Source organism: Aquidulcibacter sp. (assembly GCF_020253525.1).
Taxonomy (GTDB): Bacteria; Pseudomonadota; Alphaproteobacteria; order Caulobacterales; family Aquidulcibacteraceae; genus Aquidulcibacter.
Map to the genome: position 1 here is coordinate 1 of NZ_JADCBK010000019.1, position 45,354 is coordinate 45,354.

General features: G+C 55.2%; 39 protein-coding genes. 13 read left to right on the forward strand and 26 right to left on the reverse strand.

The window, feature by feature from the left end; all coding sequences use genetic code 11:
* Positions 1–877, reverse strand: an 877-nt coding sequence (locus IOB61_RS02515) for a malic enzyme-like NAD(P)-binding protein (protein WP_290811692.1), incomplete at its 3' end; no start/stop codon positions are given.
* 133 nt (positions 878–1,010) lie between these two features.
* On the opposite strand from IOB61_RS02515, the gene mutS reads away from it, so the two are divergent.
* From mutS to IOB61_RS02530, 3 genes are all read left to right on the forward strand, one after another.
* On the forward strand, positions 1,011–3,659 hold the full coding sequence (mutS, locus tag IOB61_RS02520) for a DNA mismatch repair protein MutS (RefSeq protein ID WP_290811694.1): 2,649 nt from the start codon (positions 1,011–1,013) through the stop codon (positions 3,657–3,659).
* A gap of 127 nt (positions 3,660–3,786) precedes the next feature.
* Entirely contained in the window at positions 3,787–4,842 is a 1,056-nt protein-coding gene (locus IOB61_RS02525; RefSeq protein ID WP_290811696.1) for a substrate-binding domain-containing protein, read from the forward strand.
* Positions 4,843–4,925: 83 nt separating this feature from the next.
* Entirely contained in the window at positions 4,926–5,984 is a 1,059-nt protein-coding gene (locus IOB61_RS02530) for a DUF2891 domain-containing protein (RefSeq protein WP_290811698.1), read from the forward strand.
* A gap of 8 nt (positions 5,985–5,992) precedes the next feature.
* Here the strand turns inward: IOB61_RS02530 and IOB61_RS02535 are convergent, their stop codons facing one another.
* On the reverse strand, positions 5,993–6,874 hold the full coding sequence (locus tag IOB61_RS02535; RefSeq protein ID WP_290811700.1) for a phosphodiester glycosidase family protein: 882 nt from the start codon (positions 6,872–6,874) through the stop codon (positions 5,993–5,995).
* Complete coding sequence (locus IOB61_RS02540; RefSeq protein ID WP_290811703.1) at positions 6,871–7,341, reverse strand: Lrp/AsnC family transcriptional regulator; 471 nt, start codon at positions 7,339–7,341, stop codon at positions 6,871–6,873. Before IOB61_RS02540 ends, IOB61_RS02535 begins: the two co-directional genes overlap by 4 nt.
* A gap of 113 nt (positions 7,342–7,454) precedes the next feature.
* Here IOB61_RS02540 and ald point away from each other — a divergent pair, with 113 nt between their 5' ends.
* Positions 7,455–8,540: an alanine dehydrogenase gene (gene ald, locus IOB61_RS02545; protein WP_290811706.1), complete on the forward strand. Its 1,086-nt coding sequence runs from the start codon at positions 7,455–7,457 to the stop codon at positions 8,538–8,540.
* A gap of 50 nt (positions 8,541–8,590) precedes the next feature.
* Here the strand turns inward: ald and IOB61_RS02550 are convergent, their stop codons facing one another.
* Together IOB61_RS02550 and msrA are read right to left on the reverse strand one after the other, a co-directional pair.
* Positions 8,591–9,691: an NAD(P)/FAD-dependent oxidoreductase gene (locus IOB61_RS02550; RefSeq protein ID WP_290811710.1), complete on the reverse strand. Its 1,101-nt coding sequence runs from the start codon at positions 9,689–9,691 to the stop codon at positions 8,591–8,593.
* A 15-nt stretch (positions 9,692–9,706) separates the two neighbouring features.
* Positions 9,707–10,363: a peptide-methionine (S)-S-oxide reductase MsrA gene (gene msrA / locus IOB61_RS02555; protein ID WP_290811714.1), complete on the reverse strand. Its 657-nt coding sequence runs from the start codon at positions 10,361–10,363 to the stop codon at positions 9,707–9,709.
* A gap of 119 nt (positions 10,364–10,482) precedes the next feature.
* Between msrA and IOB61_RS02560 the strand changes: the two genes are divergently transcribed.
* On the forward strand, positions 10,483–11,535 hold the full coding sequence (locus IOB61_RS02560; protein ID WP_290811717.1) for a phosphatidylglycerol lysyltransferase domain-containing protein: 1,053 nt from the start codon (positions 10,483–10,485) through the stop codon (positions 11,533–11,535).
* 63 nt (positions 11,536–11,598) lie between these two features.
* Positions 11,599–12,636, forward strand: a complete 1,038-nt coding sequence (locus IOB61_RS02565) for a hypothetical protein (RefSeq protein ID WP_290811720.1) — start codon at positions 11,599–11,601, stop codon at positions 12,634–12,636.
* Here the strand turns inward: IOB61_RS02565 and IOB61_RS02570 are convergent.
* On the reverse strand, positions 12,633–13,208 hold the full coding sequence (locus IOB61_RS02570; protein WP_290811723.1) for an NAD(P)-dependent oxidoreductase: 576 nt from the start codon (positions 13,206–13,208) through the stop codon (positions 12,633–12,635). The two genes, IOB61_RS02565 and IOB61_RS02570, sit on opposite strands and share 4 nt — an antisense overlap.
* A gap of 172 nt (positions 13,209–13,380) precedes the next feature.
* On the opposite strand from IOB61_RS02570, the gene IOB61_RS02575 reads away from it, so the two are divergent.
* On the forward strand, positions 13,381–14,082 hold the full coding sequence (locus IOB61_RS02575; RefSeq protein ID WP_290811726.1) for a VIT family protein: 702 nt from the start codon (positions 13,381–13,383) through the stop codon (positions 14,080–14,082).
* 265 nt (positions 14,083–14,347) lie between these two features.
* Complete coding sequence (locus IOB61_RS02580) at positions 14,348–17,329, forward strand: TonB-dependent receptor (protein WP_290811728.1); 2,982 nt, start codon at positions 14,348–14,350, stop codon at positions 17,327–17,329.
* Between the two features lie 97 nt (positions 17,330–17,426).
* Here IOB61_RS02580 and IOB61_RS02585 read toward each other — a convergent pair whose 3' ends face one another.
* Together IOB61_RS02585 and IOB61_RS02590 are read right to left on the reverse strand one after the other, a co-directional pair.
* Entirely contained in the window at positions 17,427–17,597 is a 171-nt protein-coding gene (locus tag IOB61_RS02585; protein ID WP_085338196.1) for a Flp family type IVb pilin, read from the reverse strand.
* A 216-nt stretch (positions 17,598–17,813) separates the two neighbouring features.
* Positions 17,814–19,835 carry a hypothetical protein gene (locus IOB61_RS02590; protein WP_290811735.1) on the reverse strand — a complete coding sequence of 674 codons (2,022 nt, stop codon included), beginning with the start codon at positions 19,833–19,835 and terminating at the stop codon, positions 17,814–17,816.
* A gap of 260 nt (positions 19,836–20,095) precedes the next feature.
* On the opposite strand from IOB61_RS02590, the gene IOB61_RS02595 reads away from it, so the two are divergent.
* Positions 20,096–21,160 carry a serine protease gene (locus tag IOB61_RS02595; RefSeq protein ID WP_290811738.1) on the forward strand — a complete coding sequence of 355 codons (1,065 nt, stop codon included), beginning with the start codon at positions 20,096–20,098 and terminating at the stop codon, positions 21,158–21,160.
* A gap of 97 nt (positions 21,161–21,257) precedes the next feature.
* Here the strand turns inward: IOB61_RS02595 and IOB61_RS02600 are convergent, their stop codons facing one another.
* Positions 21,258–21,554 carry a hypothetical protein gene (locus IOB61_RS02600; RefSeq protein ID WP_290811741.1) on the reverse strand — a complete coding sequence of 99 codons (297 nt, stop codon included), beginning with the start codon at positions 21,552–21,554 and terminating at the stop codon, positions 21,258–21,260.
* A 222-nt stretch (positions 21,555–21,776) separates the two neighbouring features.
* Here IOB61_RS02600 and IOB61_RS02605 point away from each other — a divergent pair, with 222 nt between their 5' ends.
* Positions 21,777–22,859, forward strand: coding sequence for a serine protease (locus IOB61_RS02605; RefSeq protein WP_290811744.1), 1,083 nt, complete (start codon positions 21,777–21,779; stop codon positions 22,857–22,859).
* A gap of 4 nt (positions 22,860–22,863) precedes the next feature.
* On the opposite strand, the gene IOB61_RS02610 is transcribed toward IOB61_RS02605, so the two are convergent.
* The 12 genes from IOB61_RS02610 to IOB61_RS02665 all read right to left on the reverse strand — a co-directional run bounded on the left by IOB61_RS02610 (position 22,864) and on the right by IOB61_RS02665 (position 36,679).
* The gene (locus IOB61_RS02610; RefSeq protein ID WP_290811747.1) at positions 22,864–24,864 is read right to left on the reverse strand and encodes a TIR domain-containing protein; all 2,001 of its coding nucleotides are present in this window, start codon (positions 24,862–24,864) and stop codon (positions 22,864–22,866) included.
* Between the two features lie 122 nt (positions 24,865–24,986).
* Positions 24,987–26,912, reverse strand: a complete 1,926-nt coding sequence (gene dxs / locus IOB61_RS02615) for a 1-deoxy-D-xylulose-5-phosphate synthase (protein WP_290811750.1) — start codon at positions 26,910–26,912, stop codon at positions 24,987–24,989.
* A 157-nt stretch (positions 26,913–27,069) separates the two neighbouring features.
* A complete protein-coding gene (pufM, locus tag IOB61_RS02620) occupies positions 27,070–28,002 on the reverse strand; it encodes a photosynthetic reaction center subunit M (protein ID WP_085338189.1) in 933 nt (310 codons plus the stop codon).
* A gap of 18 nt (positions 28,003–28,020) precedes the next feature.
* Complete coding sequence (gene pufL, locus IOB61_RS02625; RefSeq protein WP_290811754.1) at positions 28,021–28,845, reverse strand: photosynthetic reaction center subunit L; 825 nt, start codon at positions 28,843–28,845, stop codon at positions 28,021–28,023.
* A gap of 154 nt (positions 28,846–28,999) precedes the next feature.
* Positions 29,000–29,185, reverse strand: coding sequence for a light-harvesting antenna LH1, alpha subunit (pufA, locus tag IOB61_RS02630; protein WP_085338187.1), 186 nt, complete (start codon positions 29,183–29,185; stop codon positions 29,000–29,002).
* A gap of 12 nt (positions 29,186–29,197) precedes the next feature.
* The gene (gene pufB, locus IOB61_RS02635; protein ID WP_085338186.1) at positions 29,198–29,425 is read right to left on the reverse strand and encodes a light-harvesting antenna LH1, beta subunit; all 228 of its coding nucleotides are present in this window, start codon (positions 29,423–29,425) and stop codon (positions 29,198–29,200) included.
* A gap of 189 nt (positions 29,426–29,614) precedes the next feature.
* On the reverse strand, positions 29,615–31,054 hold the full coding sequence (gene bchZ, locus IOB61_RS02640; protein WP_290811761.1) for a chlorophyllide a reductase subunit Z: 1,440 nt from the start codon (positions 31,052–31,054) through the stop codon (positions 29,615–29,617).
* Positions 31,051–32,586 (reverse strand): chlorophyllide a reductase subunit Y, encoded by a 1,536-nt coding sequence (gene bchY, locus IOB61_RS02645; protein WP_290811764.1) that lies wholly within the window; start codon positions 32,584–32,586, stop codon positions 31,051–31,053. The genes bchZ and bchY overlap by 4 nt, the downstream gene beginning before the upstream one ends.
* Positions 32,587–32,592: 6 nt before the next feature.
* Complete coding sequence (locus tag IOB61_RS02650; RefSeq protein WP_085338183.1) at positions 32,593–33,582, reverse strand: chlorophyllide a reductase iron protein subunit X; 990 nt, start codon at positions 33,580–33,582, stop codon at positions 32,593–32,595.
* Positions 33,579–34,517, reverse strand: a complete 939-nt coding sequence (bchC, locus tag IOB61_RS02655; RefSeq protein WP_290811768.1) for a chlorophyll synthesis pathway protein BchC — start codon at positions 34,515–34,517, stop codon at positions 33,579–33,581. Before bchC ends, IOB61_RS02650 begins: the two co-directional genes overlap by 4 nt.
* A gap of 167 nt (positions 34,518–34,684) precedes the next feature.
* The gene (locus tag IOB61_RS02660; RefSeq protein ID WP_290811771.1) at positions 34,685–35,803 is read right to left on the reverse strand and encodes a methyltransferase; all 1,119 of its coding nucleotides are present in this window, start codon (positions 35,801–35,803) and stop codon (positions 34,685–34,687) included.
* A gap of 6 nt (positions 35,804–35,809) precedes the next feature.
* The gene (locus IOB61_RS02665; RefSeq protein ID WP_290811773.1) at positions 35,810–36,679 is read right to left on the reverse strand and encodes a polyprenyl synthetase family protein; all 870 of its coding nucleotides are present in this window, start codon (positions 36,677–36,679) and stop codon (positions 35,810–35,812) included.
* Between the two features lie 98 nt (positions 36,680–36,777).
* Between IOB61_RS02665 and IOB61_RS02670 the strand changes: the two genes are divergently transcribed.
* Complete coding sequence (locus tag IOB61_RS02670; RefSeq protein ID WP_290811777.1) at positions 36,778–37,740, forward strand: hydratase; 963 nt, start codon at positions 36,778–36,780, stop codon at positions 37,738–37,740.
* Here the strand turns inward: IOB61_RS02670 and IOB61_RS02675 are convergent.
* From IOB61_RS02675 to IOB61_RS02690, 4 genes are all read right to left on the reverse strand, one after another.
* Complete coding sequence (locus tag IOB61_RS02675; protein WP_290811780.1) at positions 37,708–37,890, reverse strand: hypothetical protein; 183 nt, start codon at positions 37,888–37,890, stop codon at positions 37,708–37,710. The two genes, IOB61_RS02670 and IOB61_RS02675, sit on opposite strands and share 33 nt — an antisense overlap.
* Positions 37,887–38,981 (reverse strand): phytoene/squalene synthase family protein, encoded by a 1,095-nt coding sequence (locus IOB61_RS02680; RefSeq protein WP_290811783.1) that lies wholly within the window; start codon positions 38,979–38,981, stop codon positions 37,887–37,889. Before IOB61_RS02680 ends, IOB61_RS02675 begins: the two co-directional genes overlap by 4 nt.
* A 79-nt stretch (positions 38,982–39,060) precedes the next feature.
* Positions 39,061–40,215, reverse strand: a complete 1,155-nt coding sequence (locus tag IOB61_RS02685) for an ATP-grasp domain-containing protein (RefSeq protein WP_290811786.1) — start codon at positions 40,213–40,215, stop codon at positions 39,061–39,063.
* Complete coding sequence (locus IOB61_RS02690) at positions 40,212–41,606, reverse strand: cytochrome P450 (RefSeq protein WP_290811789.1); 1,395 nt, start codon at positions 41,604–41,606, stop codon at positions 40,212–40,214. Before IOB61_RS02690 ends, IOB61_RS02685 begins: the two co-directional genes overlap by 4 nt.
* Positions 41,607–41,729: 123 nt before the next feature.
* On the opposite strand from IOB61_RS02690, the gene IOB61_RS02695 reads away from it, so the two are divergent.
* Both IOB61_RS02695 and crtD read left to right on the forward strand, forming a co-directional pair.
* On the forward strand, positions 41,730–42,464 hold the full coding sequence (locus tag IOB61_RS02695) for a hypothetical protein (RefSeq protein ID WP_290811792.1): 735 nt from the start codon (positions 41,730–41,732) through the stop codon (positions 42,462–42,464).
* Entirely contained in the window at positions 42,461–43,948 is a 1,488-nt protein-coding gene (crtD, locus tag IOB61_RS02700) for a 1-hydroxycarotenoid 3,4-desaturase CrtD (protein ID WP_290811795.1), read from the forward strand. Before IOB61_RS02695 ends, crtD begins: the two co-directional genes overlap by 4 nt.
* Here the strand turns inward: crtD and crtI are convergent.
* Positions 43,945–45,354: phytoene desaturase family protein (gene crtI / locus IOB61_RS02705; protein ID WP_290811798.1), on the reverse strand; the 1,410-nt coding region annotated here is incomplete at its 5' end. The two genes, crtD and crtI, sit on opposite strands and share 4 nt — an antisense overlap.

The following is a 45,354-nucleotide window of genomic DNA, read 5'->3' on the forward strand; positions in this document are numbered from 1 at the left end:
CGGGATTGGCCATGGCGAAAATAATCGGATTTGGAGCCATGCTTGCAACCATGGCTTGGCTGACCGCGCCCTTGGCAGAGAGGCCCAAGAAGCAGTCCGCACCCTTCATCGCCTCTTCCAATGTCCGAAGCGGCGTGTCGACGGCATGGGCGGACTTGAACTGGTCCATACCTTTTTCACGGCCTCGATAAACAACGCCATCACGGTCGCAGACAATAACGTTTTGATGCGGAACCCCCAAGGTCTTGATCAAAGAAATACAGGAAAGACCAGCCGCGCCAGCCCCTGACACGACGACTTTCAAATCCTTGAAGTCGCGTCCTGTAATCTCACACGCATTAATCAGGCCTGCTGCAGCAATAATCGCTGTACCATGCTGATCATCATGGAAGACCGGGATGTCGCATAATTCTTTGAGACGACTCTCAATAATAAAGCACTCGGGACTTTTTATGTCTTCCAGATTTATTCCACCGAAGGTGCAGGAAATATTTCGGACTGTCGTAATGATTTCCTCGGAATCCATTGAATCCAGCTCGATGTCGATGGAATCAATGTCGGCAAAGCGCTTAAAGAGGACTGATTTCCCTTCCATCACCGGCTTTGATGCCAGCGCGCCGAGATTACCCAAACCCAAGATTGCTGTACCATTTGAGATAACCGCGACCAAATTGCCCTTTGATGTATAGTCGTAGGCTGTGTCGGGGTCTTTTGAGATCGCGAGCACAGGCACCGCAACGCCGGGAGAATAGGCAAGCGACAAATCACGCTGAGTTGCCATAGGCTTCGAGGCAACTACAGATATCTTACCCGGAGTTGGCAGGCTGTGGAAATCGAGGGCTTCTTGGTCTGTGAATGTTTTGCGCTCGCTGCTCATCAGATACTTTTCGTCCTACGCTGTCCTATTTGATCCTTGCTAGACCGGGCTGAGCGTTCGATCAACGTGTGTCTACTTTGAAAACAGACTTTGACACTTTGCCAGCAGAAGAATCCGCAGCTAAACCCTTCTGATGATACCCTCTGGAACCACACCCGTCATGGCGCAGTATCTGGCCGCCAAAGAACAGCATCGCGATGCTTTGCTGTTTTTTCGCATGGGTGATTTCTACGAACTCTTCTTCGAAGATGCCAAAACCGCGGCTACGGCGCTCGATATTGCGTTGACTAAAAGAGGTCAGCATCTGGGGGAAGATATCGCGATGGCAGGTGTCCCGGCCCATTCTGCCGACGCATATATCGCAAAACTGGTCAAAAAAGGCTTCAAAATCGCAATTTGTGATCAAACCGAAGATGCAGCCGAAGCACGCAAGCGCGGCTCCAAATCGGTAGTGCGGCGGGACGTGGTTCGCATCATTACCCCGGGCACGTTGACTGAAGATGCTTTGTTGGACCCGCGTCACGCAAATCGACTCGCAGCACTGTCATACGCTGCAGGCGGGCTGGAAGCAGCTTTGGCCTGGGCCGATGTTTCGACTGGTGAATTTGCTGTGATGGAAGCTCCAGTCCAGCGCTTAATCGATGAAGCTTCGGCTTTATCGATTGGTGAGTTGGTTATTGTCGACAGCGATTTGGACAAAGCCAGTGCCAAAGCCATTGCAGCAGTTTCAGGTTCCGTCACACCAAGACCTTCCAAAACGGCTGACGCAAAATCGGCGGCGCGAACGTTGGAGATGGGTTTCGGCGTTCAGACACTGGATGGTTTTGGTACTTTCGGTAAAGCCGAACTGATCGCCTTAGGTCTCATCTATGATTACATCAGTTTAACCCAAGCTGGGCTAGCACCACGTTTGATGCCCCCTAAGCGCGTTGAGACATCAGGCATCATGGCAATAGATGCGACAACGCGAGTGAGTTTAGAGCTGGATCGCTCACAACGAGGGACTCGGGAAGGCTCGTTGCTTGCCGCAATTGATCGCACCCGCACCGCTGCTGGTGGCCGTCTGCTAGCAGAGCGGATTGGCCGACCTTTACTCGATCTACCTGTTATTAAAGCTCGCCTAAACTCGATTGAGTTTCTGGTCAGCGACAGCGATCAACGACGTGAGATACGCGAGACTTTAGGTCAAATCCCCGATGTGAGTCGCGCACTATCTCGACTTGAACTAGGCCGCGGCGGGCCACGTGACTTACGAGCGCTCGCGATTGCATTAGTTGAGGGCGATCATATTGGTGCGCGTCTCGCGATTGATTTGCCAGAGGAACTGGCACTGGCACGGAGGCATCTTAGCCTGATACACCAGCCTGCCTTGGCTGCGTTGGCGCATCGACTAATGGCCATGATCATTCCAGAGCCTGGGCTCCTAACGCGTGATGGAGGTTTCGTGGCAGGGGGCTTCGATCCAGTTTTGGACGAAATTCGCCAACTTTCGACGAATGCGAGACAAGTGGTTGCGAATCTTCAAGCAGAAGTCTCGCAGCAATCAGGCTTGCCTCTAAAAATCCGAAACAATGCGGTTTTGGGCTTTTTCATTGAGGCTACTCCCAAGCAAGCTGAAACGCTGATGAGCCCACCGCTCAATGCACTCTTCATCCACCGCCAAACGACTGCCAGCGCAGTTCGCTTTACGAATCAGAAGCTGATGGAATTGGATGGCCAAATCGCACGGGCGTCAGAACGCGCGTTCGCCCGAGAGCTTGAGCTATGGAACGAAGCCCTAGCAGAAGTGGTAGCCCACAGCGCAGGATTAAGAGCTGTTGGGGATGCCCTTGCGACCTTGGACGTAGCCGCGGGGCTTGCCGAGTGGGCAGTAGAGGTAGACGCCACACGTCCGTCGTTGGATGAGGGTCTGAGCTTTTCGGTTCGCGGGGGGCGGCACCCAGTTGTCGAAGCAGCCCTGCGAAAATCAGGAGAGATCTTTACCGCAAATGCCTGCCATCTTGATGGTAGCGGCACCGCAGCACCGCGACTAACCTTGATTACCGGCCCTAACATGGCTGGTAAATCGACCTATCTCAGGCAAAATGCGCTATTGGCAATTCTAGCCCAAGCAGGCAGTTTTGTGCCAGCTGAGTCTCTCCAAATGGGTCTTGTAGACCGGATTTTTTCCCGGGTCGGGGCATCTGATGACCTGGCAAAAGGGCGATCGACGTTTATGGTCGAAATGGTTGAGACGGCAACAATTTTGAACCGCGCCGGCCCCCGTGCGTTTGTTATTCTCGACGAAATAGGACGAGGCACATCGACTTATGACGGCTTAGCGATTGCCTGGGCGGTCGCAGAGCATCTGCATGAGTCCAATCAATGCCGCGCGTTATTTGCCACACATTATCATGAGTTGACCGCTCTGGCAGAACGTTTGCGTGCCTGTGGCAATGCGAGCCTGCGCGCTAAGGAGTGGAAAGGCGAGCTGGTCTTCCTGCATGAAGTGGTCGATGGGGCTGCAGACCGTTCATACGGCGTACAGGTAGCTAAGCTTGCAGGTTTGCCCCAAAGTGCGGTTGCCCGAGCAAAATCAGTTTTGGCCAAGCTAGAAAAAACCCAAAACAATGGCGGCCCAAGCGCATTAAATGACCTGCCACTGTTTGCTGCATCCAACTCGGTGCCTGAAAACTCTGCGGTGCCGAATGCCGTGGAACAAGCCTTGATGGACTTAGACCCGGACCAACTAACCCCTCGTGAGGCCTTAGACTTTGTCTATGCATTGAAAAAGATGCTCTAGCACCAACAAGTCGGTATTGTCGTGATTTTGTCACAATATTGAAGCGTGGATGTCATATCGGCAGACTAACGCACCATAAAATGCCCAAGCACCTATCTCGCGCAGCCGCCAAGTTTGGATTGTTGATATGACCTTCAAGCACTTTAGCCTCACTGCCCTGGCAATTGGCACCCTAATCTTATCTGGCTGCGATCAAAACGGTGGGCGAGACCGCGTAGCCGTTGTAGGTTCCTCGACCCTGTTTCCCTTCTCAGCTGCAGCTGCAGAACAATTCTCTGCTCGCGGCCGCTTTAAGACGCCACGCGTAGAATCTACCGGTACGGGTGGTGGCTTTGCCATTTTTTGTCGTGGATTAGGCCCAGGGTTCCCAGACATCTCGAATGCTTCACGCCGGATCAAAAAGGGTGAGTTTGAGACATGCCAAAAGAATGGTGTGACCGAGATTGTAGAGGTCAAACTTGGTTATGATGGGATTGTAATCGCTAATTCTAAGGCCGCGACCCCCGTGACCTTGACCAAGCAGGAAGTTTACCAAGCTTTGGCCAAAGAGATTTACGACCCTGTCAAGAAGGCCTTTATTCCAAATCCGCATCTGAAATGGAACGACATCAATCCTAATCTGCCATCTATCAAAATCGATGTGATGGGTCCTCCGCCGACATCCGGCACGCGCGACGCTTTTGCCGAGCTCGTCATGGCCAAGGGCGCTCAAGAAATCCCAGAGATGAAAGCTCTGAAGGAGAAGGATGACAAAGAGTTTCAAAAAAAAGCACTAACCCTTCGCGAAGATGGTGCTTGGAAGGATTCTGGAGAGAACGACAGCCTCATTGTGCAAGCTTTGTCGCGTTCACCCGAACAGTTTGGAGTTTTCGGCTTCTCGTCTTTTGAAGAAAACATGGACCGCCTGCAGGCTGCGCCCTTGAATGGTGTGGCACCCTCTGCGGAGGCGATTATTGACGGTAAGTATGCCGCGTCACGATCACTCTACTTCTATGTGAAGAAGGCCAATGTCGGTGTTGTGCCCGGTTTACAAGAATTTGCTATGGAGCTTTTGTCGGATCATGCGGCAGGTCTGCGGGGCTACCTCAGAGGCAGAGGCATGGTTCCCCTGCACCCCGACGAGCGTGCTGAGAATTTCCAAATTGCCAAAACTCTTCCAGCTATGAGCGCGCCTGAAAAATAAGGCCTTGTTTCGCGTGATAGGTTGTTGCACACAAATCTATGCGCCATTCACTTCTGCCCATCCTTGCCCTATGCTTCGCAACCATGAATTCAATGTCAGCTAAAGCATCAGGCTTTGAAGAGGCGACATCAAGGTTTGCCAGCCTTGCACTTTCGTGCATCCATACAGAATATCCGAACAAAATCGCTCATGTGTTGAATTCGGCTGAAGATGCAAAGACGCCTAGTCAGTTGACACCTGCGTTTTATGGTTGCTTCGACCATCATTCGTCGGTGCACGGACATTGGCTTTTGGCGCGTTTAGCGCGACTCTACCCTCAGGCAACTTATGCTCCTGCCGCCCGTCAAGCTTTGGCGAAGAGTCTAACCAAAGCCAATTTGGAAGCCGAGCTCGCCTACATGAACGCACCAGGCCGAGCCGGGTTTGAGCGCCCCTATGGCTTAGCTTGGATGCTGCAATTGGGTGCAGAATTGCGACAATGGGCAAAGCAAGATGCCAGCGTTGCAACATGGGCCGCTGATTTTGCGCCACTAGAACAGCGAGCGGCGGGCCAGCTGAAAAGCTGGCTGCCAAAGCTTAGAACCCCGATGCGAGTGGGGGAACATTCCCAAACCGCCTTTGCTTTAGGCCTTGCCCGCGACTGGGCGGTCGAAGTTCAAGATACAGCCTTTCTGGCCCTGATCGATGAACGAGCCATGACCTACTATGGCAATGACCGCGAATGCCCGTTACGGTTTGAGCCCGGCGGAGAAGATTTCGTATCCGCTTGTTTGGGTGAAGCAGATTTGATGCGCCGCGTTCTGCCACCGAAAGCCTATGCAAAATGGTTGAGCATCGCATTACCCACCATCCCCAAGACCGCAACCTCAGACTGGTTGCCTGTTGGCATTGTGACCGACCGAACCGACGGAAAGTTAGCCCATACCGATGGCCTCAACTTGTCGCGTGCTTGGATGTTGGAGGGGATGGCTGCAGGCCTCCCCGCATCAGATCAGCGGAAATTGGCATTGCTAGCTGCAGCCAAGGCTCATCGCGATATCGCATTGCCTGCTGTTACGGGCGAGCATTATGAAGGCGGTCATTGGTTGGGTACTTTTGCGACCTATCTGGTGACCCAGCGGGGACTGAGAGCTGGTCACTAAAGCAAGTATCAGCCCTTAGGTTTGGCTTTGAGAAATACACCAATATGGGTTGCGACCGGCCTCTCTGTACCCGGAATGCCGCTTTGAATGGGTCGATTCAAGACGCGAGGACCAAGTACGGGGTCGCGATAGACTAACGCGGTGGATCCACCACCATCAAGATTGATCGCATTGGCAGCGCCTAAAGCCTGCAGAATGTGGGCGGTCTCTGCGAAACTTGCGCCCTCGCTATATCCCTTTTGCCGGCCGTCAATCGTCACGAGCCAAAGGCGGTCACCAGTGGCATTCACGCCCAGAGCGGACCGGGGGTGACGGGTCAAGTTCTTTGGATCAACTTTGACGTCACCGGCCTGAACCAGTAATGGTCCAGCAGCGAGGCCGTTAGCAAAGCGATCAGGACAAGCCAAAGTTGCCAAAATCTGTACTTGCTTTCGGTCAAAGCACACGACAGCTTTGGCAACTCCAGCTGTTTCTAGCGCGGCGGCAGGTGAAACGACTCGACCATTGGACTTCGCAAAGCCTTGGGCGTCTTGCGCTTGGCCTTCGACTGCGACGACCGGGCCAAAGTAGCCGCCGTTGATTGCAACCACTGCTCCTGACTCTCGCAGATATGTCGATGTTGTCTTGGATCGGTATTCGGACGTGTCTGATGCATCACCGCCCGAAACAGCAATTGAAAGGCCTTGAGTCTTCAAGTCGACCTCGACGATGGCGACTTGCATAGGCACAGCGCCAGGCCACGCCCTCTGGCTATAGGAAATACCCTCTGCCACTAAATTCTTTGGCGGAGTTAGATCATAAGGCTTGCCCGATGACAGCGGCGCACCGCTGGCACAGGCTGAAAGCACCAGTGATGCGACTAGGATCAAATAGTTTTTCGTATGCATCATCGTATCGGTAATCCTCTCAGGGGCGACACTGCGCGCATCGCTATAGCTGTATTAACCCTAACGACGCTTGGGAGACGAGTGAGTACTTCACGGTGAATTCGTTCTAGATCCGCCACATCGCGGGCCGCGACCCGTAGCAAATAGTCGGAATCCCCTGTCATCAGCCAGCATTCCAAAACTTCTGGCGCGGCCCGCACGGCGCTCTCAAATGCTGCAAGGTCACGATCCGTCTGAGCACCCAGTGCGATTGATACAAACACCGTTAAACTAAAGCCCAAACTTGCTGCATTCAGCTCGGCTCGGTATCCTTCCAATACGCCTGACTTTTCCAAAACGTCCAGTCGTCGGCGGCACGCACTCTCTGACAAGGCAATTTTGTCCGCCAAAGCCGCAATACTCGCCCTCCCGTCTCGTTGTAACAGGCGAAGCAAAGCGCGGTCCTTGTCATCAAGCACAACGGATTCCATCGTAAAGCATCCTTTTCTTAGCGCTTTCAACTAACAAATCTGGAAAGCTTGAGCAAGTTTGCGCGGAACCGCCATTCGAAGCGTGCTAGCTTCGTTTAACACAGGAGACAGACATGAAAATTGGCGTGCCTAAGGAAATCAAGCCTCAAGAAAACCGCGTCGGCGCAACCCCGGGCACCGTCGCCCAGCTCGTTGCCGCGGGACATGAGGTCTTCGTCGAGTCCAATGCTGGTGCCGGAATTGGCGTTTCCAATGAAGCCTATGAAAAAGTGGGGGCGAAGATTCTCGCCGACGCTGACGCTGTTTTTGAAGCCGCAACCATGATTGTGAAGGTGAAAGAGCCTCAGCCAATCGAGTGTGCACGCTTAAAGCCGCACCATATCCTGTTCACCTATCTCCATTTAGCCCCCGATCCGGAGCAAGCCAAAGCGCTTATGGCTTCGGGCTGCACCGCAATTGCCTATGAAACCGTTGTGGGCCGCGATGGCGGGCTTCCGCTTCTGGCACCCATGTCCGAAGTTGCCGGCCGTATGGCGACCCAAGTTGGCGCGCATTGCCTTCTGAAGCCACAAGGTGGACTCGGGAAGCTTATGGGCGGTGTACCGGGGGTTGCCCCAGCTAAGGTCGTCATTTTGGGCGGCGGCGTGGCTGGCCTCAATGCGTGCGAAATCGCACACGGCATGCGTGCGGATGTGACTGTTTTTGACCGCTCTAAAGCCGCCTTGGTTGCGATTGATCGCCAATTTGGCGGCATGGTCACCACGTTGATGTCGACCCCGGATGCGGTTGAAGAGGCTTGCATCGAAGCGGACTTGGTCATTGGTGCTGTCTTGATCCCCGGTGCTTCGGCTCCCAAGCTTGTCACCAAGGACATGCTGTCACGGATGAAAGATGGATCTGTTCTCGTCGATATCTCGATTGACCAAGGCGGTTGTTTTGAAACCTCCCGCGCGACAACCCATGCAGAACCTACCTACTTAGTCGATGGCGTGGTTCATTATTGCGTAGCGAACATGCCTGGTGCTGCACCCTTGACCTCAACTTACGCCCTCAACGGCGTAACGGCTCCTTATATGTTGGCTTTGGCAAATAAAGGCGTTGATCAAGCCTTGGCCGAGGATCCAGGCTTTGCTCTGGGCCTGAATGTGCGGGGCGGGCAGATCATGCACCAAGCTGTGAAAGAAGCGCTCGGCCTTTAAGCTCCAGCTTTGAGCGGGAGAGCCAAACCGGCTCTCCCGTATCGGCTAGGTTAAGCCAAGCGGGTGGCAACTTCTTCCCCAATCGCGAAGGAAGAAGTTAGGCCCGGAGAGTCGATCCCGAACAAACAAACTAAGCCTTCGATTCCATGGCTCGTTTGATCCAGGATCCGAAAATCCTCAAACTGTTTGAGTGCATTGCCGATTTTCGGCCGAATACCGGTGTAATCCGGCTGCATCAGACTTTCATCCAAGCCCGGCCAATAAGCGCGGATCGACTCCGCAAAGATGGTCTTTCGGCTTTCATCGACGCGATAATCTAAAGTCTCAACTGGCTGAACATCCGGGCCAAAACGGGCATTGCCGCTCATATCCGGTGTCACATGAATGCCCAGCCCACCAGCTGATGGCATCGGATAGATCAGGTGCGAAAAGGGTGCCTTACCGTTGTAGGTAAAGTAATTGCCTTTTGCGAACTTGGTTTCTGGTACTAGGGCAGGATCAAGGCCCTCCACCGAAAGACCAGCTTGGGTAGACCAAAGACCGGCGGACAAAATGAGTTGACGCGTTGTCAACGTCATCGGCTCATCACCACCAACCCGAACTTCAAAACCACCAGAAATCGGTGTCGCGCCCAAGAAAGGTGCATTGCGAGCAAGTGCTCCCCCATGATCTTCGATCACCCCCAGCAGAGCCAACATATATGAATGACTGTCTACAATGCCGCTCGAAGGGGACCAAATAGCGGCCTCTGCAACGATCTCGGGCTCCATTTGTTTGATCTTGTCGGGGCCAATAATCTGCAAGTCCGGAATATCATTGGCATGGCCGCGATCATGGATAACTTGCAGAGCGGCGACATCAGAGGCCAAAGGGGCGACTATTAGTTTGCCAAGCGCCCGCGCGGATATCCCACGCTCAGCACAGAAGGCGTACATGGCATGTTTGCCCGCTACACAAAGGCGGGCTTTCAACGAACCCGTCGGGTAATACATGCCCGCATGTATGACTTCGGAATTGCGCGCTGACGTTTCTTCGCCAAAGCGTCCGTTCTTCTCAAGCACAATGACACTTTGACCGCGGGCAGCAAGCGCGCGGCCAACGGCTAGTCCCACCGCGCCGGCACCGACAACGATGACATCTGTGTCAGTCACGACCTAGCTTTCCTGCTAGACTTCAACACCAGTACCGATAGAGCATGCCACACCGGTCCCACCAATCCCACAATAGCCTCCAGGATTTTTGGCCAAGTATTGTTGGTGATAATCTTCAGCATAATAGAATTCCGGTGCCTGCATCACTTCGGTTGTAATCGGGCCGTAGCCAGATGTTGCCAAGGCCTTTGCATACTGGGCACGCGCAGCTTCGGCAACCTGCAAGTCCTGAATATCATTCACATAAATGCCAGACCGATATTGGGTGCCAATGTCGCCTCCCTGGCGCATACCCTGCGTCGGATCGTGACTCTCGAAAAAAACCTTCAGTAAGCCCTCTAAAGTAATCTCATTGGGGTCATATACCACCAGAACCACTTCATTATGTCCTGTCATGCCACTGCAGACTTCTTCATAGGTTGGATTTGGCGTATAGCCAGCGCTATAGCCCACCGCCGTTGAGTAAACGCCAGGCGTCTGCCAGAATTTCCGCTCTGCACCCCAGAAGCAACCTAAACCGAAAGTCACTGTCTTGAGGTTCTGCGGCCAAGGGCCCTTTAAAGCCCGACCATTGACAAAGTGACGGGCGGGCACATCTAGCGGTGTAGGTCTGCCCTTCAAAGCTTCGTGAGCCGCTGGCATTTGTAATTTCTTCTGTTTGGAAAATAGCATAGTAATCGCTCCAGAGCTTTCCTAGATATAGGTCTTAAGATCGTTTACGCCAGATGCGTCTTTCGGGTTGCGTGTCAGTCTTTGATTAATCACATTCTGCCACACCTACTAGGATGAGTATGACAGCTGAACTTGCCACTCCGCGATTGCTTCCCCGCCGTTTTGGTTTGAGCAAACCAAAGTTGGAGGTGCATGAAGGTGATTTGGCGCGCGCTGATCTAATTTTGTCGCGTGCTACCTATTGCGACCCGCAGTCCAACGCAGCCCTGTTAGGCGACAAGCGGTTGTTGTTTTCTCCGTCGGGTCGCAGCTTCTTAAGCTTTGCTCCAAAAGGGCGGACTTGGCTGGCCTTTGGTGCGCCAGTTGGCCAAGCTGAAGAAGCAACCAGCCTTGCACAGCGCTTTATCCATCTAGCTCGAAATCGTGGTGCAAAGCCGGCATTTTATGGGATTGGTCCAAATTTTGACCCCATTGCTGAAGCGCTGAATCTGCACAAGGTAAAGACGGGCGAACGCGCAATTTTAGACCTCACGACTTTTTCCCTCGACGGCAAACAACGCCAAGTCATTCGGACCCACCGCAATCGACACATTAAGAACCAATTTAGCGTGCGGATTGAAGGTCCGGGTGCCGTGCGTGCTAATCTCGCTCGTTTGCAGACAATTTCTGACCAATGGCTGGCTCATCAGGCAGGGGGTGAAAAGGGCTTTGGGCTAGGCCGATTTGATGTCCACTATATCGATCGACTGCCTTTGGCGACCGTGCGTGCAGCCGATGGCCATATTGCCGCCTTTGCCTGCCTTTGGCCTACCGCAGACAAATCTCGCATAGGCGTTGACCTGATGCGTTATGGAGAAGACGCACCGAACGGCGTGATGGATTATCTCTTCGCAGAGCTTTTCTTGTGGGCCAAATCGGAAGGCTATCAGGCGTTTGACTTGAATACTTCGCCTTTGGCTGGCGTCGAGCCATGTAGCCGCTCGCCTTTCGTCACCAATCTCGCCAAGCTGATGTACGAGCATGGCGAGAAGCTGTACAATTTCCAAGGGGTCCGGCGGTTCAAAAACAAATTCCATCCGGACTGGGAGGATGTGTATTTGGCCGCCCCAAAGGGTGTCTCACATTTTGTAGCTTTGGCGCGCGCGACCCTATTGATCAATCGGCCACAATAGCTGCTCAGCCCGTACGCCAATATCCGCACTCGACTTCACAGAAAGCCCGGCTAGAGTGTTCGCATGCGTACGATCCTCTTTGCCTTTCTGTCGTTTGTGACCTTATGTGTCAGTCCTGTTTCTGTAACAGCCAAGTCCCTCCAGCCTGAGATCGGTAAAGGTTGGCAAGAGGTGGTTGTTCATGTCGCAAACCCTGCCCCTTGGGTTAGCTTCTTTACAGAAGACGCGGGTTGGAAGGTGGCTTCACGTGGGCCGATCGACCCTATTGTTCTCAAGGCTTGGAAGTTAGAAGGCAATGTTACCGGCACAGAGGTGCTACTGGTGAATGAAGGTGACGCAAAAGGTTGGATCCGCTTGGTCACCTTGAAGGGCGTTAAATCAGAGCCAATCCGGCCGGCGGCACAGGCTTGGGATCCGGGTGGCTGGTTTTCGCTTATGACCCGCTCACGAGACGCGACTACGATTTATAACAAGGCGATTTCCCGTGGCTGGACCGCTTACAATAGTCCACAAGAGTTCAGCTTCGGTGGCGTTCAATTACGCAATGTCGTGATCCGCGGACCTGATGGCGTCAATGTGTCGATCTATGAGCGGTTGGCACCTAAACTGGAAGGGTGGGAGACCATTAAGGGCATCAGTCGGGTGTTCAATGTCATGACTATGGTCAAGGATTTCGAAGCCGAACGCGCTTTCTTCCAAGAGGGCTTGGGCTTTGGCGCTTGGTTCATTGGCAATTATGAAGATACGACCGAAGTCGCCACCAATTTCGGCTTGCCCGTCAATTTCTCAACTCAAATCCCGCGCCGATCAGGGATTTTATGGGAGACCCAAAGCGAAGATGGTCGGGTTGAGCTGATGCGCTTTGTCGGTCTCGAAGGGGTAGACCATGCCTCCCGCGCCCGCTTTTCAAATCGCGGGATTGTCGCAATTCGGCTGCCCGTTCCAAATCTGGAAGCATGGATCGCCAAGGTGCGGGCCAAGGGCATCGAGGTAAATGGCACGAATCTGACAGCGCACCTCGCGCCATATGGCCGGGTGAAAACAGCTTGGGTGCAATCCCCAAATGGCGGAATCGTCGAAGCTTTTGAAGTCCTGCCCTAGAGGGAATCGCCAAGGTTTGGAGGCCCGAAGGCTGCGATCAGTTTCGCAAAAGCCGCTTCCCGCATCTCGGCCATAGTTGCTCCAGATTCCTTCTGTTTCAGGCGCTCAGCGGCAAGAGTCTCCATCATCTCATCCCAAGCCTCTGGGAATGTGGCAGCCAAGCGTTCCCGCACAAATGAGGCCGCCGCGGGGCTACCGCCACCGGTCCCCGCGCTCAATACTAAACGGCCGCGACGGACCACTGCAGGCGTATGGAAGTCACAAAGGGGAAGAACGTCCTCTGTATTGAGAAGGACCTTTGCAGCGCGCGCCGCAGCCCCTAAAGCCTCGGCCTCTGCCGGCTCGAGATCTGCCACCCACAACACTTGCAGGGAGGCCAAATCATCCGCATTGGGCAAACGTGCAATCAGATCAGTGCCTGCCGCCGCCGCAAGGTCTGGTCCGGGGCAATCAGAGAAGAGCAAGGGGGTAACACCTAGACCCTGAAACCATCCCAAACGGCGAACGGCCAGGGGGCCGCGCCCCACCAGGCCGATCTGAGTCTGCGCTGGGTCTAAATGAATTGGGATCATACCGGCACCTTTTCAACTTTGGGCACCATTTAGGCGTCTTTCTGGTGAGATTGAAGCCCACACGAGGCCTAGGACTAAATGCCGCGCCGATTACGGTTGTGATTGCTCGACGCGGCTTCGGAATTGGCGCAAATAACCAGCTCACGATTTCTTGATAAAGGAATAAAGCCCCATGCCCCGACATCATGGACATACCGAACGCCACGCCATTGCTCGCATTGGCTGGCTTCGCGCCGCCGTTCTGGGTGCCAATGATGGCATTGTATCAACTGCAAGTCTTATTGTGGGTGTAGCTGCCGCAGCAGCAGCCCGGGACTCCATCCTCTTAACAGGTGTCGCAGGCTTAGTGGCTGGCGCTATGTCCATGGCAGCGGGCGAATATGTCTCGGTTAGCTCGCAAGCCGATAGTGAGGCTGCCGATATCTCGAAGGAGCGTCAAGAACTGCTTGAGACCCCGGATCACGAACTTGCCGAACTGACGGCAATCTACATAGCTCGAGGTCTCGAACGGGACCTTGCGCATCAGGTCGCCGTCCAAATGACTGCCCATGATGCGTTGGCCGCCCACACGCGGGACGAATTGGGCATTAGCGAACACACCACCGCCAAGCCCATTCAAGCTGCTTTGACGTCTGCCGCCACCTTTAGCGTTGGAGCAGCCTTGCCCTTGGCAACCGTAATGCTTGTTCCAGCGACGATCATTATACCGGCTGTGTCGATTAGCGCACTTGTTTTTCTTGGAGTTCTTGGCGGACTAGGCGCAACCACCGGCGGCGCTAAACCCTTACCCGCTGTTTTGCGCGTGACGTTCTGGGGGGCACTGGCGATGGGGCTGACCGCAGGAATCGGCCATATGATTGGCGGGGCGATCTAAAGCATCGCTTTTTCCAGCTGCGGATGTGTGTCATTTTGGCAATGATGCTCAAGAAACGTGCACACGGCGTGATCACATTGACGAAGTTGAGCTTCTTATAGCCGTTTGGGCACCTCGCGACCCCACCGCCGCGCTTGCGCGGCTACGCAACACGAGATTAGTATATCCTTTCTGATGGGGGCATCGGCAGTCACTGGCATCTGCGTCATGACCGAGATTCCCATACCTTTTGATGTTTTCGCATTGAGCTTTGGGAGAATGAGCCATGAAACTTCGCAACTGGGCACAGGTCGGTTTGTTGACCTGCTTAGCCGGCCCCGCGTTGGCACAAACAGCTGCCACCACACCAGAGGCCGAGGCCAAGCCGGTCGAAACGATTATCGTGACCGGATCTAGCATCCGTCGGCAAGTCGAAACGAGTGCCCTGCCTTTGCAGATCGTTAGCCGAGACGATCTGAGACGCGAAGGTATCTCCAGCCCCGAGCAATTGATCGCTTATCTGACAGCCAACGTTGCCGGTATCGACAACCTAGCTTCCAACGCTGACGTAACTGAGAATCGTGGCGCTCGTGGTGGCTCATTTGCAAACCTGCGCGGCCAAGGCTCGGCGGGGACTTTGATCCTACTCAATGGGCGTCGCGTCGCGGCGCACGGGATCAATGGTGGCGCAGTTGATATCAACCAATTGCCCGTTGCCGCCATGCAGCGCATCGACGTTCTGAAAGATGGGGCATCGGCAATTTATGGTACCGATGCCATCGGTGGCGTTATCAACTTCATCACGCGGACAGATTTCCAAGGCCTGAATGCGCGCGTCTTCACCGATGTAACAGAGCAGGGCGGCGGGAACATTTATCAAGCCTCATTGTTGGGCGGGTATGGGGATATCTCGACCCAAAACTTCAATATTATGGCAACCGTCAGCTATCGGAAAAACGAAGAATTGCTGGCTAGTGAGCGTGACTTTATCGACACTTTCCAAATCAATCGTGGTCTGTCCGTCGACACACGCGGAACGCCATTCGGGACTATTTTCCCGCTGGCGACCACCTCAGCCACGCCCTTTACGCCTAACGGCACACTCTGGGGCACTGCCACAACTGCACCGCTGGTCCCAGGGTCAACGACGCTTCGCTACACCAATGGTGTGAACCCATTGGCTTTACCAGGTGGTCTTGGCTGTTCAGCCATTAAAGATTTGGACGATTATGCGGAACAGCTTTGGTTCTCGCCCACCAATTCGGTAACGGCAAGTTTGGCTTGTTCCTGGGATTCTGGGGAGCAAGCCAGCATTCAACAAGAGCAAGAGACCTTAAACGGTCTGGTCCGTGCTGTTTATCGTCTCGGCAATCATCAGATTGTTGGTGAATTCACCGCTTCAGACGCTACCGCTGACAACCGTTTCTCGCACATTCAGCTCATTCCCAATGCGACGGCAATCACCGGCCCTGACTCAACCTCATTGAACTTCGCTTATTTCCGCGTTCCAGGTGTCAATGAGGCAATCTATGACCGGATCGCAAATGCGCTGGTGGCAGCCTTCCCAACCGATACGGCTTTGGCTGGTCGCCGCGCGCTGAACCTGCCAATTGCAATGCGCTGGCGCTGTATTGAGTGCGGACGTCGTGAAATCAGCACCAATACCAAAACCAGCCGCTTCTTCTTGGGTGCCGATGGGCCCTTGCCATTTGGTGACTGGAACTATCGCGTTGGTGCTTCTCAAGCCACCAGTGAAGCGGAATCAACTTTGGGCAGCGGGTATTATTACCGCAACGCACTCACGGTTAATGGTGTTCAGCGGAACAACGGCATCGTGAATGTGTTCAACTCTGGGGTCATCAATCCATTCCTATTGCCCGGCCAACAGCAAACTGCCGCCGCTCTTGCGGCACTCGAAACAGCCTCTGCTCGCGGTGTCACTCTGTTTGGTGGCAAGTTCACCGTCACCCAATTTGACGGATCTATGTCCGGGCCGATTTTTGACCTTCCAGGCGGCAAAGCCTACGCGGCTATTGGCTTCGACTTCCGTACAGAAGAGTACGAGTTCAATGGCGATCGTCGTGTTGCTGCAGAACGGGCCAACATTCTGGGCGCCCCGTTTGATGATGCCAATGCTCTCAGCGCCGTAAGCCGGGATGTGAAGGCTGTGTTTGCCGAAATGGTTTTCCCAGTCCTCGAGAACCTTGAATTCACCATTGCCGGACGGGTTGACGAATATGACGGATTTGGTCGGACAACCAATCCAAAATACTCATTCAAATATAAGCCATTGGACATGTTGTTATTCCGCGGCTCTTACAGCACTGGGTTCCGCGTTCCATCGTTCAACCAAATCTATAATGGTGTGACGGCGGTCGACTTGGCCTTGGGCTCAGCAGTGGTAGATCCCAAAACCTGCCCAACCTTGGTTGTTTCCACCTTGCCCGGATGCGGAAACATTTTGGACCTCGGGCCAGTCCGTGAAATCACTGGCGGCAATCTGGGCCTCGGCCCAGAAGAGGCTGAGAATCTTTCCTTTGGCTTTGTCTTGAATTTTGCCAAGAATGCTTCGGCTTCGGTCGATTGGTGGCGGATTGAGCGTACGGGCACAATTGCAACCCTGACCCGCACGCAATTGCAACAGAACTATGCTGACTTCGAGGACAAATTCGTCCGCGACCCTGTGTCGGGCCGAATCATAACCATCGATCGCCGTATCTTGAACGCTGGCGGCAATTTGATGGAAGGTATGGAAATCAGCTTGCGAAATAGCGGTGAGATCATGGGCACGAAGTGGAGCGCAGCGCTCGACGGTACCCACATTATCAACCGCCAATCTAAGCTTCTGCCATCAGCACCCTATGGTGCCAATGAAGTTGACAGATGGACTCGCTTCCAGGACTTGACCCTGTCTTGGCGTCATAATGCCTATGTGACGCTGACCCGCGGTGACTGGTCAGCGACTTTGTCGCAGTCCTTTACCCCGAGCTATCTAGACAATGCGAACTATCTGGGCATTGCGTCAGGTGTTTTCGTGCCGACGAATTATCAGCAACGGGTAAAAAGCTACACGCGGTACAATACCACTGTGACCTATCGCGGGATCAAGAATATGGTGATCACCGGCGGGATCAAGAACCTGTTGAACGAAGATCCACCCTTCACCTTGAGCTATGATTCTGACTTGGGCAGCGGTAGCTCGTGGGACCCACGTGTAACCGATCCACGCGGCCGCGCGTTCACGCTTAGCCTCGAATATGAATTCTAAAGCCAGACCTGCTTCTGAAATCGCAGATATGAAAACGGGGCCTGATGGCCCCGTTTTTTTGTTTGAGGGATATAGTTCCCAATGATTATCGTCAGGCTTAGCGGCTGCCGATCGATGTGCCGATGCTATTGAAGCGAAGGCTCATATTGTTGCCGAGACGACCCAAGGAGGTGATCAACACAACTGCGATCAATGCGGCGATCAAACCATATTCAATGGCTGTTGCGCCAGATTGGCCCTTCCGAAACTTTTGCAGAAACTTTTTCAACGGACTTTTCCTTCTGACATGCGCACGTGAGACGGTGCCTTCTATTCGAGATACCTGTCTCCACAATGGCCACACTTAAAGCAAAACAATAAAAATCAGGTAAAACTGATAGTTTGAAACTTATCATTCATAGTATTACTAAAGCTCTGCACTAAAATGGGCCAGATAATTTTAGATTATCATAGGTATCTACCAGCAAATTAAACCCATTAGTAACTAGACTGGCACCGTTATATTCTTTCCGCCAAACACGGACTGCCAATTCTCAATCTCATTCACGACCACGTCATCTGTCGCATGAGCAAGTTCGGCGACATGCGCATAAGAAATGAGGTCATCGGGACCAGCCAATAGAAGCGCTCCCCGCTCGGCAATCACATCAAGCTTTTCGGCGGTAACTTCTGAAATAGCGGAGAAGCGCTCAAAATCACCAAAATAGCGAATGGATGCGATGGCACCGCCAAAGGTCGGCAAAAAGACTCCGAGAAAGGTGAAGAGTTTTGAGAAATGGCTCGCCACTTCCTTGTCGATCACATGCGTTGATCCAGCCAGCTTTAGGCCAAGATAAAGAGAGACCGAAAGCACGGCGAGGGTGAAGAGGGCTTCGGACAATTGGTCTAAACGATGGTGTGTCTTGTGCAGGCGCTTTGCCTTCTGTCGGTGATAGGCACTTTGTGCTGCGACATGGCGCAGAACAAGATCAGATAGCGCCGTCCGCAGATAAGCCGACGTGATGGTTACGCGCGGCAAGCCAACATCCCGCAAGCCATGACGTACGTACCATTCTGGCCAAGACGTTTGGGTACCCCGTGGCCAGCGACCACTTGGGCGCGCCACACCCAGCGTTAGGAGGATGGTTGCATGGCGTAGATATTCGGCAACACGGCGTGTTTCAAACCAACGCCTGTGCCACCGTCGCTTCTGGCCAACCCAAGTGATTGCGAGAATGCCAGCAAGCAGAACCAGTTCAAAGCCAGCAAAAATCCACTTTTGCTCACTCGACGCAATAGGCAGGTAGGCTATTCCCCCTACCACGGCAAAAGCTCCAAATAGGAAGTTCAACACCATCCCGCCGCGATATGCATCGGATAAATGCGACGAGATGCCATCAGCCCATGCAAGGCGCTTTAGAATATCGGTTGAAATCCTTGTCACAAACCCGGGGTCTTGCTGCAGAAGATTGCGGGCCGCCTCAATTTGCGATTGGCCACTACCGGTCAAAATCGCATCTGGGCTCTCATAATGAATGGTCAGATTGCGAAACCGATCGCGCATTCGCTCTGAGCCGAAGAGGGCCTCAACCCTGCGATAGCCATGCCATATAAACTGGCTCTTTGGTCGCCATTTTTCGGCATCGAGGGCCTTAAGACCCTCTTCGTGGTCCCCTTTATGCGCCATAGTCTTGCCAGGCGTTGGGCGCAGAACAGTTTCCACAAGCGCCCGCAATTCGGCCATCGGCTGGCTCGCTTCGCCTACGACGTGCGGCAAAGCAGCCAAATGCTCTGGCACTTGCAAAATATGCCAATTACGCGGGTTACGCGCGTCAATCCACAATACGGGCGTGCCCATTGATAATGCGAGCGCAATGGTATGTCCGGTACCCCCAACAAAGCTGGTGCTGCCACCGTCCCAGACACCAACAACAATGTCAGATTGTTCAATCATCACCTGAGCAGCCAAAGCAACACGCTCAGAAGCCGCAAAAGAATAAGCCTGCGCGGCATTTACATCCGTGGGAGCGGAGAGCTTTGCCAAATAGAGATGCTCGATCAACGCATCCCGATCGGCCAACTCAAAGAGTCGAGCAGAATCGACAAGGTCGTCAATTACGGTAGCCCGCTCTTGCGTTGCCGCAGAACAGACCCCGTTCCCCGAAAGAAGAAAACGAGCCTCGTCGGCATTGAGCGGATGAGCGTTGATCGCCGTGTTCAATCGACGGCCAAATGGCAATGGTGCCACCAATTCCCACTTACGCCCCTTGGCTTGGCGTGCAGCAATCTGATCCAGGCCATCAACCAACAGGGAATGCATCCGGGTTTCAGCAACGGCCTTTGTCGGATTTGCCGCACGCTCGGCAGCGACCACCAAATCAAACAAATCGAATACTTCAGCTAAAGCTTCTTCAATGGCACCTCGATTAACTGAAAAAGCGGGATTGGCGTCGCGGTGACCGGTAACCCCCAAGCAAAGTCGGATTGAAGGGGCGGAAGGCGCTGGAAATCGAGCAGTGTTAGCCATGGAATCCGCCTAGCCGGTCTTCATGCAACCGGTTCTCCTTACCGGCCCAAAGGCTCTCGAGGCGACAATGTCGCACCTCCAAAACATCCATCTGCGCCACGTCGTCTTCCAACCTAGAATAACAATCCCTATGCCAGCGTTACAGGAGCCTTATGCTCTCGTCGAGGGTTTAATGAGGCCGAATTTGCCCTTTCACACCTTGATTTTTGCGCGGCTTGATCGATACACTATGGCTAATTGATCCACGGTGGATAACTTTTATGTCGCATACAAGCTCCCCCCTCTGGATAGGATTGTTGCGCTTAGCGTGCTTGGCGGTGTCCGCCATAGGGTCCTATGCGGCTGCACAGTCAGCGGAGCCAGATGCGCCCTTCGCTTTACCCGAAACGATTCAAGGCGGGGCAGATCAGGATCTAGAAGTAGCCCCTTTTGAACGCTTGGATGTTTTGGGAGGGTGCATCTATTTCCTCGACGGGAGACCAAAATATTGCGCCCATAAAGGCATCGGCGGCTTCTTTCTCGATAAAGATAAAGCGCCGTGGCAAGCACAGCTTTCAACCAATATCCCAGCTTCAGAATACAGCGCCGCGACGCTTCGCAAGTATCCCCTATGGGAGCTTAATCACCTATGTGGCGGGTCTTTGATTGCGCCAAACTGGATCCTTACCGCTGCTCATTGCATAAAGCGTGACGAGATGCGGCGCTATGGCCTTACCGTGCGCCTCGGTGTTGGAGACCTATCGGCACCCGAAGGTGTCGCGTTTCGAATTGATCGTGCGATCGTCCACCAGGACTATGATCCAAAGACAAAGCTCAATGATATTGCGTTGGTTCGCTATGTTGACGAGCGCCCGAACAGAAGACCACTTCGCGAGCTTGGTATTGAACCTATCGCGCTGCATGGCAGCCTGCCGGAGGGTCCTCGCTTGAAGCCGGAAGAAGAGCTCATCACGATGGGATGGGGTGTGACATCTGTAGGCCCAGATGGTCGCAATTCGAAGTATCTTTTGGGCTTCCAACTCAACCGAATGCCGAACGAGTTCTGCGCGCAAGCTTTGAAGGCGCCCGAACGTGTCAATGCCAGCGTGATTTGCGCCATTGGACCAGGTCGAGATGCGTGCCAAGGTGATAGCGGCGGCCCCTTAAACACGAAGGTTTATCACTTCGACAGCCGGCGCATGATCGCGGTTCAGGTGGGTATTGTAAGCTGGGGCAAAGGTTGCGCCACACCCGGCGTTCCCGGTGTCTATACCCGCGTCTCGGCTCATTTAGGGTGGATCCGGCGGGCCATGGCCGCACCCCAACACGTGACATCACTGCGCTGAGGCAAATTCAGCCAGACATATAAAAGGCGGGCACCTGCATTGCTGCTGCGTACCCGCCTTCCAATTATGCACCCTTCTTTCGGCTTAAGGCCGAAGTCTAACGGCGGTCTGGATTGGCCGGTTCGCGACGGTCAGGGTTTGCGCGATCTTCTTCCGGTGGGACAGTTTCCTCCACTGTATTGGTCTCACCATCGACAGCATTCAGGCCTTCTGTAGGCATCGCGGCGGCGGCATCTGTCGCGTTCATGGCAGCATCTGCTGCAGCATCAGCCGCAGGTGCAACTTCATTCGTGGCCGCTGCATCAGCGGCAGGCTCGGTAGCCTTTGGTTGGCTGCAACCAGCCACAGCAATGCCAGCAACAGCGGCAAGCGCAATGAGTTTCAATTTCAACATTTCTGACCCTCCCAAACAATTGGAGCTTGAGCTTATGCTGACCCGCAGATTTGGCAATGATGAAAATGGCAAGTCTAGCTCTTTTAAGGCTTGCATCCTGCCACTCTGCTCCCTTTAGTTTACCTATGGGTCCGATTTTTGTTGCAGCCGCGCCAGAATGGGCAAATATGGCTAATCGCTTGGCTAATCTGATTTCGAAAAAATGCCTGTGGAGCCCTTCGCATGACCCAGAATGCCGCCAATCCCGAACGCTTCTTTTCGACCGTGCAGTTGCTAGCGGCCGCACTGATCAGCGTGGTTATCGCCATTTCTCCCATTTCTGCCGAAGCCCAAGCGACAGCTGAACCAGAACCGGGTTCAGGGATTTTGGGTGGTGCAGAGCTGGATGCTGAACCGCCACCCGATGGCATAAGCCAAACCCTTCCACCGTGTAGGGCGGGACAAAGCGCACTTCAGTCGTGCGAGGAGACAATTATTGGGGGGCAAAGCGTCGGGCCGGGAGAAGCACCATGGCAAGTGCAGATCTTTCGAACCTATGATCTCAAAGCGGGCAGGAATCCCTTTCAGAACTGGAAGGACCATGTCCTCTGCGGGGGCTCCTATATTGGTAACAACTGGGTTTTGACTGCGGCGCATTGTTTTGAAGATGCGAATTTCGATCTGAGCGACTATCGCGTACGACTTGGTGTCCGCGATATCAGCAAGGATGAAGGGGTAAACTTTCGAATTGACCGGGCCGTGCGTCACTCAGGCTACAATTCGAACCAAAAGCTCAACGATATCGCCCTACTACATTTTGTCGATGAGCGGCTCCTGAAGTGGGACTTGTCGCGCTATGGCGTTCAGCCCATCACGCTGCACGGCGATTTACCCTCGGGCCCATCTTTGACGCCAAATCACCTCTTTACTGTCACAGGATGGGGACTGACATCCTATCGAGACAAAGATAGCTTCTCCCCAATCTTGCAGAAGGTCCAATTGCAGCGCATGCCAACCGCACCATGTGCTGAGAAGCTTGCCTCGCCCGATCGGATCAATTCAACGGTTTTATGTGCGCGTGAACCAGACAGTCAAATGTTGAACGATCGCACCGGTGAGGAGAGCCAAGATGCCTGCCAAGCCGATAGCGGAGGACCAATGACCATTGTCAATGCGCAAGGGACGCCGATCCAAGTTGGCATTGTGAGTTGGGGAAAGGGATGCGGCTTTCGAGGGTTCCCCGGTGTCTATACGCGTGTCGCCATGCATATTGAGTGGATCAGGACGGCCAAGCGGCTTCCTGAGAACCAAAGGTCCTTCCCATAAGCCCCTAAACAAAGCCGATAATTTTCAAGAGGCGTTGGTACTCTGAATTACCCTTCAACTTCTCCAGGAGGGGATCAGTATACAGATTGGCAAGACCTGCATCCTTGACCTCGTACGCCCGTTGCAATTGGGCCACGGCACGATCTAACTCGCCCCACATAGCAAGCACCTGTGCCTGCTGGTACAGGCCCGAGTCGCCGGCCTCGCGAACAAGTTTTTCAAAATTGGCTTGGGCAGAAGCCTTCTGATCGGCCTGATGATCCAGAATTGCGAGACCCGGGAGGGCGAAGACGCGATTTGGCTCGGCTTCAAAAGCCTGTCGCGCTTCCCCTTGGCGTCCCAGAAGCATGAGAGCTGTTCCACGAAGGCTGGGTGCAACGCTCATTTTTGGGTTGATACTCAAGGCCCGATCAAAGAACGGAAGCGCTGCCGCGTAGCGGCGAGCCAATAGCTCAATTGTGCCCGCCGAGCGAAACACAGTGGGGTTTAAGGGGTCCAAAGTTGTCGCGCGTGCAATCGTGGCAACCGCCTCATCGAAACGACCAGTGCGGGCACAGAAAACCGCAAAACCAGTCAAGACATCGCCATCGCCCCGCCCATATTGAACCGACTGTTCGAAAACAGTCTTTGCAGCTTTAACGTCCAACCCAACATTGAAGAGGCTAAAACCCAAGGCCGAGTATCCGTCGGCAAAATCGGGGGCGATGGCGACAGCGCGACGCGCGGCCTCAATCGCATCGAGGCGCATCTTTTCTGCCTTGGTTGATGCCATGGACTGCCCATACAATACCGAAAGCGTGCGCGAACGCCATGCATGAGCGGCGGCATAATTTGGATCAAGGGCGAGGGCAGCCTCAAATTCAGCCAAGGCATCGAGGTCTGTCTGCCCGCCTAAAGCGGACTCAAACAGGGCACGACCTTTGAGTTTGTGCTCGAAGGCGGCAACATTTTGTGTGCCGCCAGAACTGACCCGTCCAGTTCCTTTGGTCGGCTTGCCTTCAGAGGTCTGACGCGCAACGCGGTCGACCAGCGCGGTGGTAACCGAGGCAGCAATCTCGCTCTGCACGGCGAACACATTATCAAGTGGGCGCTCAAAGGTTTCCGCCCACAAGCTGAAACCAGTTCGACCATCAATCAATTCAGCATTCACGCGCACCGTGGAATCGGCCTTGCGCGCATTGCCATCAAGCAGATAGGCCACGCCTAACTTGTCTGCCATTTCTTTTGCGGACTGCGTTCGATCCTTGAAGGCGGACGAAGATGTTTGCGCCGCCACTTGCAACGCAGCATTGCGCGCCAGCTCGGCGCGAACCTCTGCCGAAAGTCCATCGGCAAAATAATCCTGTTTCGGGTCGCCACTGAGATTCTTGAAGGGCAGCACCGCGACACGATTGTCTTCTGGTGCCGTCGACCCAGGGAGGCCGCCACTTTGTTCTTGGCGGTTTAGCCACCATATCAACCCAGTGCCGACAAGACTTAAGCCCGCCGCGCCACCGCCAATTAGGGTGCGCCGATTGAGGCTTTGCTTCGACTTTGCAGCCGAATAGACCTCTTGAATGCTCGGCTCCTCGCGAAGAGGGGCGTCAGACCCCTTTGCCTCGTCGCCGCTGGATCGGGCAGCCAAATGTTGGCGTACATCGGCCAAGAATGACCGCCAAGCAGGATCTGCTCGGTCACCTGACCAATGGCTGAGTTCGGCCGTTTGGGTGAGTTCAAACATGATTGGGCGTTCGCAGGCCTCAATCATGGCGGGGACCAAGGTCTTCTGGCGATGCGCGACCGTGGCCTCAGCGCGAACCCACCGCGAAACTACAGATTTTTTGGACCACAAGACAACGACAGCACCCGCGTCGCGAAGCGCCCGCTCCGTTACTTCGTCATAGGCCTCACCGGCACGGAGCGTTGTATCCCACCAAACTTTGAAGCCTTCAGCCGCAAAAGCATCAGCAAACAGCCGCGCTTTGGCTTGGTCCTCTCGATTATAGGATAGGAAAATGTCCGGCACGCAAATTCCCCATGCTTTCGCTAAAGCCTCTATAGAAAGCTGGGCAGATCGTCGAGGCCTTTGGCCAAATAGGGGATCAAAATCAAGCGATTTGCCAGTGGTCTCGGCACGTCATCTGAACTTTAAGCACGGACTAAGCCCGAAGCAGCATGCAACGCCGCCTCGTCGAGCCCAAGCGCCCCTAAGGCCGCCGCCTGAATCCCCTGACTATCGAGACCGGCTTCGGCGATCATCGCCGCTGGGCTTGCTTGATCCTGGAAGCGATCGGGCAAGGTTAAAGTTCGAATGCGCAAGCCTTTGTCCAACGCCCCTTCTTTGGCGAGGAAGTGAAGAACAAACGCACCAAAGCCACCCACCGCGCCCTCTTCAATGGTAATCAAGACCTCGTGCTCACGCGCTAGGCGGCGAACCAGATCCTCGTCAATTGGCTTGGCAAAGCGGGCATCTGCCACCGTCGTCGATAAACCCATGGCATTGAGACGATCTGCGGCGCGCAAGGTGTCACTCAATCGAGCCCCAAAGGATAAAAGTGCAATCTTTGTACCCTCCCGGACAATTCGGCCCTTGCCGATTTCAAGCGGTGCGGGGTCCGCCGGGATTGCAAGGCCCAAAGCTTCGCCACGGGGATAGCGCACGCCGCTGGGACCATCATCATAGGCTGCACAAGTTGCAACCATCCGCGCCAGCTCCACCTCATCGGCGGCCCCCATCATCACAAAGCCCGGCAACGCACCTAGGAAACCAATGTCAAACGAACCTGCGTGGGTGGCTCCGTCCGCACCGACGAGACCGGCGCGATCAATAGCAAAACGTACGGGTAGTTTCTGGATAGCCACATCATGCACGACTTGATCATAACCGCGCTGCAGGAAGGTGGAATAGATTGCTGCAAATGGCTTCATGCCATCGGCAGCAAGTCCGGCCGCAAAAGTCACCGCATGCTGTTCAGCAATCCCAACATCAAACATCCGATCTGGGAAAGCGGCCTCAAACACATCCAGCCCCGTGCCTGTTGGCATAGCGGCCGTGATGGCCACGACGCGGGAATCCTTGCGCGCTTCATGGACCAAGGAGTCGCCGAAGACTTTGGTATAAGAGGGCGGACCCACTGGGGCTTTCTGCTGCTCGCCAGTGATGACGTTGAATTTTGAAACGCCATGATATTTGTCGGCTGCGCTTTCAGCCGGAGCATAACCCTTGCCCTTCTGGGTGCGAACATGAACAAGCACAGGCTTATGGTCAATCTCGCTGGCATTGCGCAAGATTGGGACAAGCGTATCTAGATCATGACCGTCCACGACACCGATGTAATGAAAACCTAGCTCTTCGAAGAACGTGCCGCCTTGAACCATCCCACGGGCATATTCATCGGCCTTACGTGCGGCATCTGCTAAAGGCAAAGGCCACACTTCGATCATTTTCTTGGCGGCCTTACGCAGCGATAGAAATGAGCGCCCTGACAAAAGGCGCGCAAAATAATTGCTCATCGCGCCAACCGGTGGCGCAATCGACATGTCGTTATCGTTCAAGATCACGATAAGTCGCTTGGTGGAGGATGCTGCGATATTCATCGCCTCATAGGCCATGCCGGCAGTCATGGATCCATCGCCAATTACGGCGATGACATGGTTAGCTTCACCTTTGAGATCGCGCGCAACACAGAAGCCGAGCGCTGCAGAAATTGAGGTTGCAGCATGGGCTGCACCAAAGGGGTCGTAGGCGCTTTCACTGCGCTTGGTGAAACCCGAAAGGCCATTGGCTTGGCGCAGCGTTCGGATGCGGTCGCGACGACCTGTCAGAATCTTGTGGGGATAGGCTTGGTGGCCAACGTCCCAGATCAGAATATCATTTGGGGTATCAAAGACATGATGAAGCGCAACAGTCAGCTCAACTACGCCCAAACCCGCACCCAGGTGACCGCCGGTGACCGAGACTGCATCAATCATCGTATCGCGAACTTCTCCAGCCAATTGGGTTAGTTCCTCGCGTTCCAAGAACCGCATATCTGCCGGGGTGTGGATTCTATCCAAGAGCGGGGTTTCGCGCATGGCCTGCTTCCTTCTAAGGCGAGAGGGGCAATTTGGATGGTGCGAGGGCAATCAGCTGAGCCTGCTTTGCGAGGCTGTGGCTTTGTCGTCGGATATTCCTAAAAATAAGGGTATTGGGGCCAATGCGCTTGCATTGGCCCCAAGGATACGCGTTTGCTTAACGTGGTGGGGCGTAGTTATGGACTTCAGCCCAGCCATACCAGTCGCTGACGACAGTTCCGGTCAACAAAATGCCAATGCCGCCGGTAAGTGTTGTCAGAACAGCAAACCACCAAGCCCAACGGTGGATTGATTCCATCGAAGCATTGAAGCCCATGGTCCAACGCCAGAACAAAGCGGCCCGCTCAGAGGCCGTGCCCCGATCCGTGATCTGTTCGATCTCACGCTCACCGCCATAGCGGCTGACCGCAAGAATGGTTGCACCATGCATCGCGAACAAGAGAGCCGACCCATAGAGGAAGACGATCGAGAGGCAATGGAACGGATTATAGAACAAATTGCCATACGTGATGGAGAAGGCACCAGTCCAATCCAAATGGGTGAAGATCCCAAATGGCACCGCTTCACTCCAGCTACCCATCAAAGCTGGACGGATGAAGCCCAGAACGAGGAAGAGCCAGATGGCTGAGGCAAAAGCCCAAGCAACATGTGTGCCCAAGCCCAGTGCCTTCGCCCGGTTGTAGGTACGGACCCACCAGAGGATCAGGGAGGTGGTCAAGAAGAACCCGGCCATGACCCACCAGCCGCCCTGGTCTAGTGGCGGAAACAGGTTGAAGCCTTGCTCAGGTGGGGGTGGATTAAGAGTCAACCAAGGCAGACGCCGGATGAACTCAATCGGATCCCAGTTCACCGAAGCAAACATATTGAGACCAATGATTTCAAAGGCGAGGAAGCCAAAGAAGAGTGAAGCAATGCCTGTCCAACCCAGATAGATTGGCCCAATTTGCGCATTACCAATGATGCCCAAGAGACGAGAAATGCCAATAAAGCCTTCCCCATCGCGTTCCAAGCTGCCTTTCGGTAGCGGGACCCCGAGTTCGACAGGGCCGCGTACTTGGACTTGAGTAAAGATGTTTTGATAGCCAGCCATTGTGCGTGCTCCTGCCTATTAGCCCCAGATTGGGAGTTTAAGCCACATGTCCCACCACTCGGGCCAACCGAGCGACCAGACTGGACCGCTGATGACGATACACACCGCACTCCAGAAGCCAGCCGATAGTGCCAAGAAAAGGCCTAAGCGGTGGATCCCGAGCGTACCGATGGAATAGCCAAGGATGTCGCGGAAGAATGTGTCTTCATGTTCCGGGGTTTTAACCACCTCGCCCTTGCCGGGATTGGTCGCAGACAGGATGAGAGAGCCGTGCAACGCCAATGCGAAGGTGTTCACAAAGAAGAAGCTGACAGCCACCATGTGCGCCGGATTATAGTGGAAGTTGATGTATTTGTAGCCGGTGTTGGACACCCAATCCAAATGCGTGAAAATCCCATAAGGGAAGCCATGGTACCATGCACCCATCAAGACGGGGCGAATGACGACCAAGGTCACATAAGCAAAGATTGCCATCCCAAAGGCAAAGGGCACGTGCAAGCCAATGCCAAGCTTGCGCGAAATCTCGACCTCACGCAGCGCCCAGGATGAGAATGCGCCAATGGCGCACATGGTCACGACTTGCCAAATCCCACCTTCTTTCAAGGGGGCCAAGCTTAGGCCATACGATTCTGCCGGCGGCTGGATATCAATCAGCCACGGGTTCCATGTCGGCCCCAAGGACGCGCCATAGGCAATCAATGCTGTGCCCAGCACAGCGAAAAAGATTGCGGTTACTCCAAAGAAGCCCACGTAAAAGGGCCCCACCCAAAAGTCGAAGAGGTCGCCGCCAATCAGCGTCCCACCCCGAACACGGTATTTGCGTTCAAAACTCAGCAAGGCCATGATCCGCGTCCTCCTTGGCTCTGAGAAGCGCCTGCTTCAAAGAATTCGTGAGATGAATGAAATGCGGGGCAGACGAACAAAGCAGGGGGGCCTTGCACGTCTGCCACCACGGACGTGTCCGAAAGGATTTTCAGACACGCGCTGTTGGTTATGCTCAGGTATTTGCTGAGCCATCATGTTGCAGAGCTGCGGCTGGAGCTGGGGCTTTTGGGCCTTCGATCCAGTTGAACCGGTCAGTGCTGAGCAAGATGAAGTGGATGAAGATCGCCAGCGTGAACAGGAAGACCGTGAGGGCCACCAGGACACGGCGGGGATCAAACAGAAGCCAAATCCGATACATGAGTTATCTCCCTTAACCGAAAAAGGTCTGTGCCAGTTGGGCTGCATGCTCCACCGCGCCTTGAAGTTCGGCGTAACCGCCTACCCCAGGGAACCATGGACGCCACGACCAAACCAGGAAGTGTGCGACGATCGCGATCACAGTGAAACCGATGAAGCCCAGCATAAACAGACGATGGAATTCCTTCGCCTCTTGTGCTGTCAGACCGGTCAATGTGTCTGTACTTGGGTCTCTAGCCATTAATTACCCTCCATTTTGATTGGGACGGCTATTGCTGTGGTAATCCCCACAGCTGGACCGGTCGCGGCGGAGCCCGTCGCGGCGGCTTGGAAGGCGCATATCATCTGCGCCAAAGGGGTCGATCCGCGGGCAGAAGCCCGGGAGGAGATGGGGTGGATCGTGGGGAAGAAGGACATCATGATCGCTCCCTCACGCCATTTCTTGCTGGGTGCGCTTCACGCGCTCCAGAATTACGGTGGTTTCGCCAGCTAGGCGCGCAGCCCGTTCGGCACTATCGCGCAGGCGCTTTGCGGCAGAAATGCGAACCAGAACGGGCTGTTTGTCGACAATGGCATCAAGCGCCGCTTTGGCGTCATCATCCCAAGCCAATTCGACATGCCGACGCGCCGGTGTGGCCTCAACCTTATCCATTTGACCAGCCAGCGGCAGAATATGGAATAGGGCGTCAAATAAGGCGTTGCAGACTTCTTGGATCAGATAAGTTGCGCCAGAATAGCCCATGAAGGGCGTCCCAATATGCCGCCGGATGATCGCCCCGGGGAAACTGGCCGGAATGAAGCAGGCGCGCGAGCCAAGCTCTGCCATATACATCCGCTCATTCACACTGCCGAAAAGGATCAGTGGCGGACTGGTCTTGAGGGCCTCTAAAACCGCTTGATTATCGGGTTTCACACCTGCCCGACGGCCGAAAGAGAAAGTGCAGGGCAGGCCCATATCCGTTTCAAGGAAGTTACGGACCCCGCGTGCATAGGTCTCATTGGCCACGATGGCGAAGCTGGCAGTGCCAAAGAAATCTTGCGTGACCGAGCGCCACAAGTCCCAGATCGGCTTGATGGTGGTATGCTTTTCCTTCGCAATGAAAGGCTCTGGATCTAGGCCGGTCAGTTCACCCAATTTGCGCAGGAATAGCGTGGTGGATTCGAGGCCAATTGGGGCCTGCAGATAAGGCCGCTCCAGGACTTCGCAAAGATTGCGGCCAAATTCGCGATACATGCAAACATTGACTTCGGCCTCAGCCAATCGCTTCACGTCTGCCAAGTGCGAACCGAGCGGGAAGACCATGCCGACTTCAGCACCAATACCTTCGATCAGGCGGCGGATTTCGGCCAAGTCAGATGGCAGATTGAACATGCCATATGCGGGGCCAATGATATTGACCTTCGGCTTTGCCCCTTCTTTGCGCGGCTTTAGCTTTGGTACTTTCTTGGTGCCAAAATTTGTCCAGAGCCAGGTCAGTGCCCGGTCTGCACTTTGCCATTGATCTTCATCGATCGTGCGCGGCAGGAAGCGTTGGATATTGGTGCCTTCTGGCGTCACCCCGCCGCCAATCATTTCGGCGATCGAGCCCGTGACCACAACGGCCGGCAAATGCGGGTCGAGTGCTTTCCAAGCCCGCTTCATCGCGGCCTCAGTACCGGTCTGGCCCAATTCCTCTTCGCCAAGCCCGGTCACAACGATAGGCAGTTCATGGGGCGGAAGGGCGTCGGTGTAATGCAGGACCGACGTCACAGGCAGGTTTTCACACCCGACCGGTCCATCAATAATGACTTGTAAGCCCTTGATAGCGGTGAAGGCATAAACAGCCCCCCAATAGCCACCAGCGCGGTCGTGATCGAGCACTAAGGTCATGTTCCCACGGCCTCCTCTGCTGCGCGTGAAGCGGCTAGGGCTTTGGCATATTTGGCTTTGAATTCTGGTCGTTCGACTGGGGTGTCTTCCCAGACCCCCGCTGTGTCATGCGCGCCAACACCTTCAAAGAAGGCGGTCATTTTCTCAAACCGCGCGCGATTGGCTAGTGCGGCATTGATGACGGTTGCCAGCGATCCCGCACCGGCAGGCCCCATCAAGGGGCGTGCTGAAATCAGATTGGTGAAGTAAAGCGCTGGAATGGACAATTGCTTGGCATGCTGCACCACAGGTGTGGTCCCGATGGCAAGGTCTGGCCTGATAGCGTCAACGGCGGCAATGTCTTGCTCTAAAGATGCCCGATATTGAACCAGAACACCTTTGCTTTCGAGCCATTCCCGATCGGGCTCCGACCAAGGTGTGCGCGGACAAGCTGTGCCGACATAGGCCACTTCAGCCCCGCTTTCGATCAATAAGCGCGCGACCAAGAGCTCTGAACCTTCATAGCCCGATACAGTTAGGCGGCCTTTGATAGGTGCGGTTAACAGGGCAGCCTTGATGGCGGGCAAGAAGCGGTTCTTAGCAAAGTCGACTTTTGCTTGGGCGATACCGCACGCGTCACCAATCGCATCGAGCCATGCGGCCGTACCGTCCCGACCCACTGGCGCGGAACCGACGACTTTACGACCAGCTGTCTGAAACTCGCGGATGCTCGCGGTATAGAAGGGGTGGATAGCGGCAACGGCTGCGCAATCGAGTGCCGCATAAAGCTCCCGCCACTCCCGCGTTGGCACGACGGGGCCAGCGGCCAAGCCCAAAGGCTCAAGCATCATGCCGATGCCGACAGGATCGGCTGGGAACATCTCGCCCAAAAGCGTGATGGTAGGCCGATCCTTGGACAGGTTCTGCGGGGCTTGAACAGGGCCAGCTTCCGCCTCTGTCCGAGCATATCGCAACATGGCACCAGCCAAAACGTCCTTTGCCTCGGCATGGGTTGGGATGCCAAATCCTGGCACATCAATGCCGATGATGCGAACGCCGTTAATCTCTTTAGGCAAAAGCTGAAGCGGCACGCCCGACGCAGTCGGCACGCACAAGTTTGTCACGACAATCGTGTCGTAATGTGTGGGGTCCGCTAGCTCGAACACCGCATCGCGGATGTCTTCAAATAGCTTGCCGGTGACCAAGGTCTCAGAGCTGAAGGGTACATAACCGACGCTACGGCGCGCTCCATAGAAATGGGACGTAAAAGTCAGACCATAGACGCAACATGCCGAGCCAGACAAAACTGTTGCCGTGCGCCGCATCCGCAAACCCACACGCAGAGAGCCAAATGCGGGGCACATGCTTTGGGGCTGGTCGTGCGGACCTTTTGGATAATCGACAGCGTACAGATCGAGGATCTCAGACTTTCCTGCAGCCTTCGCAGCCGCAGCCATGGTTTCTGCACCCGCATGGCATCCTTGCCCTGCTTGCTCTGGGGAAGCAGGTCCATCATCCAGCAACGGTCGGAAGGGAGCTTGATAGTCGGTCATCGCTGGTTACACCGTGTCATAGACCACCTCCAGCGTTGGCTTTTCAGCGAACACGCCGCCGCGCATGTCGGCTTGGGTAGCCGGGCGCAGGACGAAGTCGCCGCCAGTCTGGTCAGGTGCAAACAGGCCTAAGAGGCCATCTTGGCTAAGGGGTGTTGGACGAACGGGTGGGGCCGAAGCCACATTGGAGGCGAGCTCTTCAAACAATGGGCCCCAGGTGTCGCCTGGTGTACCAATAATTTGATAATTGGCCGACTTCCGACGAATGTCTTCATCCGCCGGAATGGCTGACAAGACAGGAATCCCAACGGCCTTTGCGAAGGCTTGGGCTTCGCCGGTACCGTCATCCTTATTGATCAGCATGCCGGCCACACCGACATTGCCGCCTAATTTGCGGAAATACTCCACCGCCGAACAGACGTTGTTGGCCACATAGAGAGATTGGAGATCGTTGGAGCCGACGACAATCACCTTCTGGCACATATCGCGCGCAATCGGCAGACCAAATCCACCGCAGACCACATCTCCCAAGAAGTCGAGGAGAACATAATCAAAGCCCCAATCATGGAAGCCGAGTTTCTCTAGAAGCTCAAACCCATGAATAATGCCGCGACCGCCACAGCCGCGGCCAACCTCAGGCCCGCCCAATTCCATGGCGAAGACGCCATCGCGAACAAAGCAAACATCCTCGATGCGAACTTCTTCACCAGCGAGCTTTTTCTTGGCAGAGGTCTCAATAATGGTTGGGCAGGATTTGCCACCAAACAGAAGTGAAGTGGTGTCAGATTTTGGATCGCAACCGATCAAAAGGACGCGCTTGCCCTGTTGCGCCATCATATAGCTGAGGTTGGAGAGGGCAAAGCTTTTGCCACTGCCGCCCTTGCCATAAATGGCAATGACTTGCGTTTCTTTGGTGACTTCACCCGTGTGAACGGGATCAGGCTCCTGCGAAGCTTCTTCTACCAGTGCACGTCTATCCAATAGCGTTACGGTCATGCGCAGCCTCTCCAGTCCAAGATCATTTTTAAGCAGGCAGCATCGGTAAATGCTGTCCTGTAGGCACCGGCGGCACCTTGGGCTTCGACTTCGTGGGTGATGAGATCGTCCAGAGAAAGACGGCCATCAGCGACGAGCTCTAACGTTGCGGCCAGATCGGCCGGGGTCCATTCAGCGGCGATGCGAATACGTGCTTCGCGCATAAAGGCGGGGGGGAAGGCAAAGCTGATGGGCTGGTCGTAGAAGCCGGCCAAAACAATCTCGCCCCCACGGGCCAAACGCCCGATCCAGCTATCAATCAGATTGCCTGCACCGCTGGCGTCTAGGATGACGCGATAATCACGACGATCATCATCAGACGGATCACAAACGCCATAACCGATGGCCCCAGCATGTCGGTGGGGATTGGTTTCCCAAACCACAGGGGCAGGATATCCTTCTGCCACCACGATACGGGCAAGAAGACGACCCAAGACGCCGTGGCCAATGATCAATTCGGGGGGAAGCACACCGTCGGCAATCGCATGGCGAGCTGTTGCCGCCAGGGCGATCAGCACACCGCGACTGGCCAAACTCTCTTCGATCGGAATGACCCGCGCGCTGGGTGCGACCAGACGCTGAGCCGCACCGCCAAACAAACCGCGGGCGCCGATAAAGCCCGTCGAGCCGGGAATGAAGACCGTCTGACCAATGCGGTCTTTCGCATCGTCACCAGCGTCCACCACGCGGCCAACGGATTCATAGCCAGGAACGAGCGGATACCCCATGCCCGGGAATGGCGGCATCCGCCCACTCCACAACAGACGTTCGGTACCCGTGCTAATGCCGCTAAATTCAACATCCACAATGACGTCGTCGCGGCCAGCATCCTTAAGCTCAAGCGTTTTCAGCGAGAGTTTCTCGGGTGCCTCCAAAACAACGGCCAAAGTTTCCATGCCCATACTTCCTTCGTGAATGCAGTAGCCACACCCACTCTTCCAAGGTGTCACTCTAATTGGACGATTAGATATGTCAATTGAAACTGACGCAGAATCGTGACGATCACTGAGGGAATGTTTTTTGGCAAAATGGCCGATTAATCGGGGCTTTTGGCCGGATTGACTTAGGGATAGGCAATTAAAACACGGACCAGCATAGGGGTTCTGGTTGGTTTGTTCACGATGCGGCTAAAGCCGGCCGCGCGTGCCATAGCGCTAATCTCGGCGGGAGTACGGGCTTTGCCGCGCCCCATCGCCATCAAATAAAAGCCGAAATAGGCCTCGGCCATAGGGTCTCGCGCGGGGAAACCTGACATGGGCTCGGCAATCATCAAGACGCCGTTGTCAGGCAAGGCGGCATGGGCCGCTCGCAAGAGTTTCATGACGGTTGCATCATCATGGTCATGCAGGATCCGCACGAAAGAAATGATGTCGGCCCCCTTGGGCAAGACGCCATCAAGGAAGTTGCCGCCAAGCGCTTGAGCCCGATGGGCGAGCTGACTGACTTCAAATGCAGCACGCGCCCGGTCGGCCACGGCGGGCAAGTCAAACACGCGCACTTTCAGCTGGGGCGCATGGTGCGCCGCAGCGCTCGCAAAAGCCCCCTCCCCTCCGCCGACATCCATCAAGACTTGATGTCCAGCAAGTGGATAAGCATCGAGAATATCGCTGGCAATCATCGGTTGGGTGGCCCCCATCAGGGCCGAATAGGGGGAAATGGCGTCCGCTTGTGTTTGGTCGGGTCGATCATAAGCGGCATAAGGCCAGAAGGATGCCAGCTGCCCCTGACCACCGCCCTGCTTTAAGAGCGCTACGGGATCGGCAAGGTCGGCGTAAAACAAGGCATGGTGGCGGATCATGTCGCCCAGCCCTGCATTGCCCAGAAGGGCTGCGCCTTGCATACCCAAGGCATACCGATCCGCCCCAGCTAATTCCACCAGATCAAGCGATTGGGCTGCAGTCAGAAGCCGCGCGGCAGACACAAGCGGCAAATCCATCGCCTCAGCCAGAGCTTGCGTGGTTTTCGGCCCATCCGACAAGAGTTCCGGCAAGCGCAATTGCACACACGCCAATAAAACCTGAGAATAAACAAAACCTGCCACGAGACCAAACAGTCGATCCGCGCTTCTGTGGGCAATCGGTCGGGTCAGAAAAAAGCCGGCAGCCCAACGCTGGAAGCTTGGACTAGAAACCAAGCGATTGCGCCAAGCCGTCCAAGCATCAAGCCAGGAACGCGGTATCATGGAAATCTAGGCAGCACTGCGGGCAAGTTGTTTTGGCACCAATCGAGTCGCCTGAACCCGCACCGTTTCGCGCAAGGCCTTCGCCCCGGCACACTCTGGAATGGACTGGGCCGCCCGGTCCAAGTGCGATTCCAGCAAAGCCACTGCGCCCTGCACACCCAGCGCGGTCACCGCACTTGGCCGTTGAAGAGCGTGGTCGCGGCCACTGGTTTTGCCAGACTCTTCACAATCTCCCAAAGCATCCAAGAGATCATCTGCAACTTGATAGGCCGCACCCAAACCTTCGCCCAGAGCCCGCCACGGCGTTGGATCCGCACCCGCAGCCAGAGCGCCCGCGGTCGTTGCGGCGACAAAGAGCGCACCGGTTTTGGCCTGATGATAGGCGTCAACGGGTGCAGAAGCCTCACACTCCCAAGCTTGTCCGGCCACAATTCCATAGGGCGCACCAACCCCGCGCGCGATGCAAGAAATCAAGCCAGGTAGCCTTGCGGGGTCCTGCGCGCCGGCGCGTGCCAAGACATCAAACGCCATGACGATCAGGGCGTCGCCCGTCAAAAGGGCCAAGGGTACGCCAAACTTTGCGTGCACCGTTGGCTTACCCCGCCGCAAATCGGCATCGTCGAAACAGGGTAAATCGTCATGAACCAAGGAGGCGCAATGCAAGAGTTCAATCGAAGCAGCCGCCGCATCGGCCAGTTCAGGATTGGCCCCACCACAGGCAGCAGAGACGGCTAAGCAAAGCTGCGGCCGGACACGCGCGCCGCCCGGAAACACCGCATAGCGCAGAGCAGCAGCCAATCCGGGCGCTGCATCATCCGCCTGCGCCATGGCCACGGCGGCTTCCAATGCCCGCTCAATCCGTGCTGTATGCGACATATCTCGCTCTCCAACCTCAATCTGTCATAGGATTTGGACACAGGTTAGCGTCTAGGTCAATTGACTTTTTAACGGTTTTACATGGAACTGACGTCTCAATGGTGCAGCTTTCTCCCAATCAAAGCCTAAAGGGCCCCAATTTCACCGCGCCGGTGGGCGGGGATGGCGGCTATATTTGGTGGTATCTGGATGCGGTCAGTGATGATGGCAAGTATGGCATTACCCTTATTGCTTTCATCGGAAGTGTGTTTTCCCCCTATTATGCTTGGTCTAAGTGGGAAAACCCTTTTGACCATTGCGCGATCAATCTGGCCCTGTACCGCTTGGATGGTGCAGGCGGCCGATGGGCCATGACCGAACGGCGGGCAGATCAATTAGATCGGCGTGCCCACCATTTCTCTGTCGGCCCAAGTTCCTTGCATTATAGGGGTGGTGAATTGGTGGCGGATATCTTTGAGGTTTGCGTGCCCATTCCCTCCCGCTTGAAGGGCCGGATTCGGCTGATCCCAGAGGTTGAGACAGAAGCTTGTTTTGATCTCGACCTCAAAGGTCGGCATCAGTGGCGCCCCTTGGCGCCACGGGCTCGGGTCGAACTGAAATTCGATAGCCCAAACCTGTCTTGGTCAGGCGATGGTTATTTTGATACCAATTCTGGGCAAGAACCCCTTGAGAGAGCCTTTGTCGATTGGCATTGGGGGCGGGCCCATCGCGGCGAGGACTTACGGCTATTTTATGATGTCACCAATCGAGCTGGACCCCGCAAGGCCACATATTTGAAGGTCAAGCATGATGGCAGCATTTCAGAAACCGAACCGACCGCACAAAGACGTTTGCGCCGAACATTTTGGGGGATAGATCGCGAAGCCTGGTCGGACGGGCCAGAGCCTGCACGCGTGATTAAAACCCTGGAAGATACCCCCTTTTATGCGCGATCAGCCCTTGAAAGCCAGCTTGAGGGCGAGAAAGTTCTGATGATGCATGAGACTTTGAATCTGGATCGGTTGAAAATGCCGATTGTGCGGGCGATGCTACCCTTCCGGATGCCCCGTCGAACCTTTTAAAGCCGCCGCCTTTTCGGCTTCAGCCTGCTTCTTGGCCTCTTCGGCGGCAATCCGCTTGGGCGAAAGCGAGATGACTTGCCAGATTGCAAACACCAGAAATACGCCGCTGAACAATAAGAACTCAAGGAAGAACATCAAATTGGGGTTCATCGGCTTCGGCTCCCGGTGCGATCACGTAGTTCGAGGTCAGAGAAGAGATCAATGACCCAATTGAGATCGTCTTTAATGCTCTGCCCGCGCTGGTTTGCGGGACCAAAACCCGGTGGCGATTGAACAATCGCGGCCACCAAGGGTCTTCCGACCCCGCGTGCAATGGATAATTCACCCTTCGGGGCCGGACGTGCTGCCCGTTGCATGGCAGCGCCAACCAGCCACGCCTTGCGGGCCGCTGTGGTGCTGGCGCGCCTTGAGACGGAATCATAACCTTGCGCCCGGATAACTTTGCCAATTTCGGCATAGAGCAAGCGCGCCGCAAAAATCGCCGGACGAACAGTCGCCGGCAAACGGGCAATGGCTTGGTCTGCCCGACGATAAAGCTCATCTGCCCGCACCAATAAGCGCTCCGTCAACGCAGCAATGGCCGGCGAAAAATGAGGCTGCGCGAGCCAAGCTTCGGGATTAATTCCGACCTCGCGCAACCAGCTGCGCGGGATATAGAGCCTACCTTGCCGGGCATCTTCGCCAATGTCGCGGGCGATATTGGTCAGCTGCATGGCCACACCAAGATCGCACGCGCGTTCGACCATGGCAGCTCCGCGCACCCCCATCAGGGCGGCCATCATAGCCCCGACTGAACCTGCAACCCGCTCTGCATAATCTTCGACATCGGCCAAAGTCTCATAGGTGCGCTCTGCCACATCCCATTCAAAGCCCTCCAGCAACGCATCAAACACCGCGCGCGGAATGCCATAGGCGCGCACAACATCGGCCAAACAACGATCGGCCGCTTCGGTTTGGGGGCGGCCTGAATAGACACCATCAAGCCGCGACCGCAGCCGGGCAATGGCATCCCCTTGGCCGTTTTCCACGTCGACCGCATCATCGGACAAACGACAAAAGCCATAGAGGGCATAGGCGGCTTCGCGCAGCGCTTCTGGAAGTAGCAGGGACGCCGAATAAAAAGAGTGCGAGCCGGTTTTAATCAGATCCCGACAGGCGGCGCGGTCAGATGGGGTGGCATAGGGAAGTGCACGCGGCGTTGGCCCGGCCATATCCAAACTCTCGGCTGCGAAACTCAGCATGCCCATCCAATCTGTTGGTTTAGGTCCAAGACCTGCGAAGTGCAGCTAATCATGGACTGAAAATCTAGGCAAGCGCGCATCAGGCAGCCTCCAACCGCTCACCCTCGAACCAAGAAATGTCTTGGGTAGAGACTTGGCCAAAGGTTTGTTGCTGGCGGATCGACATGGCGATAATCGAAAAAGCTGTGATCGGCATGGTGATAAAGGGCATGGGATCGCGGGCATCCCAAGTAACATCCTTGGCCGTACGCAGCACTTTCAGCCGCTCCCAATAATGCGGCCCTCTAAACATCGCGGCCTGCACTTCAGTCAGCGTCGGGTAGAATTGCTGCATCAGCTTGGTTTGTTTGAAGCGAATTGGCGTGACGCCTGGAGTCAGAATAGCGGGGGCTAAATCCTCTGTCTCGATGAAGTGAACGCCACTTGTAACACGCGGATTGCATTCAATCGCCCAAGCTTTACCAGCCTCATCGACAAAGAAATCAAACGAGATAAAGCCACTATGATTTTCGTGGCGAACAAAGGCCTCTACCCAGTCTTGGATGGCGGGAAGCTCCACGCGCTCAAAGGCAACGGCGACGCTGCCGGTCATCACCGCCCCTTGATAGATGACATTGACGAGAAGCTTACCCGCATGGGCGATAGCAAACGTGCTATATTGCTTGCCCTTGACTTGGACTTGCACCACCGCAGGCTCGGTCAAGGTCGCCGCAATACCGATCAAGGACGTGCCTGCCGGATGCAGACTGACCGCGCGGCCAGAGCACGAAAAGATGGGTTTCACAACAAAGTCGTGGCGGCTGGCAATGGCCTGGGCCTGGGGGGTTTCGATTAAGGCCGTTTCGGGCACAGTCAGGCCATGCGCCTGTGCGAGTGTTGGAAAGCGGGCTTTGTCATGCAGCGCCAGAAGATCGTCGACCGGGGGTGCATAAAGGCGGGCTCGGGCGGGCAATCGTCCTGCCAAATGCGCCACATGCATGGTTTCTTCCGACAAGGGCAGGACGAGATCAACTGCCTCATCCTCGATCAGACGCAAGAGCGCCGCAAGATAAGCCTCCTTACCCTTGGACGGCGGCGGCACTTGAAAGGACCGATCCACACATTTGGACGCACCGGTCAAATGCGACTTAAAAGGCTCTGCCACCAAAACGCGCCAACCCGCCGCCTTGAAGGATCGGGCAAAGTCCAAGGCCTTGGGCAAGCGGCCGATGGTGATTAAGACAGTTTGGCTCATGCGCGGCGTGTGACCTTCATTCTGATTTCTTGTGCCGGACGCGTGGTTAGACGCGCAACAGGACGCACGCGCTCGGGCTCTTGCACCTCAATACGATAAGTTCTCAAGATACGTGCAAGAATCAAGGTTGCTTCCGTTGTCGCAAAGGCCGCACCGACACAAACACGCGGGCCCGCACCAAAAGGAATATAGGACCCAGAAATAATCTCATGCTCGCGTTCTGGCGAGAAGCGGTCTGGGTCAAAAACGTCGGGGTTAGACCACAACAAATGATGGCGGTGCACCGCCCAAGGGGCGATCATCACCATGGTGCCGCGCTTGATTTTCTGAGTGCCGATTGTTGTGGCGCGCGCAGCAACCCGTGGAATAAACGTAATGGGTGGATAGAGGCGCAATGCCTCTTTGAAAACATTGCGAGCATAGGTCAGCCGCTTCACATGCTCAAATTCAATGGGGCCAGAACCTGCCACGTCAATCGCTTCGGCACGGATCTTATCGGCCACCGCGGGCTGCATCGCAGCGATGAAGAAAGCCCAAGTCAGGGCGCTGGCGGTGGTTTCATGGCCCGCTAAGAAGAATACGCCCAATTGATCGATCAATTCTTCGCGGCTAAAGCGCGTGTCGGTTTCAAGGTCGCGCGCGGCGATTACGGCGGCGGCAATATCATCAAATTGTGCGCCCGCCTCTAAATGCGTGTCGAGCAGGCGGCCAATATGCCCGCGAATGCGGGCGCAAGCCTCCAGTACATCGGCACGCTGGGGTATTTCGTCAAACGGCTTACCAAAGATCAGGCGCACCAATTCCACATGGGCCACGCTGCGCTCAAAAAAGGCGAAGGACTCAAACACGTCACGCGCCGTGTCATTGGCGAGCGAGGCCGAAAACACCGTGCGGCAGATGATATCAGCCGTCAGTTGTCCCATGGCGAGGTCTAGCGACATGTCCTGACCAGAAACGGCAATTGCCTGCAGACGGGCCTCAAAATCATCCAAGGCCCCGACCATGGAGGGAAAGGCCTTGGCCAGACGAATATGGGAAAAGGCTGGATCGATCATCCGTCTCTGCTGTCGCCACAATGCACCGCTCGACACAAACATGCTATCGCCCACCAAGGGCGTCAGCGCGCCAACCATCAGATCATTCTTTGGGAAAATGTCTTCGGGATCTGCCAGAATCGGCTTGGTCAAAGCCGGATCATTCACAATCTTGATCGAACGGCGCGAATAGCCCAGTGGCCCCATAGGCAACAAATAGGCATCGGCAGGCATGAGGCTTAATAAGTCACCATCGCCTTGCCGGATCACGCGGACCAGACTGGCCAATGGCCCCATGGGTGCTGGCCGGGGCGGCTTATAGAATGCGTCTTGCGCGTGAAAACCGTCCGCCGCCACCCGTCTACCCCAGCCTACTCATCCTGATCGCTCCGCAAAAAGCCGCGCCCAACCCCTTGAAGCCTAACGCTTGACGCGTCACTATGTCCAGCCCGTTAGACGCTCGCGACTGGATAGACAGTGATGCTTACCTTGTTTCACACGTTGGTTGCCATCCATATCGCATTTGGAGCGGTGGGGCTGGTTAGCTTTTGGGTTCCAGTCCTTGGCAAGAAGGGTAACCGCAATCACCGGCTGTGGGGTAAAATTTTTGCACGATCCATTCTTGGTGCGGGCTGTGTGGCCCTATTGCTCAGCATTTGCACCCTGATTGATCCCTTAGGGACCCATCCACATTTGAAAGACGCTGTCTTTGTGCGCGGCATCTTTGGCATCATGATGTTCTATCTGGCGATCTTGACCATCAATCTGGCGTGGTACGGATTAGAAACGATCAAGAATAAAGCCAATCATGCGGCTAATCGCCGGGGCCTGAACTTGGCCCTACAGCCCATTCTAATCGCCGCCGCCTTTGCCTGCGCGATTGAAGGAATACTCATCGGCCAATATCTGATGGTGGGCATGTCCATCGTTGGCTTTGCCACAGCTGGCACGAATCTCTTCTTCATGCTGAACCCCGCGCCCGGCCCGAAAGTCTATTTGATGGAACATGTGAAGGCGATCGTGGGGGCTGGTATCTCGGTCTATACGGCCTTTTCAGCTTTTGGCGCCGTGCGTCTCATGCCGTCCATGGCCTTGCATCCAGGCCTGTGGGCGATCCCGTTGGTGACGGGCCTTGCCATCATCCTCTACCACCACCGCCAGATCCGATTGAGCTTACGCAATCGTGTGACCCAGACGGCAGGCGCGGCTTCGTGACAACACAAAAAGTTATCGTCATTGGCGCAGGCATGGGCGGTCTTGCCGCCGCCATCGATCTTTCCCGCCAAGGCTATCACGTCGACGTTGTAGAGCGCGCAGCCGATGTCGGCGGCAAAATGCGCCAAGTGCCAGTCGGGACTAGTTTGATTGACGGCGGCCCGACTGTCTTCACCATGAAATGGGTGTTTGACGGCCTGTTTGAGGATGCAGGCCTCGCCCTTGAGGATCATCTGACTTTACTGCCCGCCACCATCTTGGCCCGCCATGCATGGACACAGGGCGGTGATCTGGACCTTTATGCCGACCGCGAGGAGTCCGCCGAGGCGATACGCGAATTTGCTGGCCCTAAAGATGCCGAGGGCTATCTGGCTTTTTGCAAGCGCAGTGCGGCCATTTACGAGACGTTACGCGGACCCTTTATCGCCAGCCAAAGACCAAACCCGATTGAACTTGTCGCACGGGTTGGCTTCACCCGATTAGGTGCCATGTGGCAGACAGCCCCGCATCAGACGATGTGGGGTGCTCTTGGGGCTTATTTCCGTGACCCGCGCCTTAAGCAATTATTTGGCCGCTATGCTACCTATTGTGGCTCCTCACCCTTTGCGGCCCCTGCGACTTTGATGCTGGTCAGCCATGTCGAGCAAGAGGGCGTTTGGCGGGTTAAGGGCGGCATGGCCAAAGTCGCTGCAGCCCTGAAAGAGCTCGCGATCAGCCAAGGGGTGAATTTTCACTTTCAAGCCAATGTTGAACGTATTGAAACTCGTAATCGACACGTCAGCGGCATCGTTTTGAAAGGCGGTGCGGCCATGTCCGCCGATGCCATTGTGTTCAATGGGGACATTTCTTCCCTTGGTCGCGGCCTGCTAGGACCCGATGTTATGCCCGCCGCTAAGCCCGTCGCTTTGCCGCAACGCTCACAATCAGCCATTACGTGGTGCGCGAAAGCCACCACCAGTGGCTTGGCGCTCGCCCATCATACCGTCTTGTTTTCGAAGGATTACAAGGCCGAATTTGAAGATGTTTTTACCAGCCAACGCCCACCGCAAGCCCCAACAATCTATATTTGTGCGCAAGATCGCGATGATGCCTGCGTGCCCCCCGACGGGCCCGAGCGCTTGTTGATCCTGATGAACGCCCCCGCCAATGGCGATAGCTTAGATTATGGACCAGACGCGCAACGCAAGGCGAAAGAAAGCGCGTGGGCGATGATGGCCAGCTGTGGCCTCACTCTATCTGTTGACCAAGCTCAGATCACCACCCCACACGGCTTCAACGCCCTGTTTCCAGCCAGTGGCGGTGCGCTCTATGGGCGTGCCAATCATGGACCGATGGCCAGTTTTCAAAGACCGGGCGCGCGCAGCGGCGTGAAAGGGCTTTACCTCGCCGGCGGTTCTGCCCATCCAGGCCCCGGCATCCCGATGGCCGCCCTGTCGGGACGGCTTGCCGCCGCCCGCCTACACGCAGACCTTCTGAACGCCTAAGCGGTTTTGACCTTTCCAGCCCAAGCGCTTGCGGGCGGGATGAGCCGATCAATGACTTTTGCCGACGACACCACACCGGGCAGCCCCGCACCCGGATGCGTGCCCGCGCCCACAAAATAAAGCCCCGGCACATCCGAACTGATATTGTGCGGCCGGAACCACGCACTTTGGAACAGCTTTGGCTCCATACCAAAAGCCGCACCATTGGTCGAAAGCAGGCGGTCTTTAAAATCCTGCGGAGTCAACATGTGCGAGGAGATAATGGATTGAGACAAGCCTGGCAGCAGGGTTTCCTCAAGACGCTTTTCAATCTTCTGCCGGTAGGGCTCGGCCATACTGGCCCAATCTACGCCGCTACCCAAATGTGGTACGGGGGCCAAGACATAAAATGTATCGCATCCCTCGGGCGCAAGGCTCGGATCATTGGCGGTTGGACGATGCAAATAGAGGCTGAAGTCCTCGGCCAAGGTTTTTCTGGTGAAGATGTCGGTCAGCAACTCCTTATAGCGCGGCCCCAGCACCATCGTATGCTGATAACAATCCTCAAACTTCCGATTGGTACCGAAATACCAAACAAATAAGCTCATGGAATAATCGGCGCGTGCGATTTTTTCGTCCGTCCATACTTTGCGCGGCACATTGCGCAACAACTTGGTATGGGTCCAACCAAGGTCGGCATTGGAAACGACAAGGTCGGCCTGCACGGTTTCACCGCTGGCCAGACGAACCCCAGCCGCGCGACCGTTCTCGGTTATGATCTCGTCAATTTCGGCATTATAGACCAGATGATTGCCCTGGCCCTCGATCAACTCGACCATGCCACGTACCAAAGCCCCGGTCCCACCTAAGGCATAATGGACGCCAAAGGTCCGCTCGAGATGGGCAATCAGGCAATAATAAGAGGTGGTGGCAAAAGGATTACCGCCAATCAAAAGCGGGTGGAAACTAAACGCCACCCGTAGTTTTTCGTTCTTAAAGAACTCCGACACCTTGCCATAAACCGTGCGGAAGCCGCCCAAACGGATCAAGTCCGGTGCAGACTTGAACAAGGTCGAAAGCTCATGAAACGGCTGATCCACCAGCTTGGTGAAGGCCTCATCATAAATCGCCTCACTGGCAACCATATAGCGGTCAAAGCCTTCAAGATCGCCGGGCTCGAAACGCGCGACCTGGGCGCGCATGGCCTTCAAGTCAGCGGTGGCCTCAAAAATGGTGCCATCGTCAAACCGGATCTTGTAGAAGGGGTCGATGCTGCGCAGCTGCACATGGTCAGACATGGTCTTGCCGCAGATGTTCCACAATTCTTCAAAAATGAACGGGGCTGTGATGATGGTGGGACCTGCATCAAAGGTAAAGCCGTCTTGGCGATAGACATAGCCGCGCCCACCCGGGCCATCCAATTTTTC

Excerpts from the sequence above, each read along its gene's own strand:
- mutS (WP_290811694.1), top strand. The coding sequence starts at position 1,011 with ATGATACCCTCTGGAACCACACCCGTCATGGCGCAGTATCTGGCCGCC.
- IOB61_RS02525 (WP_290811696.1), top strand. The coding sequence starts at position 3,787 with ATGACCTTCAAGCACTTTAGCCTCACTGCCCTGGCAATTGGCACCCTA.
- IOB61_RS02530 (WP_290811698.1), top strand. The coding sequence starts at position 4,926 with ATGAATTCAATGTCAGCTAAAGCATCAGGCTTTGAAGAGGCGACATCA.
- IOB61_RS02535 (WP_290811700.1), bottom strand. The coding sequence starts at position 6,874 with ATGATGCATACGAAAAACTATTTGATCCTAGTCGCATCACTGGTGCTT.
- IOB61_RS02540 (WP_290811703.1), bottom strand. The coding sequence starts at position 7,341 with ATGGAATCCGTTGTGCTTGATGACAAGGACCGCGCTTTGCTTCGCCTG.
- ald (WP_290811706.1), top strand. The coding sequence starts at position 7,455 with ATGAAAATTGGCGTGCCTAAGGAAATCAAGCCTCAAGAAAACCGCGTC.
- msrA (WP_290811714.1), bottom strand. The coding sequence starts at position 10,363 with ATGCTATTTTCCAAACAGAAGAAATTACAAATGCCAGCGGCTCACGAA.
- IOB61_RS02560 (WP_290811717.1), top strand. The coding sequence starts at position 10,483 with ATGACAGCTGAACTTGCCACTCCGCGATTGCTTCCCCGCCGTTTTGGT.
- IOB61_RS02565 (WP_290811720.1), top strand. The coding sequence starts at position 11,599 with ATGCGTACGATCCTCTTTGCCTTTCTGTCGTTTGTGACCTTATGTGTC.
- IOB61_RS02570 (WP_290811723.1), bottom strand. The coding sequence starts at position 13,208 with ATGATCCCAATTCATTTAGACCCAGCGCAGACTCAGATCGGCCTGGTG.
- IOB61_RS02575 (WP_290811726.1), top strand. The coding sequence starts at position 13,381 with ATGCCCCGACATCATGGACATACCGAACGCCACGCCATTGCTCGCATT.
- IOB61_RS02580 (WP_290811728.1), top strand. The coding sequence starts at position 14,348 with ATGAAACTTCGCAACTGGGCACAGGTCGGTTTGTTGACCTGCTTAGCC.
- IOB61_RS02590 (WP_290811735.1), bottom strand. The coding sequence starts at position 19,835 with ATGGCTAACACTGCTCGATTTCCAGCGCCTTCCGCCCCTTCAATCCGA.
- IOB61_RS02595 (WP_290811738.1), top strand. The coding sequence starts at position 20,096 with ATGTCGCATACAAGCTCCCCCCTCTGGATAGGATTGTTGCGCTTAGCG.
- IOB61_RS02600 (WP_290811741.1), bottom strand. The coding sequence starts at position 21,554 with ATGTTGAAATTGAAACTCATTGCGCTTGCCGCTGTTGCTGGCATTGCT.
- IOB61_RS02605 (WP_290811744.1), top strand. The coding sequence starts at position 21,777 with ATGACCCAGAATGCCGCCAATCCCGAACGCTTCTTTTCGACCGTGCAG.
- dxs (WP_290811750.1), bottom strand. The coding sequence starts at position 26,912 with ATGCGCGAAACCCCGCTCTTGGATAGAATCCACACCCCGGCAGATATG.
- pufM (WP_085338189.1), bottom strand. The coding sequence starts at position 28,002 with ATGGCTGGCTATCAAAACATCTTTACTCAAGTCCAAGTACGCGGCCCT.
- pufL (WP_290811754.1), bottom strand. The coding sequence starts at position 28,845 with ATGGCCTTGCTGAGTTTTGAACGCAAATACCGTGTTCGGGGTGGGACG.
- pufA (WP_085338187.1), bottom strand. The coding sequence starts at position 29,185 with ATGTATCGGATTTGGCTTCTGTTTGATCCCCGCCGTGTCCTGGTGGCC.
- pufB (WP_085338186.1), bottom strand. The coding sequence starts at position 29,425 with ATGGCTAGAGACCCAAGTACAGACACATTGACCGGTCTGACAGCACAA.
- bchZ (WP_290811761.1), bottom strand. The coding sequence starts at position 31,054 with ATGACCTTAGTGCTCGATCACGACCGCGCTGGTGGCTATTGGGGGGCT.
- bchY (WP_290811764.1), bottom strand. The coding sequence starts at position 32,586 with ATGACCGACTATCAAGCTCCCTTCCGACCGTTGCTGGATGATGGACCT.
- IOB61_RS02650 (WP_085338183.1), bottom strand. The coding sequence starts at position 33,582 with ATGACCGTAACGCTATTGGATAGACGTGCACTGGTAGAAGAAGCTTCG.
- bchC (WP_290811768.1), bottom strand. The coding sequence starts at position 34,517 with ATGGAAACTTTGGCCGTTGTTTTGGAGGCACCCGAGAAACTCTCGCTG.
- IOB61_RS02660 (WP_290811771.1), bottom strand. The coding sequence starts at position 35,803 with ATGATACCGCGTTCCTGGCTTGATGCTTGGACGGCTTGGCGCAATCGC.
- IOB61_RS02665 (WP_290811773.1), bottom strand. The coding sequence starts at position 36,679 with ATGTCGCATACAGCACGGATTGAGCGGGCATTGGAAGCCGCCGTGGCC.
- IOB61_RS02670 (WP_290811777.1), top strand. The coding sequence starts at position 36,778 with ATGGTGCAGCTTTCTCCCAATCAAAGCCTAAAGGGCCCCAATTTCACC.
- IOB61_RS02675 (WP_290811780.1), bottom strand. The coding sequence starts at position 37,890 with ATGAACCCCAATTTGATGTTCTTCCTTGAGTTCTTATTGTTCAGCGGC.
- IOB61_RS02680 (WP_290811783.1), bottom strand. The coding sequence starts at position 38,981 with ATGCTGAGTTTCGCAGCCGAGAGTTTGGATATGGCCGGGCCAACGCCG.
- IOB61_RS02685 (WP_290811786.1), bottom strand. The coding sequence starts at position 40,215 with ATGAGCCAAACTGTCTTAATCACCATCGGCCGCTTGCCCAAGGCCTTG.
- IOB61_RS02695 (WP_290811792.1), top strand. The coding sequence starts at position 41,730 with ATGCTTACCTTGTTTCACACGTTGGTTGCCATCCATATCGCATTTGGA.